Origin of the sequence: Cohnella sp. SGD-V74 (assembly GCF_003001675.1) — a bacterium.
Lineage (GTDB): Bacteria > Bacillota > Bacilli > Paenibacillales > Paenibacillaceae > Cohnella.
This window is the reverse complement of sequence record NZ_PVYW01000013.1, coordinates 173015-229838: the sequence shown is the minus strand read 5'-3', so window position 1 is coordinate 229838 and position 56824 is coordinate 173015. Positions and strand designations below refer to the sequence as shown.

57 protein-coding genes and 1 tRNA gene (2 of these 58 cut by a window edge) are annotated in these 56824 nt (G+C 56.3%); 42 read left to right on the top strand and 16 right to left on the bottom strand.

Going from position 1 to position 56824, the window contains the following annotated elements:
* A protein-coding gene (gene gyrA, locus B0G52_RS20460; protein WP_094047227.1) for a DNA gyrase subunit A crosses the window boundary here: on the bottom strand, window positions 1-1481 show its 5' portion. It extends 991 nt beyond the left edge of the window; the window shows 1481 of its 2472 coding nt (coding positions 1-1481); the start codon lies at window positions 1479-1481; the stop codon falls past the left edge of the window.
* A 139-nt stretch (window positions 1482-1620) separates the two neighbouring features.
* On the opposite strand from gyrA, the gene B0G52_RS20455 reads away from it, so the two are divergent.
* Window positions 1621-2391, top strand: coding sequence for a YheC/YheD family protein (locus tag B0G52_RS20455; protein WP_094047226.1), 771 nt, complete (start codon window positions 1621-1623; stop codon window positions 2389-2391).
* A gap of 47 nt (window positions 2392-2438) precedes the next feature.
* Here the strand turns inward: B0G52_RS20455 and gyrB are convergent, their stop codons facing one another.
* The 10 genes from gyrB to B0G52_RS20405 form a co-directional block, all read right to left on the bottom strand.
* A complete protein-coding gene (gene gyrB / locus B0G52_RS20450) occupies window positions 2439-4352 on the bottom strand; it encodes a DNA topoisomerase (ATP-hydrolyzing) subunit B (RefSeq protein ID WP_094047225.1) in 1914 nt (637 codons plus the stop codon).
* A 28-nt stretch (window positions 4353-4380) separates the two neighbouring features.
* Entirely contained in the window at window positions 4381-4626 is a 246-nt protein-coding gene (gene remB / locus B0G52_RS20445) for an extracellular matrix regulator RemB (RefSeq protein WP_094047224.1), read from the bottom strand.
* Between the two features lie 17 nt (window positions 4627-4643).
* Window positions 4644-5762, bottom strand: coding sequence for a DNA replication/repair protein RecF (gene recF / locus B0G52_RS20440; RefSeq protein ID WP_094047223.1), 1119 nt, complete (start codon window positions 5760-5762; stop codon window positions 4644-4646).
* Between the two features lie 42 nt (window positions 5763-5804).
* Window positions 5805-6020, bottom strand: coding sequence for a S4 domain-containing protein YaaA (gene yaaA, locus B0G52_RS20435; protein WP_094047222.1), 216 nt, complete (start codon window positions 6018-6020; stop codon window positions 5805-5807).
* Between the two features lie 10 nt (window positions 6021-6030).
* A complete protein-coding gene (dnaN, locus tag B0G52_RS20430) occupies window positions 6031-7170 on the bottom strand; it encodes a DNA polymerase III subunit beta (protein ID WP_094047221.1) in 1140 nt (379 codons plus the stop codon).
* A gap of 150 nt (window positions 7171-7320) precedes the next feature.
* Window positions 7321-8673: a chromosomal replication initiator protein DnaA gene (gene dnaA / locus B0G52_RS20425; protein WP_094047220.1), complete on the bottom strand. Its 1353-nt coding sequence runs from the start codon at window positions 8671-8673 to the stop codon at window positions 7321-7323.
* Between the two features lie 516 nt (window positions 8674-9189).
* Window positions 9190-9837 carry a PepSY domain-containing protein gene (locus tag B0G52_RS20420; RefSeq protein ID WP_158223800.1) on the bottom strand — a complete coding sequence of 216 codons (648 nt, stop codon included), beginning with the start codon at window positions 9835-9837 and terminating at the stop codon, window positions 9190-9192.
* Between the two features lie 116 nt (window positions 9838-9953).
* Complete coding sequence (locus B0G52_RS20415) at window positions 9954-10592, bottom strand: PepSY domain-containing protein (protein WP_106359406.1); 639 nt, start codon at window positions 10590-10592, stop codon at window positions 9954-9956.
* A gap of 99 nt (window positions 10593-10691) precedes the next feature.
* Complete coding sequence (locus B0G52_RS20410; protein WP_094047218.1) at window positions 10692-12047, bottom strand: sensor histidine kinase; 1356 nt, start codon at window positions 12045-12047, stop codon at window positions 10692-10694.
* Window positions 12044-12742, bottom strand: a complete 699-nt coding sequence (locus B0G52_RS20405) for a response regulator transcription factor (protein ID WP_094047217.1) — start codon at window positions 12740-12742, stop codon at window positions 12044-12046. Before B0G52_RS20405 ends, B0G52_RS20410 begins: the two co-directional genes overlap by 4 nt.
* 189 nt (window positions 12743-12931) lie before the next feature.
* Here B0G52_RS20405 and rpmH point away from each other — a divergent pair, with 189 nt between their 5' ends.
* From rpmH to B0G52_RS20345, 12 genes are all read left to right on the top strand, one after another.
* Window positions 12932-13066, top strand: a complete 135-nt coding sequence (gene rpmH / locus B0G52_RS20400; protein ID WP_094047216.1) for a 50S ribosomal protein L34 — start codon at window positions 12932-12934, stop codon at window positions 13064-13066.
* A gap of 63 nt (window positions 13067-13129) precedes the next feature.
* Window positions 13130-13552, top strand: a complete 423-nt coding sequence (gene rnpA / locus B0G52_RS20395; RefSeq protein WP_094047215.1) for a ribonuclease P protein component — start codon at window positions 13130-13132, stop codon at window positions 13550-13552.
* Window positions 13553-13792: 240 nt separating this feature from the next.
* Entirely contained in the window at window positions 13793-14572 is a 780-nt protein-coding gene (locus B0G52_RS20390) for a YidC/Oxa1 family membrane protein insertase (RefSeq protein ID WP_094047259.1), read from the top strand.
* Complete coding sequence (jag, locus tag B0G52_RS20385) at window positions 14569-15189, top strand: RNA-binding cell elongation regulator Jag/EloR (RefSeq protein ID WP_094047214.1); 621 nt, start codon at window positions 14569-14571, stop codon at window positions 15187-15189. Before B0G52_RS20390 ends, jag begins: the two co-directional genes overlap by 4 nt.
* 70 nt (window positions 15190-15259) lie before the next feature.
* Window positions 15260-16636 carry a tRNA uridine-5-carboxymethylaminomethyl(34) synthesis GTPase MnmE gene (gene mnmE / locus B0G52_RS20380; RefSeq protein WP_094047213.1) on the top strand — a complete coding sequence of 459 codons (1377 nt, stop codon included), beginning with the start codon at window positions 15260-15262 and terminating at the stop codon, window positions 16634-16636.
* Window positions 16637-16667: 31 nt separating this feature from the next.
* A complete protein-coding gene (gene mnmG, locus B0G52_RS20375) occupies window positions 16668-18569 on the top strand; it encodes a tRNA uridine-5-carboxymethylaminomethyl(34) synthesis enzyme MnmG (RefSeq protein WP_094047212.1) in 1902 nt (633 codons plus the stop codon).
* Window positions 18566-19297: a 16S rRNA (guanine(527)-N(7))-methyltransferase RsmG gene (gene rsmG, locus B0G52_RS20370; RefSeq protein WP_094047211.1), complete on the top strand. Its 732-nt coding sequence runs from the start codon at window positions 18566-18568 to the stop codon at window positions 19295-19297. The genes mnmG and rsmG overlap by 4 nt, the downstream gene beginning before the upstream one ends.
* A gap of 356 nt (window positions 19298-19653) precedes the next feature.
* Window positions 19654-20469 (top strand): nucleoid occlusion protein, encoded by an 816-nt coding sequence (gene noc, locus B0G52_RS20365; RefSeq protein ID WP_094047210.1) that lies wholly within the window; start codon window positions 19654-19656, stop codon window positions 20467-20469.
* A gap of 254 nt (window positions 20470-20723) precedes the next feature.
* On the top strand, window positions 20724-21497 hold the full coding sequence (locus tag B0G52_RS20360; protein WP_094047209.1) for a ParA family protein: 774 nt from the start codon (window positions 20724-20726) through the stop codon (window positions 21495-21497).
* Window positions 21478-22329 (top strand): ParB/RepB/Spo0J family partition protein, encoded by an 852-nt coding sequence (locus B0G52_RS20355; protein WP_094047208.1) that lies wholly within the window; start codon window positions 21478-21480, stop codon window positions 22327-22329. Before B0G52_RS20360 ends, B0G52_RS20355 begins: the two co-directional genes overlap by 20 nt.
* A 95-nt stretch (window positions 22330-22424) precedes the next feature.
* Window positions 22425-23600, top strand: a complete 1176-nt coding sequence (locus tag B0G52_RS20350; protein ID WP_094047207.1) for an aminotransferase class V-fold PLP-dependent enzyme — start codon at window positions 22425-22427, stop codon at window positions 23598-23600.
* Window positions 23601-23631: 31 nt separating this feature from the next.
* A complete protein-coding gene (locus B0G52_RS20345) occupies window positions 23632-24123 on the top strand; it encodes a DUF4446 family protein (protein ID WP_094047206.1) in 492 nt (163 codons plus the stop codon).
* Here the strand turns inward: B0G52_RS20345 and yyaC are convergent.
* Window positions 24098-24718 (bottom strand): spore protease YyaC, encoded by a 621-nt coding sequence (yyaC, locus tag B0G52_RS20340; RefSeq protein WP_094047205.1) that lies wholly within the window; start codon window positions 24716-24718, stop codon window positions 24098-24100. The two genes, B0G52_RS20345 and yyaC, sit on opposite strands and share 26 nt — an antisense overlap.
* Before the next feature lie 82 nt (window positions 24719-24800).
* On the opposite strand from yyaC, the gene B0G52_RS20335 reads away from it, so the two are divergent.
* The 16 genes from B0G52_RS20335 to B0G52_RS20260 all read left to right on the top strand — a co-directional run bounded on the left by B0G52_RS20335 (window position 24801) and on the right by B0G52_RS20260 (window position 38860).
* Window positions 24801-25049, top strand: a complete 249-nt coding sequence (locus tag B0G52_RS20335; RefSeq protein WP_094047204.1) for a putative Se/S carrier protein — start codon at window positions 24801-24803, stop codon at window positions 25047-25049.
* Between the two features lie 17 nt (window positions 25050-25066).
* Window positions 25067-25930, top strand: a complete 864-nt coding sequence (locus tag B0G52_RS20330) for a mechanosensitive ion channel family protein (RefSeq protein ID WP_094047203.1) — start codon at window positions 25067-25069, stop codon at window positions 25928-25930.
* 50 nt (window positions 25931-25980) lie between these two features.
* Complete coding sequence (locus B0G52_RS20325; protein ID WP_094047258.1) at window positions 25981-26202, top strand: DUF951 domain-containing protein; 222 nt, start codon at window positions 25981-25983, stop codon at window positions 26200-26202.
* A 75-nt stretch (window positions 26203-26277) separates the two neighbouring features.
* Window positions 26278-26368 (top strand) — tRNA-Ser (locus tag B0G52_RS20320).
* A gap of 362 nt (window positions 26369-26730) precedes the next feature.
* Window positions 26731-27018 carry a hypothetical protein gene (locus B0G52_RS20315; RefSeq protein WP_094047202.1) on the top strand — a complete coding sequence of 96 codons (288 nt, stop codon included), beginning with the start codon at window positions 26731-26733 and terminating at the stop codon, window positions 27016-27018.
* A 38-nt stretch (window positions 27019-27056) separates the two neighbouring features.
* Window positions 27057-27341 carry a hypothetical protein gene (locus B0G52_RS20310; protein WP_094047201.1) on the top strand — a complete coding sequence of 95 codons (285 nt, stop codon included), beginning with the start codon at window positions 27057-27059 and terminating at the stop codon, window positions 27339-27341.
* Between the two features lie 179 nt (window positions 27342-27520).
* Window positions 27521-28213: a biuret amidohydrolase gene (biuH, locus tag B0G52_RS20305; RefSeq protein ID WP_094047200.1), complete on the top strand. Its 693-nt coding sequence runs from the start codon at window positions 27521-27523 to the stop codon at window positions 28211-28213.
* Between the two features lie 61 nt (window positions 28214-28274).
* Window positions 28275-30020: an allophanate hydrolase gene (atzF, locus tag B0G52_RS20300; protein ID WP_198960692.1), complete on the top strand. Its 1746-nt coding sequence runs from the start codon at window positions 28275-28277 to the stop codon at window positions 30018-30020.
* A gap of 282 nt (window positions 30021-30302) precedes the next feature.
* On the top strand, window positions 30303-31832 hold the full coding sequence (locus tag B0G52_RS20295; protein WP_094047199.1) for an ABC transporter ATP-binding protein: 1530 nt from the start codon (window positions 30303-30305) through the stop codon (window positions 31830-31832).
* Window positions 31829-32887 carry an ABC transporter permease gene (locus tag B0G52_RS20290; RefSeq protein WP_233162864.1) on the top strand — a complete coding sequence of 353 codons (1059 nt, stop codon included), beginning with the start codon at window positions 31829-31831 and terminating at the stop codon, window positions 32885-32887. Before B0G52_RS20295 ends, B0G52_RS20290 begins: the two co-directional genes overlap by 4 nt.
* Entirely contained in the window at window positions 32884-33798 is a 915-nt protein-coding gene (locus tag B0G52_RS20285) for an ABC transporter permease (RefSeq protein WP_233162862.1), read from the top strand. Before B0G52_RS20290 ends, B0G52_RS20285 begins: the two co-directional genes overlap by 4 nt.
* A 73-nt stretch (window positions 33799-33871) precedes the next feature.
* Window positions 33872-35044 (top strand): BMP family ABC transporter substrate-binding protein, encoded by a 1173-nt coding sequence (locus B0G52_RS20280; RefSeq protein ID WP_233162861.1) that lies wholly within the window; start codon window positions 33872-33874, stop codon window positions 35042-35044.
* A gap of 26 nt (window positions 35045-35070) precedes the next feature.
* A complete protein-coding gene (locus B0G52_RS20275; protein ID WP_094047198.1) occupies window positions 35071-36078 on the top strand; it encodes a formamidase in 1008 nt (335 codons plus the stop codon).
* Window positions 36075-36500, top strand: a complete 426-nt coding sequence (locus tag B0G52_RS20270; protein WP_094047197.1) for a cupin domain-containing protein — start codon at window positions 36075-36077, stop codon at window positions 36498-36500. The genes B0G52_RS20275 and B0G52_RS20270 overlap by 4 nt, the downstream gene beginning before the upstream one ends.
* Before the next feature lie 17 nt (window positions 36501-36517).
* Window positions 36518-37189, top strand: a complete 672-nt coding sequence (locus tag B0G52_RS20265) for a cysteine hydrolase family protein (protein WP_094047196.1) — start codon at window positions 36518-36520, stop codon at window positions 37187-37189.
* Window positions 37190-37198: 9 nt separating this feature from the next.
* Window positions 37199-38860, top strand: a complete 1662-nt coding sequence (locus B0G52_RS20260; protein ID WP_094047195.1) for a PucR family transcriptional regulator — start codon at window positions 37199-37201, stop codon at window positions 38858-38860.
* 288 nt (window positions 38861-39148) lie between these two features.
* Here the strand turns inward: B0G52_RS20260 and B0G52_RS20255 are convergent, their stop codons facing one another.
* Window positions 39149-39337, bottom strand: coding sequence for a YjzC family protein (locus B0G52_RS20255; protein WP_094047194.1), 189 nt, complete (start codon window positions 39335-39337; stop codon window positions 39149-39151).
* Window positions 39338-39513: 176 nt separating this feature from the next.
* Here B0G52_RS20255 and rpsF point away from each other — a divergent pair, with 176 nt between their 5' ends.
* The 3 genes from rpsF (at window position 39514) to rpsR (ending at window position 40739) form a co-directional block, all read left to right on the top strand.
* A complete protein-coding gene (rpsF, locus tag B0G52_RS20250; protein ID WP_094047193.1) occupies window positions 39514-39801 on the top strand; it encodes a 30S ribosomal protein S6 in 288 nt (95 codons plus the stop codon).
* A gap of 66 nt (window positions 39802-39867) precedes the next feature.
* Window positions 39868-40395 (top strand): single-stranded DNA-binding protein, encoded by a 528-nt coding sequence (ssb, locus tag B0G52_RS20245; protein WP_094047192.1) that lies wholly within the window; start codon window positions 39868-39870, stop codon window positions 40393-40395.
* A 20-nt stretch (window positions 40396-40415) separates the two neighbouring features.
* Entirely contained in the window at window positions 40416-40739 is a 324-nt protein-coding gene (rpsR, locus tag B0G52_RS20240; protein ID WP_094047191.1) for a 30S ribosomal protein S18, read from the top strand.
* Between the two features lie 148 nt (window positions 40740-40887).
* On the opposite strand, the gene B0G52_RS36665 is transcribed toward rpsR, so the two are convergent.
* Window positions 40888-41100 carry a type III toxin-antitoxin system ToxN/AbiQ family toxin gene (locus tag B0G52_RS36665; RefSeq protein ID WP_094047190.1) on the bottom strand — a complete coding sequence of 71 codons (213 nt, stop codon included), beginning with the start codon at window positions 41098-41100 and terminating at the stop codon, window positions 40888-40890.
* 404 nt (window positions 41101-41504) lie between these two features.
* Between B0G52_RS36665 and B0G52_RS35635 the strand changes: the two genes are divergently transcribed.
* The 7 genes from B0G52_RS35635 (at window position 41505) to B0G52_RS20205 (ending at window position 52146) form a co-directional block, all read left to right on the top strand.
* Window positions 41505-41669, top strand: a complete 165-nt coding sequence (locus tag B0G52_RS35635) for a hypothetical protein (protein ID WP_158223799.1) — start codon at window positions 41505-41507, stop codon at window positions 41667-41669.
* Between the two features lie 227 nt (window positions 41670-41896).
* The gene (locus B0G52_RS36245) at window positions 41897-42064 is read left to right on the top strand and encodes a glycerol-3-phosphate responsive antiterminator (protein ID WP_369827103.1); all 168 of its coding nucleotides are present in this window, start codon (window positions 41897-41899) and stop codon (window positions 42062-42064) included.
* Window positions 42065-42289: 225 nt separating this feature from the next.
* On the top strand, window positions 42290-47803 hold the full coding sequence (locus B0G52_RS20225; protein ID WP_094047189.1) for a glycerophosphodiester phosphodiesterase family protein: 5514 nt from the start codon (window positions 42290-42292) through the stop codon (window positions 47801-47803).
* 244 nt (window positions 47804-48047) lie between these two features.
* Window positions 48048-48863 (top strand): HAD-IIA family hydrolase, encoded by an 816-nt coding sequence (locus B0G52_RS20220; RefSeq protein ID WP_094047188.1) that lies wholly within the window; start codon window positions 48048-48050, stop codon window positions 48861-48863.
* 85 nt (window positions 48864-48948) lie between these two features.
* On the top strand, window positions 48949-50316 hold the full coding sequence (locus B0G52_RS20215) for an ABC transporter substrate-binding protein (RefSeq protein ID WP_233162858.1): 1368 nt from the start codon (window positions 48949-48951) through the stop codon (window positions 50314-50316).
* Between the two features lie 125 nt (window positions 50317-50441).
* The gene (locus B0G52_RS20210) at window positions 50442-51314 is read left to right on the top strand and encodes a carbohydrate ABC transporter permease (protein WP_198960691.1); all 873 of its coding nucleotides are present in this window, start codon (window positions 50442-50444) and stop codon (window positions 51312-51314) included.
* 19 nt (window positions 51315-51333) lie between these two features.
* A complete protein-coding gene (locus tag B0G52_RS20205) occupies window positions 51334-52146 on the top strand; it encodes a carbohydrate ABC transporter permease (RefSeq protein ID WP_094047186.1) in 813 nt (270 codons plus the stop codon).
* Window positions 52147-52502: 356 nt separating this feature from the next.
* Here B0G52_RS20205 and B0G52_RS35970 read toward each other — a convergent pair whose 3' ends face one another.
* Together B0G52_RS35970 and B0G52_RS35965 are read right to left on the bottom strand one after the other, a co-directional pair.
* Window positions 52503-53459, bottom strand: a complete 957-nt coding sequence (locus B0G52_RS35970) for an ABC transporter permease (protein ID WP_198960690.1) — start codon at window positions 53457-53459, stop codon at window positions 52503-52505.
* Entirely contained in the window at window positions 53452-54372 is a 921-nt protein-coding gene (locus B0G52_RS35965) for an ABC transporter ATP-binding protein (protein WP_198960689.1), read from the bottom strand. Before B0G52_RS35965 ends, B0G52_RS35970 begins: the two co-directional genes overlap by 8 nt.
* A 290-nt stretch (window positions 54373-54662) precedes the next feature.
* Between B0G52_RS35965 and B0G52_RS20195 the strand changes: the two genes are divergently transcribed.
* The 3 genes from B0G52_RS20195 to B0G52_RS20185 all read left to right on the top strand — a co-directional run.
* A complete protein-coding gene (locus B0G52_RS20195; RefSeq protein WP_233162856.1) occupies window positions 54663-55691 on the top strand; it encodes an LCP family protein in 1029 nt (342 codons plus the stop codon).
* 116 nt (window positions 55692-55807) lie between these two features.
* Window positions 55808-56245 (top strand): CBS domain-containing protein, encoded by a 438-nt coding sequence (locus tag B0G52_RS20190; protein WP_094047185.1) that lies wholly within the window; start codon window positions 55808-55810, stop codon window positions 56243-56245.
* 191 nt (window positions 56246-56436) lie between these two features.
* Window positions 56437-56824: the 5' end (the start) of an amidohydrolase family protein gene (locus B0G52_RS20185; protein WP_094047251.1), read on the top strand. The gene runs 1610 nt beyond the window's last position; the window shows 388 of its 1998 coding nt (coding positions 1-388); it begins with the start codon at window positions 56437-56439; the stop codon falls past the right edge of the window.

The following is a 56824-nucleotide window of genomic DNA, read 5'->3' as shown; positions in this document are numbered from 1 at the left end:
AGAATTTCCTCGTCGCTTATCGTGATCTCCGTACGGCGCTCGTCGCCGTACTTCACCTTGATCTCTTCGAGCTCTTCGTGAATGATGTCGTTCACGAGCTGCTGGTCGGCGAGAATCGCCTTGTACTCGGCGATCTTCGCGAGCAGTTCCGCGTACTCCTGCTCGATCTTCTCCCGTTCCAATCCGGTCAGACGCTGCAGACGCATCTCCAGAATCGCCTGCGCCTGATCGTGCGACAGTCCGAACCGCGACATCAAGCCTTCACGAGCTTCTTCCGTCGTCTGGGAAGCTCGAATCAGGGCAATGACTTCGTCGAGATGATCGAGCGCGATGCGCAGTCCTTCCAGAATATGAGCTCTTGCTTCCGCCTTCTTCAGATCGTACTCCGTACGCCGGCGGATAACTTCCACTTGGTGCTGAATATAGTTGTGAAGCACGTCCTTCAGGTTAAGCACCTTCGGCTCGTTGTTGACGAGCGCGAGCATGTTCACCCCGAAGCTCGTCTGCATCTGGGTCTGCTTGTACAGGTTGTTAAGCACGACCGTCGGCGTAACGTCGCGGCGCAGCTCGATGACGATCCGCATGCCGTTGCGGTCGGATTCGTCGCGCAGGTCGGTAATGCCGTCAATCTTCTTCTCGCGCACGAGTTCGGCGATCTTCTCGACGAGCCGCGCCTTGTTCACTTGATACGGAATCTCGTGAACGAGAATGCGAGCTTTGCCGTTGTTCTCCTCGATCGTCGCCCGGGCCCGCATCGTAACCGAGCCGCGGCCGGTCGCATAGGCCTGACGAATGCCGACGCGGCCGAGAATCAAGCCGGCCGTCGGGAAGTCCGGACCTTTGACATACTCCATCAAATCGTACGGCGTCAGCTCCGGATCGCGAAGCAGCGCTTGCGTACCCTCGATCACTTCCTTGAGGTTGTGAGGAGGAATATTCGTCGCCATACCGACGGCGATGCCGGTCGTACCGTTCACAAGCAGGTTCGGGAACCTGGCCGGCAGCACAACGGGTTCTACCTCTTCTCCGTCGTAATTCGGACGATAATCGATTGTTTCCTTGTTGATATCGCGAAGCATCTCCATCGCAATCTTGGACAGTCGGGCCTCCGTATACCGCATCGCTGCGGCGAAGTCACCGTCAATCGATCCGAAGTTGCCGTGACCGTCAACCAACATATAGCGAAGGGAGAAGTCTTGCGCTTGACGAACCATCGCCTCATAGATCGAAGCATCGCCGTGAGGGTGATACTTACCGATGACTTCGCCGACGATTCTCGCCGATTTCTTATACGGCTTGTCCGGCGACATCCCCAGCTCGGACATGGCGTACAGAATCCGCCTTTGAACCGGCTTTAAACCGTCGCGAACATCCGGGAGCGCCCGGCTGACGATGATACTCATCGCGTAATCCATGAACGATTCCCGCATCTCGGCCCCGATATCGCGGTCGCGAAGCTGGGAGCGTTGTTCTTCCGACATGAAGATCCTCCTTAACAAATATACAAGCAGAACGCGCTTGCGAATCTATACACCGCAAGGCGTATACCGTCATAGATTAGTAAATATGCAATGACTCCATTATACCATATCGCCGTAGGGAAAGGTTGGATGAACCCGCATGTCGATCCAGCGCGTCCGCAGCAAAAGGGCCAAGACGAACGTCCTGCTTGCCGATCCCGAGCTTAGAACTTACATTCCCGCTACCGAAGGCTTCGACCGTCGAAACGTGGAACGAATGTTGGAGAAATACGAAATGATCTATGTCAAACCGGTGGACGGTACGTTCGGTCGAGGCGTCATCCGGATCGAGAAGCCGGCTTCATCCTCTGTCTATCGGTTTCAATCCGGCGAGACCCGTTACGAGTTTCCGACGTTCAACGAGTTGTACCGCAAACTGATGGCCGTGAAGAAACCGAAACCCTACTTAAGCCAACAAGGCATCCATCTTCTGAGATACCAAGAGAGAAGATTCGATCTCCGCGTCATGGTGCAGAAGAATCCTCAATCCGCCTGGGAAACGACGGGCATGATCGGGCGGGTCGCCCATCCGCGCAAAATCGTGACGAATTACCATGCCGGCGGCACTCCGAAACCGGTCGAAACGCTAATGTCGGCTCATCTGAAGCCCGGACAGTGGCCGTCGTTCGAAGCCCGGCTGCGCAGGCTCGGAGTCACGGTCGCGGCAGCGCTCGAACGAAAGTTCCCGAGGTTGAAGGAGATCGGCATCGATGTCGCCATAGACGAGGATCTTCAGCTATGGATTCTTGAAGTGAATACGCTGCCGGACCCGTTCCTGTTCAAACGTCTTCCCGACAAATCCGTCTTCCGCAAGATGTACGCCTACGCGGTCGCTTACGGACGATTCAGGCCCCGCAGACGCAAAGCGTAGCCCGCAGGGGGTATCTCCCGCGAGAGATACCCCCTGTCGACTTGCCCTTATACGTCCAAGTTCTTAACGTACCGGGCGTATTGCTGGATGAACTCGCGGCGAGGTTCGACGTTATCGCCCATCAACGTATCGAACATGAGGTCGGCTTTAATCGCGTCTTCGATGCGCACCTGCAGCATCGTCCGGCTGGACGGATCCATCGTCGTCTCCCACAACTGCTCGGCATTCATCTCTCCCAAGCCTTTGTACCGCTGAATATTCAACTTCGTGCCTTCGCCGAACTCGGCGATGATCTCGTCCCGCTGCTTCTCGTTCATCGCGTAGCGAACCGTCTTGTTCCGCTCGATCTTGAACAGAGGCGGCTGAGCGATGTATACGTAACCCTCTTCGATCAGCTTGCGCATGTAGCGATAGAAGAACGTCAGAATCAAAGTGCGAATATGCGCCCCGTCGACGTCGGCGTCGGTCATGATAATGATCTTGTGATACCGTGCTTTCGTAATATCGAAATCGTCGCTGATCCCCGTGCCGAGCGCCGTAATCATCGCCCGAATCTCCAGGTTGGACAAAATCTTGTCCAGACGCGCTTTTTCTACGTTCAATATTTTTCCCCGCAGAGGCAGGATCGCCTGGAAATGACGATCGCGGCCTTGCTTGGCCGATCCGCCCGCGGAGTCCCCTTCGACGATGTACAGCTCGGAGATCGAGGCATCCTTGGAGGAGCAATCCGCCAGCTTGCCCGGCAGCGAGCTGACTTCGAGCGCGCTCTTGCGCCGCGTCAATTCGCGCGCCTTGCGCGCCGCTTCCCGCGCTCTGGCCGCCTGCAAACCCTTGTCCATGATCTTGCGGGCTACGGAAGGGTTCTCGTCCAGAAATTGCAGCAGCTTCTCGCTGAACAGAGATTCCACGATGCCGCGCACTTCGCTGTTGCCTAGCTTCGTCTTCGTCTGTCCCTCGAACTGAGGCTCGGGAATCTTCACGGAGATGATCGCCGTCAAGCCTTCCCGCACGTCGTCGCCCGACAGATTGGACTCGCTCTCCTTCACGAAGCCCATCTTCCGCGCATAGTCGTTAATAATCCGGGTCAGAGCGCTCTTGAAGCCGGACTCGTGCGTTCCGCCTTCATGCGTATTGATATTGTTGGCGAAGGAATACAGATTCTCGGAATAACCGTCGTTATACTGCATCGCGACTTCGCATTGAATATGATCTTTGGCGCCTTCCACGTAAATCGGCTGTTCGTGCAGCGGCTCGCGGGTTTTGTTCAAATACTTGACGAACTCCACGATACCCCCGTCGTAGTGGAACGAATCGTTCATGCCGGTGCGCTCGTCGGTAAGCGTAATCTGGATGCCTTTGTTGAGGAACGCCAGCTCGCGAATCCGGCCGACGAGAGTCTCGTAATCGTAGATCGTCGTCTCGGTGAAAATTTCCGGATCGGGCTTGAACCGCGTCTGGGTTCCCGTCTCTTCCGTTTCCCCGATGACTTTCAGATCGTATTGCGGAGCGCCGCGGCGATATTCCTGCTGATGGATGCGCCCGTCGCGCTTAACCGTAACGATAACCTGCTCCGACAGCGCGTTCACGACGGAGACGCCGACGCCGTGCAGACCGCCGGACACTTTATAGCCTTCGCCGCCGAATTTGCCGCCTGCGTGCAGGACGGTCATAACGACTTCGAGCGTAGACTTCTGAAGCTTTGCATTCAAACCGACCGGGATGCCCCGGCCGTTGTCGATAACGGTTATGCTGTTGTCTTCGTGTATAATGACGTCGATCCGCGTGCAATAACCGGCCAACGCTTCGTCAATACTGTTATCGACGACCTCCCATACGAGATGGTGCAGCCCCTTGCCGCTGGTCGAACCGATGTACATCCCTGGGCGCTTGCGGACCGCTTCCAGCCCTTCAAGCACCTGAATCTGACTCTCGTCGTAAGTATTCTGTTGATTAACGGACAAACCTTCCACCGCCTTCTTTACGTAACAGCTACCCTTCCAAAATTCGCGCCCTCTTCTTCAAAGTGGACGTAGAGATCGGAGAGTAATAAACCTTATGCTCCGTGACGACGATCGACTTGGGATCTTCTTCTCCGATCGTTTCGACTTCCTTGTTCTTCTGCGCGTGCAGAACGAACTGCCGCGACAGCTTCGAGGATTGCTCGATTGAAATATCGAAGATCGCGATGAGCTGCGATGTTCGGATAATTTTTTCCCCGCCAAGATGGATGTACACGAAGTTCCTCCTTAACGCTAGCGCAGCAATTGGCCGTCTCTCACGTGAAAAATGGATGCGTCCTTCAACCGGCTCATGTTGACGCTCTCCAATCCGGTTGTCGTGATGAAGGTCTGTACGCGGCTCTGGAACGTCTCGATGAGCTGCGTCTGCCGGGTCTGATCCAACTCGGACAGCACGTCGTCGAGCAGCAAGAGCGGGTACTCCCCGATCTCTTCGTGCATTAATTCCAATTCGGCCAGCTTGAGCGACAGCGCCGCCGTTCGCTGCTGCCCTTGGGAACCGAAGGACTGTACGTCCTTGCCGTTAATGGCGAAGGCCAGATCGTCGCGGTGCGGACCGGCCAACGTCGTGCCTCGCCTGAATTCCTGTTCCTTGCTCTGTGTTAACTTTATCATAAATTGCCCGAATAAAGAAGATTGATCTTGGTTATCCATGCCGTCCGCCGTTCCGAACGAAGGTTTGTATTCCACCGTCAGATGTTCGTTTCCTCCGGTAATTCCGGCATGAATCTTTTCCGCCCATCTTTGCAGCTGTACAATAAAGTTTTTCCTTTTTTGCATCATTTTAACACCTGTCTGAGCCAACTGTTCATTCCATACGTCGAGCAGCTCGGGCGAAGCTCGGCGGATGTCGGTCGACTTCAAATAGTTGTTGCGCTGCTGCAAAATTTTCTGGTACTGCTGCATGTCGTACAAATAACCGGGATGCACCTGGCCGATCTCCATGTCCATGAACCGGCGGCGCACTCCCGGTGCTCCTTTGACGATATCCAGATCTTCCGGGGCGAACAGCACGACGTTAAGCGTCCCGACGAAGGTGCTCAGCTTGCGCTGCTCCAAACCGTTGATTTTCGCTTTTTTCCCTTGCGCGGACAGCTGCAGCTCCAGGCTGACATTGCCCATACGCCGGCTCATCTCGGCCCGAATGATCGCGGAACCGCTGTTCCAGCCGATCAGCTCCTTGTCCTTGGAAGTGCGATGGGATTTCGTGAGCGACAGCACGTGGATCGCTTCCAGCAGGTTCGTCTTTCCTTGGGCGTTCGGTCCGATGAAGATATTGACGCCGCCCTCCGTCTTCAGCTTGACGGAATCATAATTGCGGTAGCCTTGCAGCTCCATCGCGTTCAACTGCATTCGACATTCACTCTCCAACTGGCTCGAAGGAGCCGGACCGCCTTACCGGGTTCCGATCTTGAACGATCCGAACCCTTCGACCTCGACGGTGTCCCCGACTCTCAGCTTGCGTCCTCTGCGGTTGTCGGGCTCCCCGTTCACGAGAACGCGCTTTTCCTGCAGAAAAAATTTCACTTCTCCGCCGGTTCCGATGCAATCCGCCAGCTTGAGAAATTGTCCGAGCGTAATGTATTCGGTCGATATTCCGATGCTTTTCATCCGTTTCGCCTCAATTCGTCGTCCGGTAAGGGAGGATGAGGTGCAGGCTGTTCTCGTGATCACTTGGCCGGATAATGATCGGGCTCATCGAGCCGTTAAAGCCGATGAACAGCTCTTCGCTGTCGATGACCTTGAGAACGTCGAGCATATATTTGGAGTTGAAAGCGATTTTGAGCGGTTCCCCGCGCATCTCGCTGACGCTTAATTGTTCCGTTACTTTCCCGAGCTCGGAAGAGCTGGACGAAATTTCGATTCCGCCGTTATCCGTCGTGACGAGGCGGACGATGTTCGTTTTCTCCTCTCTGGAGAGCAGGTACGCACGGTCGATCGAATCGCTGAGCTGCTTCGTGTTCAGGACGAGTTCTGTTTTGAAGTTTTGCGGAATAATCTTGGAAGTATCGGGATAAGTTCCGTCGAGCATTCTCGAATAGAACAGAACGTTGCCCAATTTGAACAACACTTGGTTCTCGGCGACGACGATGTCGACCATGACGTTCTGATCCGGCACGATTTTGGAAAGCTCGTTCAACGTTTTGCCGGAGATGACGATGTTGGAGAAACGCACGTCTCCCGAATCCACGTTCGCTTGACGGCTGGCCAGCCGGTGACGGTCTGTCGCGACGAATTTGTAGAGGCCGCCGTGCAAGTTCCAGAGAACGCCTGTCAAAATCGGAGTCGATTCGTTCGTCGTTACTGCGAACACCGTCTGACGAATCATATCGCGCAGCAGATCGCCGGGAATCGATACGACTTGTTCTTCCATCAGGGAAGGAAGCACCGGGAATTCTTCGGGATCAAGGCCGACAAGCTGAATTTCCGTCGCTCCGGACGTAATCATCGTCTGGAAACGTTCGCCGACTTCGATGTGAACTTCTTCATGAGGAAGCTTCTTGACGATTTCCACGAAAAATTTGGCAGTGAGGACAACGCTTCCCGTTTTAACGACGGTTGCGATCGTTTTCTCTGCCGTTTCCAGCGGAATGAAGCTTTGGATGGAAATATCCGTATCGCTTGCGGTCAACGTAATGCCGGAGAAGCCGGCGTCTATCTTAATGCCGCTCAGAATCGGAATGGTCGCTCTGGACGCAACGGCTTTGGATACGTGTTGAATCGCTTCGTTCAATTCGTTGCGCAATATCGTGAATTTCATGGATCCACCTCGTCGGTTTTGTATATTGTAGCATGTTTTAAATATTAAAGTCGTAGTAGGCACACTGAATATGTGGATAAGCGCGAAAAAGCTCGAAAACAACGCCTATCCACATGTGGATTTGTTGTGCATAGGCGTTGAACGGATTCGTCAGGTCAAATTTTTAATTTTCTCGGTCAAGCTGTTGATAATTTTGTACAAGTCCTGGTCGACCTTGATCAGCTGCGAAATCTTCTCGTGGGCGTGAATGACGGTCGTATGGTCCCGGCCCCCGAACGCGTCCCCGATCTTCGGAAGCGAGTAGTCGGTCAGCTCGCGGGACAGGTACATGGCGATCTGCCGCGGGAAGGCAACGGCTTTCGTCCGTTTGCGCGCCTTGAAATCCTCCAGCTTAAGCCCGTAGTAGTCGCCGACCCGCTGCTGAATATCCTGCATCGTGATGAGCCGGTTGCGGCCCGTCGGCAAAATGTCCTTCAGCGCTTCGGCCGCCAGGTGGGCGGAGATGTCCTGATTCGTGAGCGAGGAATAGGCGACGATGCGGATCAGAGCGCCTTCCAGCTCGCGGATGTTGGAATCGATCATGTTGGCGATGTACATCATCGCTTCGTTCGGGATATCGAGGTTTTCCGCCTTCGCTTTCTTGCGGAGAATCGCGATCCGCGTCTCCAGGTCGGGCGGCTGAATGTCGGTGATCAATCCCCATTCGAACCTGGAACGAAGCCGTTCTTCGAGCGTCGGAATCTCCTTGGGCGGGCGGTCGCTCGAGATGACGATCTGCTTATGCTCCTCGTGAAGCGCGTTAAAGGTGTGGAAAAACTCCTCCTGCGTTCCTTCCTTGCCGGCAAGAAACTGGATATCGTCGATGAGCAGCACGTCGATGTTGCGATATTTGTTGCGGAAGCTCTCGCCCCGGTTGTCGCGAATCGCGTTGATGAACTCGTTCGTGAATTTCTCGGAGGATAGATACAAAACCTTCATATGAGGGTTATGTTCCAATATATAATGGCCGATCGCATGCATAAGATGGGTTTTGCCGAGTCCGACGCCTCCGTACATGAAAAAAGGGTTGTACGATTTGGCCGGCAGCTCCGCGACGGCCAGCGAGGCGGCGTGCGCAAAGCGGTTGGCGGCTCCGATAACGAACGTATCGAACGTATATTTCGGATTGAGCATGTGCATCATCGGCTCTTCGAGCGCGGGCTCGCGCGTCACCGAAATTTGCGGCGCCGGTTCGGCGGGCTCGACCGGTCGGACTTCTTCAATGGAAAACTTGACTTCGACCGGTCTGCCGATATAGTCGGAGATCGTTGAAGAGACAAGCTTCGTATAACGCGTTTCCAACCACTCCACGGCAAAGGTCGTCGGCGCGGTCACGAGAACGACGCTGTCGCTGATGAAAGCGGCCTTCGTCGACTTGAACCAAGTATCGAAGCTGGGCTTGCTGAGCTTCGTTTGGATGACCGACAACACCTGCTGCCAGATTTCGTTGTTGGGGTTGTCCACGACAAATTCTCTCCTTTAACTCCTCGCAAGGACAAAAAATAAGCGGAGAACGTGTAGTCGAACGCTTTTCGACCAGTTATCCACATTATTCCCTGAATTATTAAGAGGGTTATCCACGGATGTGGGGATTTGTTCACAAAGTTATGCACAGGGTGTTAGTAATTCGAGGGTAAATTTTCCGAATCCACGGGTAAAGACATGACTAATCATAGCAGACAAAGCCTATAAATTCAACGAAATTCCCCCTGTTATCCACAATTTCAATAACTTGTGGATGAAAACTGTGCACAGCACAAGATATTGTTGATAAAATGTGAGACGATCCGACAAGGTTGTGTAAAGTTCGTTTCTTTCCTCTGGATTGTGCACATGTGCATAAGTTTTAAGGGGGAAAATGGGGTATCCACAACCGGATTTTTGGTTTTTCGAATCGTGAAAACGCCCTTGAACATCCACGCAAGCCTGTCGGCTTCTCCGTGTGCTGTTCAAGGGCGTCTTAGCGACGAAAGTCAGGGGTCAGTCATCGTAGAGATCATCGTCATCGTCGTCGTAGTCATCATCATCGTCGTAATCCACAGACAAGATTTTGCCGGTATGGGCATGGACGTCGACCTCGGCTTCTCCGCGCTTCGTTTTTAGCTCGATCTCGTAGTGAAGGACGCCGTCGTCTTTATCCAGCTTCGATCTGATGACGGTGCCGTCGACGCGTTCCGCAGCGATTCGGGCCGCTTGCTCGCGGCTAATGTCTGGTTTGCCTGCGGAAGGGGAAGGTGAAATGGATGGAGAGGCTGATGCGGATGGGGAAGCGGAAGGAGTTCCGCCGGAAATTCGGCGGTCGTCGTCCCAATCGTTGTCATCGCGGTCGTCCCGTTCCATTTTTAAGGTTTTGCCTGTGTAGGCATCGATATGCACATCGTAATCGTATTCCTTGCGATCCTTCCGAACGTCCACATCGTAATAAACGATTCCGCGCTCTTTTTCCAGCTCGGCGCTGTACGCTTGACCTCCCGCAGCTTGCGCCGCCAATTGCTTCGCTTTGTCGGCTCCGATCCGTCCGTCGGCGCTGACCGCCGCGAATCCGGTCGTTGCGGCGCCCGCGCCGATCGCGACGACGGACAAGAGCGCGGCAGACAGAACGATCTTTTTCGTATTGCTTTTCTTCATGCTCATTCTCCTCTCTGTACGTATCCAACACGTATAGAGTAAGCCATGAAGATGAGAGGAACGGGATAAGAACATTAGAAAACGATGAGAACGAAATAAAAAGAAAGGGGAAGCGACTACGAATCGTCGTCGCTTCCCTTGTCGTCCTCGTCGTCCCAGATTACCGACATGATCGCCCCGGATACGGCGTTCACCTGCACGTCGGCATCCCGTCCGCCTTCGACGTCGACCTCGACGAGATAATAAGCGTTCCCCGCGGCAGCTCCTTTAAGCTCGACGTCTTCGGCCGTTCCCCGCACATGTGCGGCGGCGATTTTTCTGGCCCGCTCGGCTCCGATAAATACGGGCGTCTTGCTGTCGCCCCCGTCGGGGGAGGCGGTTGGAAAAGATGGCGTCGGCGAAGGGGAAGGAGAGGGGGACACCGACGGTTCTGGAGTTGGCGACGGAGTCGGAGAGGGCTCGGGTACGTTCCCGGAGCCGCCGATTCTCTCCAAATAAACGATTTCGCCGCTGCCGGCGTCGGCTTTGACCTGGTAGAGCCCTTGGTCCGTCTCCAGCAGCATGACGTACTGGTCGTCGGCTTTGACAAGATCTTTGACCGTGCCGGGATAACGGGACAGCACCGCTTCTTGCAGCGCTTCGCGGGAGATCGTCTCCTGCTGCCCGGCCCACGGCTTCCACAGCGCGGCGACGATGCCGATTCCGGCAGCCAGCACGACGATATAACCGGCAAGCCGGAGCGTTCTTTGGTTCATGGTTTGCGCCACCTCCGTTAAGTCACCCCAATCATACGACAGGCAGATGAGAAAACGATGAGAGCCTGAGGAAAATCCGCGGCCGGGATCGCGCAGCATTCATTCGGCAGCCGGGAGCCGAATCGTCGCCGTCGTGCCTGCCCCCTCCAAGCTGTCCAGTTCGACGCTTGCCCCGATTGCTTCGGCGATTTCCTTTGCCAGCGACAAGCCGAGGCCGAATCCGCCGCTTTGCCGGCTTCTCGCTTGATCGACGCGGTAGAATCGGTCGAACACTTTCGGCAGCTCGTCCTTCGAAATGCCGACGCCCCGGTCGGCAATGCGAATCCATGCCGTTCCGACGTCAGCGCCCGTCATGACCGCAATCGGCTCCTCGCTATACTTCCGGGCGTTGTCCATAAAGATGAAGAGAAGCTGCCGAAGCAGGCTCTTGTCGCATACAACGCTGACGGGAGCTTCGGCTTCCACGTGAACGTCGCGGCGGTACGCTTTGCGGAAAGCGTCGGCTGCATCGACCGCCAGCTCCCCGAGCTCCAGCGCCTCCGGATTCACGTTCCAATGACTCCGGCTTCCGGCGAGCAGGAGCAGTTGCTCCGTCATCTCTCTCATGCGGATCGCTTCCGAATGGATCGCTTCGACGGATTCGGCGAACAAGTCCGGACGCTCCAAGCCTTTGCGCTTCAGCAGATTCGCATAGCTCTCTATGACGGTGAGAGGCGTTTTCAGTTCGTGGGAAGCATTGGAGGCGAATTGTTCCTGCTTCTCGAAGTTGCTCTCCAGCAGTTCGATCATCCGGTTAAACGTCCGTCCCATCTCTGCCAGCTCGTCTTGGGCGTCGTCGCTTAGCTCGAGCCTTTTAAACCGTCCGCTCTCTCGAATTTCCTTCATCGTGTTCGTCATGTTCGCGACCGGCTGAGTGATCAGCTTGCCGAGCAATCTTCCAGACACGACGACGGGAATGAGCGCAAGCGCGGTCACGGCGATGAGCACGATGCGCAGCACGCGCATGTTGTCCGTCGTCTCCCGCAAACTGAGGATAAGCTGGACGTTGACGACCGAGCCATCGCTCCAGATGACCGGAAGGGAGATTAAGGCGTACTTTTCCCCCGCGTATTCGATAACCTGTTTCATTTTCACCGGACTATAGATGGCTTCCCGCTTGCTCAGCTCCGATTGGGACGGAGAGGTGACGGGAGGATAGTCAGCCCGACCGTCCGGAGTTGCGATTCTGAGCATGCCGTCGGCCGGCACGTAGGCCCGCAGCAGATCGCGGACGGGTATGTTGTCGGCGTTCAGCCGGATGCCTTCGGCGATCGCCGTCGCTTCCGTCTCGGCCTTGCCGATCTCGCTGCTTAGCGACATCCGGTCGAACAGAAAGTAGATGCTCACGTTCATCAGAATGAGCAGGACGGCGAACACCAGGGAAGAGTAGAGGTGAATTCTGTTCTTCAGTCTCATGGCGTATCCTTGAGCGCGTAGCCGACGCCCCGAACGGTGCGGATCAATTCGGGCTCCCGGCCGTGATCGATCTTCTTCCGGACATATCGGATGTAGACGTCGACCACGTTCGTCTCTCCGTAATAGTCGAAGCCCCATACCGCTTCCAGAATCTGCTCGCGGCTGAGCACCTGGCGCTTGTTTCTGAGCAGAAAGACGAGCAGATCGAATTCGCGCGGCGTCAGCTCGATCGGATCGCCGCCGCGCAACACTTCCCTTGTTTTCTCGTTGAGCTTAAGATCCGAAGCCGTCAGCCAATCGCTCTCCGGCGAATCTGCGGAAGCCTGGGCGGGACGCTGTCTGAGCGATGCGCGAATGCGGGCCAGCAGCTCTTCGATCTGAAACGGCTTGGTGACGTAATCGTTCGCTCCGTAATCCAGTCCGGACACTTTGTCTTCGACGGAGCCTTTGGCGGTCAGAAGAATGACCGGGGTTTGCGCATCCTGGGCGCGAATCCGCCGAAGCAGCTCGATTCCGCTCATGCCTGGAAGCATGATATCGAGCAGGACGAGATCCCACTTTTCTCCGCGATAAGCTTCCAGGGCATCGATGCCGTTGCCGTATCTGGATACCCGGTAGCCCTCGATCTCCAGTTCGATTTCCAGCAGCCTAGATATTTTTTCTTCATCTTCAACGACTAAAATTTTCGTTTCCATCCCGGGCCTCCTTAGGCCGACTTTTAATTATCATATCATGATCCTAAACGATTATGCCGCGCTTCTCGGTACGAACGAAAAGCTCCCATGTTCGCGAGGCAATAGAAGGAAATTGGACATTCGTTGACATTTTAGGTTGGCCGTGGTTTAATAGATGGACGTGAGTTTTTAGGTAAGGGGGTTTGATCCATGGGTCCTACATTTAAGCCGAATGTAAGCAAGCGCAAAAAAGTGCACGGGTTCCGCAGCCGCATGAGCACCAAGAACGGCCGCAAGGTTCTGAAAGCTCGTCGCCAAAAAGGTCGCAAAGTATTGACGGCATAGTTAATGAAAGACCACTCGAGGTGGTCTTTTTTTCTACATTTGCAGCAGATGGAGCGGTAAATTATGCATAGGAAGCTGCGGCTGCGGAAACGGGAAGATTTCAATACGGTATATCGGTACGGGAAATCATTCGCCAATTCGCAGTTCGTCGTGTACTGGCGCAAGCGAACTCCGACGGGAACTTTCCGAATGGGCGTATCCGCGAGCAGCAAGCTGGGCGGAGCGGTCGTGCGCAACCGGCTGAGAAGGATGGTTAAGGAGATCGTTCGTCTGAATGCGGCCAAGCTGCAGGAGGATATCGATCTCGTGCTGATCGTACGCAAGCCGGCGCTGTCCATGGCTTACAAGGAGATGGAAGGAAGCATTCTCCACGTGCTGCGGAAGGCGGGGCTGCTCAAGGGGGCCAAGCCGTTCAGCGGCGGGGGCAGGCAGCCGTATTCGCAAGGGAAGCGCGGGAATAAATCTAATGAAGGCAAAGGCAAATAAAAGCGGGGGACGCGGGCAAGCCTCAGCTTTTCTTTGTCTTCTTTAATATGGTATAGTGGAACTGAATAGTTTCGGCCATGATTCTCCGTCCAAAGGACGCCGAAGGCGTTTTTGCTGGGACTGGCTGTTATCGGATTCAGCATAGTTGAACATTTTACGGCATGCCGGCGATGAAGAGGGGAGTTTTCAGTTTTGTTGCGAAATCGCAAATGGTGGATCGTTCTCGGCGCAATCGCGCTGATGACGCTGCTCGCGGGCTGTGCGCCTGCGACACAGGCAATTACTACTGAGCAAATGGCCGACAGCGGCTCTTGGTGGACAAGGAATGTCGTGTACTGGTTCTCGCTGATGCTCGACACGTTCGCGGATTGGTTCGGCGGCGAATACGGACTTTCGATTTTATTGCTTACCATTATAGTAAGGACGATCATCCTTCCTCTAATGATAAAACAGTATAAGAACACGAAAGCCATGCAAGCCCTCCAGCCGGAGATGCAGAAGATCCGCGAGAAGTTCAAGGAAGATCCGCGCAAGCAGCAAGAAGAGATGATGAAGCTGTATCAGACCAATCAGGTCAATCCGCTCGCCGGATGTTTACCGCTCATCGTGCAGATGCCGATCTTTATCGCGCTTTACAACTCGATTTATCAGAATGTCGAAATAAGCAGTCACTCGTTCATCGGATTCCAGCTCGGAACGTCGCCAAGCCAAGGAGAATGGTATTACTACATTATCCCGACGATCGCCGCGATCACAACGTTGATTCAATCGGTGATGATGTCCCAACAGCAGACGATGGCCGGACCGATGAAGGGGCTTATGTACATCTTCCCGGTTCTGATCTTCGTCATGGCGATCAACTTCCCGGTTGCGCTGCCGCTGTACTGGATTTACAGCAACATCTACACGATCGTTCAAAACTATTTCATGTACGGCAAGCCTAAGAAAAAAGAAGAACCAGCTCCCGAACCAACACCAAAGAAAGGCAAAGGTAAAGGTAAGGAGGCGCGCGCAAAATGAAAAAGCTCCTGGCATCTGGGAAAACGATAGAAGATGCGGTTCGCAGCGGTCTGGCCCAATTGGGCGTGAAGGAAGACCGGGTGAATGTCAAAGTATTGGAGCAGCCGAGCAAAGGGCTGTTCGGGCTCATCGGAGCCAAAGAGGCGAAAGTGGAGTTGGAGTTGCTGCCGGACGGCGTGGAGGAAGCTATTGCTTTTCTCCGCGAAGTATCGGGAGCGATGGAACTGACCGTTTCCGTTGAACGTGTAGATGAGAATGATGCAGTACGGATTAACATTACGGGTTCGGACTTGGGCATTCTGATCGGTCGTCGTGGACAAACTTTGGATTCTCTTCAATACTTGACGAACATCGTGGCTAATCGCCACTCGGACCGTCATCTTCGCATCGTGCTCGATGCCGAGCAATTTCGCGAGCGTCGCCGCCAGACGTTGGAGGCTCTGTCCGAGCGAATGGCGATGAAGGTCGTCCGAACGCGCAAAGAAGTCGTGCTTGAACCGATGACTTCGCAAGAGCGTAAAATTATCCACTCACGATTGCAATCGAATCCGAACGTCAAGACTTACAGTCAAGGAGACGAACCGAATCGTCGCATCGTGATCGCATTAAAGCAATAGCTGGCGTCCGCGCAATGGCTTCCGCAACGTTGGGGGGTCATTGCGTTTTTTAACGGAAAGAGGGATTGGCATGAATGAGGATACGGTTGCCGCGATCGCGACGGCGCTCGGAGAGGGCAGCATTGCCGTCGTCAGGGTAAGCGGACCGGAGGCTGTCGAGACGGTGGCTAAGCTGTTCAAGTCGAAGCAGGACTTGCGCGAAGCCGATACGCATACCGTTCAATACGGCTGGATCGTGGATCCGCAGTCCGATAGACGCATAGATGAAGTATTGGTAACGATCATGAAAGGCCCGCGCTCCTTCACGGCGGAAGATGTCGTGGAGATCAGCACGCACGGCGGTATCGTCGCTGTGAAATCCGTGCTGGAGCTGGTGCTGAGGCACGGGGTTAGATTGGCGGAACCCGGCGAGTTCACCAAGCGCGCATTCTTGAACGGAAGAATCGACTTGGCGCAGGCGGAAGCGGTTATCGACCTGATTCGTTCCAAATCGGATCGCGCCTTTCAGGTGGCAAGAAGACAGGCGGAAGGTTCGGTGTCGAAGAAGATCGTTCCGCTGCGTCAGCAGTTGATTGAGCTGATTGCGCACGTCGAAGTGAACATCGATTATCCGGAGCACGATGTGGAAGACGTTACCGCAGAGCTGATTCGTTCGAATTGTCGCTCCGTGCTGGCCGAAGTGAACGAGCTGCTGCAGCGATCTAATGAAGGAAAAATTTTGCGCGAAGGGATCGTGACGGCGATTGTCGGCCGTCCGAATGCGGGCAAGTCTTCGCTGCTGAACGCGTTGGCCCGGGAAAACAAAGCGATCGTCACGGACATTCCGGGCACGACCCGGGATATCGTGGAAGAGACGGTGTCGCTGTCGGGGATACCGTTGAGGCTGCTCGATACGGCGGGCATTCGCGAGACCGAGGATCTCGTCGAACAGATCGGCGTCGAACGATCGCATGACGCTCTGAACGATGCGGATTTGATCTTGCTGGTGCTGAACAGGCACGAAGAGCTGCATGACGACGAACGGAAGCTGCTGCAGCAGCTTAAAGATCGCTCGACGATTGTGGTCGTGAACAAGATCGATCTTCCCGCGCAACTGGAGATGGAAGAGATTGAGCGCGATTATCCGTCCGAGCGCATCGTATACTTGTCCGCGAAGGAAGGGCAAGGAATCGAGCAGTTGGAGAAGGCGGTATCGGGGTTATTTTTCAGCGGGGCCGTCGAGTCGGGCGATATTACGTATGTGAGCAACGCCAGACATATCGCACTGCTCCATCAGACCCGACAATCGCTGGAGGATGCGATTCAAGCGACGTACGAAGGCGTACCGATCGATCTGATCCAGATCGATATTACCGCCTCATGGGAATCGCTTGGACAGATTCTCGGGGATGCGGCCGGAGATTCGTTGCTGGACCAAATTTTCTCCCAATTTTGTTTAGGAAAATAACATATGCTAAGGAAAGCAAGGAGGGTTGGATATGACTTATCATGCCGGAGATTATGATGTTATCGTCATCGGTGCGGGACATGCGGGCTGCGAAGCCGCATTGGCCGCGGCTCGGATGGGCAGCGAGACGCTGCTGCTGACGATCAATCTGGATATGGTCGCTTTCATGCCGTGTAATCCTTCCGTGGGCGGGCCGGCGAAAGGCCACGTCGTGCGCGAGATCGACGCGCTGGGCGGAGAGATGGGACGAAATATCGATAAGACCTTTATTCAGATGAGAATGCTCAATACGGGGAAAGGCCCGGCGGTTCATGCGCTCAGGGCGCAAGCCGACAAATTCCTGTACCAGCACATGATGAAGGAGACGATCGAGAATCAGCCGAACTTGACCTTGCGTCAGGGTTTGGCGGAGGATCTGATCGTGGAAGACGGCGTGTGCAAAGGAGTCATTACGAAGACGGGCGCCCAATACGGAGCGAAAGCCGTCGTGCTGACGACCGGAACGTATTTGCGCGGCAAAGTCATTCTTGGGGAATTGATGTACGAGAGCGGACCGAACAATCAGCAGCCTGCGGTGAAGCTGTCCGAGTCGCTGAAGAATCTCGGACTCCAATTGGCAAGATTCAAGACGGGTACGCCTCCAAGGGTGCACAAGGATTCGATCGACTTCGACAAAACCGAGATTCAGCCTGGCGACAGCAAGCCGAAATATTTTTCTTACGAGACGGAATATATGGCGCACGCCGATCAGCAGCTCCCGTGCTGGCTGACCTATACGTCGGAGGAAACGCATCAGATCATCAACGACAATCTGCATCGCGCGCCGATGTTCTCGGGATTGATCGAAGGTACGGGGCCGCGTTACTGCCCGTCAATCGAAGATAAGATCGTTCGTTTCGCCGACAAGCCGAAGCATCAGATTTTCCTGGAGCCGGAAGGTCGCAACACGAAGGAATACTACGTTCAAGGATTGTCGACGAGCATGCCGGAGGACGTTCAACTGCGCATCCTGCGCTCGATTCCGGGCTTGGAGAAAGTCGAAATGATGAGAACCGGCTACGCGATCGAGTATGACGCGGTCATTCCGACTCAGCTGTGGCCGTCGCTTGAAACGAAAATCGTGCAAGGGCTGTTCACGGCCGGCCAGATTAACGGAACGTCAGGCTACGAGGAAGCGGCAGGTCAAGGGATTATGGCGGGCATTAATGCCGCTCGCAAAGTTCAGGGCGCCGACCCGGTCATCATTGATCGCTCGAAGGGCTATATCGGCGTTATGATCGACGATCTCGTCACGAAGGGGACGAATGAACCGTATCGTCTGCTTACGTCCCGTGCGGAATATCGCTTGCTGCTTCGCCACGACAACGCCGACCTGCGGCTCACTCCGCTTGGACGCGAGATCGGGTTGATCTCGGAACAACGCTACGCGAAGTTTCTGGAGAAGAAGGAGCGGGTGGAAGCGGAGATTGTCCGTCTGAAGGAAACGAAGTTCCGCCCCGACGAAGCGGTGCAAGCCATGCTGGCCGAAGTCGGTTCCGCGCCGATCAACAACTCCGTTGACGGTCTGACGCTGCTGCGTCGTCCGGAGGTAACCTATGCGCATCTGGAGAAGCTTGCTCCGCCGTCGTTCGAATTGCCGGAAGACGTGAAGGAACAAGTGGAAATTCAGGTGAAGTATACCGGCTATATCGAGAAGCAGCAGTTGCAAGTCGAACGAATGGAGAAAATGGAGAAAAAACGCATTCCGGATAATATCGATTACGATTCGATTCATGGACTTGCGACCGAAGCGAAACAGAAGTTGGGCAAGATTCGTCCGCTATCGCTCGGTCAAGCTTCGCGAATCTCGGGCGTAACTCCTGCAGACCTGTCGATTCTGCTCGTTCATCTCGAACATTACAATCGCGTCACGGCGGCTGCGCACGGTTCATGAGGGACGACGTACAGCAGTTGTTCGCAGACCGGCTTCACCCGCTCGGCATCGAATTGACGGATCGGCAGCTGGAACAATTCGAAGTTTATTATCGTTTGCTTGTCGAGTGGAACGAAAAAATGAATTTAACGGGAATTACCGAGCGGGAAGCGGTGTATGAGAAGCACTTCTACGACTCGTTGACGTTGGCCGGGGCGGTATCGTTCGGCAAACAGGGATCGCTGGCGGATATCGGTTCGGGCGCCGGATTTCCATCCATTCCGCTGGCGATCGCATTCCCTCATCTGAGGGTGACGATTGTCGACGCGTTGGCCAAGCGGATTAAGTTTTTGGAGGAAGTGACTGCCCAGCTTCATTTAACGCAAGTAGCTTGCCTGCACGCCAGAGCGGAGGATGCGGCCAGGAAGCAGGAGCATCGCGACGGCTACGACATCGTAACGGCTCGCGCGGTTGCCCGTCTTGCCGTATTGAACGAATTTTGTTTGCCATTCGTTCGTCCAGGCGGACTATTCGTTGCAATGAAGGGGACGGACATATCGACAGAGCTGGAGGAAGCTCGCTTCAGTTTATCCAAGCTAGCCGGCCGCCTCGTTGACGTAAAGCGTCTGACGCTGCCTACGGAAGGCGCGGAAAGACATCTGATCGTATGCGAGAAAAAGTCGCCAACACCTCCGGCATATCCGCGCAAAGCCGGCATTCCGCTAAAGACGCCTCTATTAAAAACATAAACAACTGGACTAAATGTTCCACGTGAAACATTATCGCCCGCACAATGAACGGGGAATGTTTCACGTGGAACATTTTTACGTTTACTCGAATGCCGTACACATGATATTCTTATAGAGTAGATAAGGGTCGGTTAGCGCTGCGCCGGCGATATGTACATAGAATGAGGGTTTGCCGAGCGTGCGCGGCGTGAAAGTTTTTTCATAGGCAGGAAAATGGGGCTGGAATAGCGAATAGATTATGGTAACAGATCAATGTGCCGCAGATGTGCCGTCAGGCGTGAATGGCGGCGCTTTTTCGTCGCTAAGGACACGTGACTCATCCGCCCTATCTTACTTAATGTGGTGATCCGAGAGAAATGAAAGAGCAATTTTCACGGTTGCTGGGTTTGTCAGACCGCAGCGCTCAAGAAGAAGTCAAACAAATATCCGTTCACGATATCGTACCAAGCCCTTATCAGCCTCGTTCGGTGTTCGATGACGAACGGATCGATGAGCTGTGCCAAACGATCAAGACGCATGGGGTTATTCAGCCGATCGTCGTTCGGGTACGCGATGGAAAACACGAGATCATTGCCGGAGAACGACGCTGGCGTGCGGTTACGAAGCTGGGCATGGATACAATTCCGGCTATCGTCCGGGAAATCAACGATTCCCAAGCCGCTTCCGTTGCCTTGATCGAAAACTTGCAGCGCGAGGGGCTGACGTCTCTTGAAGAGGCGATCGCTTATCAGAAGCTGATCGACCTTCATAACCTGACGCAGGAAAGCTTGGCTCAACGGCTGGGCAAGAGCCAGTCAACGATCGCCAACAAAATCCGTCTGCTGCAGTTGGGAGAGACGGTTCGCCAGGCATTGCTGGAACGGAAAATTACCGAACGTCACGGCAGGGCGCTGCTGTCTCTGCCGGATGAAGAGGCGCAGAACAAGCTGCTGAAGGAAATTATCGAGAAAGACTTGAACGTTAAGCAGACCGAGACCCGTGTGGCGTTTTATTTGGAAGCGACGAAGCCTAAGCGGTCGAAGCGCTTCTCTTTCTCCAAAGACGTTCGACTCGCCGTAAATACGATTCGTCAATCCGTAGACATGGTTAACGGATCGGGGATTCCGATTAAAGCGGACGAGAAGGATTGCGAGGATCATTACGAAATCATCATCCGGATTCCTAAACGTTAGTACGACGCGGATGCCCATGCTCCCGGTTCGGTACGAGCGGCTGCAAGCCTTTCGTGTCCGGATCGTTCCGATCCGATCTCTCTTGTTGAGAAGGCATGCGGTTCGGAATAGCGGAATGCTCGCGCTTGAACGGATTAGCGGCGAGCATTACAAGGGCATCCGTCTTTTTATTTGAGTCCATCTGCGGTGTCGACAAAGGTAAAGCGGCTATGCCGTTTATGTTTGGACGGTCATTAATATCGAGGTGAAACAGGTTGTCTAAAATAATTGCGATTGCCAATCAGAAGGGCGGGGTTGGCAAGACGACGACTTCGGTGAATCTGGGCGCATGCCTGGCTTCTCTCGGAAAGAAAGTGTTGATCGTGGATATCGATCCGCAGGGCAATACGACCAGCGGCATCGGAATCAATAAGGCCGACGTGAGCTATTGCATCTACGATGTGCTGATTAACGAGGTGCATCCGAAGCAGGCTATCGCCGATACGGACATTCCCGATCTGAAGATCATACCGGCGACGATTCAGTTGGCCGGCGCGGAGATCGAGCTCGTTCCGACGATGTCACGGGAAATTCGTCTTAAGAAGGCGCTGGCCATGGTGAAAAGCGACTTCGATTATATTCTGATCGATTGTCCTCCGTCGCTGGGTATTCTGACGATCAATTCCTTGACCGCGGCGGACTCCGTATTGATTCCGATTCAATGCGAGTATTACGCCCTCGAGGGGTTAAGTCAGCTGCTCAACTCGATTCGTCTGGTGCAGAAACATCTGAATACGTCGCTTCAGATCGAGGGCGTCTTGCTGACGATGTTCGATGCGCGCACGAATCTCGGAATCCAAGTGATTGAAGAGGTCAAAAAGTACTTTCAACAGAAGGTCTACCAAACGGTTATTCCCCGGAATGTCAGACTGAGCGAAGCGCCGTCGCACGGACAATCGATCATTACTTACGATCCGAAGTCCAAAGGCGCGGAAGTGTATCTCGAGTTGGCAAAGGAAGTGATCTCCTATGAGCAAGCGGCTAGGTAAAGGGCTGGATGCGTTAATTACCTCTCTGTCGATCAAGGAAGACGATAAAATCGTTGAAATTCCGTTGTCCCAGCTTAGGGCCAATCCGTATCAGCCGCGCAAGACGTTCGAAGAAGACGCGATCAAGGATTTGGCGGAATCGATCCGCGAGCATGGAGTCATTCAGCCGATCGTCATCCGGCAGGCGCTGAAAGGCTATGAGATTATCGCGGGGGAGAGAAGATTCAGAGCCTCCCAACTGCTCGGCAACGCGACGATTCCGGCGGTCGTTCGTGCTTACAACGATCAACAGGTGATGGAGATCGCGCTGATCGAGAACGTTCAGCGAGAGGATTTGAACTCCATCGAGGTTGCGGTTGCGTACCAGGCGATCATGAATCAGTTTAATCTGACGCAAGAGGAATTGTCCTTGAAGGTGGGTAAATCCCGTTCCCATATCGCGAATTTCCTGCGGTTGCTCTCGCTGCCCGAAGAAATCAAAGATTATGTTTCACGTGGAACATTGTCCATGGGTCATGCAAGGGCGCTTGCGGGAATTAAAGACGAAAATCTGAAGCGCCAGTTGGCGAAGCAGACGGTTACGGCGGAATGGAGCGTGCGCGAACTGGAAGAGGCGGTTCAGAACGCCGACTCCAAGAAAGCGAACGTGAAGCCGAAAACAAAGGTTAAGAAGCGCGATCCTTATATTGAAGGAATCGAAGAGACGCTGCGCGAGAAGTTCCAGACGACCGTTCGAATCAAACCGAACAAAGACAAAGGTCGGATCGAGCTGTCGTACTTCGGCAAAAACGATTTGGAGCGCTTGCTGGAGTTGTTGAAGGCTCTGGCCTAATAGTTGGGAGACGAGAGTAGCATACCCAAGTTGTAATCTTCCTACGGAAGGATTAAACTAAGGTGTGCTATTGTTGTGTAAGGACGGTGAATGCGATGAATGATCCGAAATCGATTATCTACTTGGACAACGCGGCGACAAGCTGGCCCAAGCCTCCAGGAGTCGTCGAAGCGATCGAACGGAACGTGCGGGAGAACGCGGCGAATCCGGGCAGAGGAAGTCATGAGATGGCCGTTAAAGCGAGCAGGGTGTTGTTCGACGCGCGCAAGCGGCTGGCCAGATTGTTCGGGATCGGCAATCCGAACGACATCGCCTTTGCATTAAATACGACCCATGCGCTGAATTTGGCGATCCAGGGATTGCTTAAACCGGGCGATCACGTAATTGCTACGTCGCTCGAGCATAATTCGGTCAGACGTCCGATCGAGGCGATGAAGCGAAGGTTCGGCATCGAAGCGACCTTCATCGCGGCGGACGAGCAGGGCAACTTGAACGTGAAGGACGTGGAAGCGGCCATTACGCCGAGGACGAGGCTGATCGCCGCGTCGCACAGCTCGAACCTTCTCGGATCGATCGCTCCGATCGCAGATCTCGGAGAGCTGGCACGGAGGCGGGGCGCTAGGTTTCTCGTGGATGCCGCCCAGAGCGCCGGAGTGCTGTCTATCGACGTCGAGGCGATGGGGATCGATCTTCTGGCTTTCCCGGGACACAAGGGCTTGTTAGGCCCGCAAGGGACGGGAGGGCTGTACATTCATCCCGACCTCGATCTGGAACCGCTGATGCACGGCGGAACGGGGAGCAAGTCGGAAGCTCCGGAGCAGCCTACGGTACGTCCCGACCGCTATGAAGCCGGGACGCAGAATACGCCGGGAATCGCGGGACTCTCGGAGGGCGTGCAATTCGTACTGCGGGAAACGACGAAGGCCATTCACGATAAGGAAAGACAACTGACTTTTGAACTGATGGAGGGTCTGCTCGGGATTGAGGGAGTTCGCATTCTGGGGCCGCAAATCGGTGTCGAGAGGACTGCAATCGTATCCTTTACAATAGAAGGAATCGATCCGTCGGAGATGGCGTTCCTGCTCGATCGTCAGTTCGGCATCGCGGTCAGAGCGGGCTTTCACTGCACGCCGCTCGGTCACGAGACGGCAGGGACTTACGAGACGGGAGCCGTGCGCGCGAGTCCCGGATATTTTACGGACAAATCGGATATCGTATCCATGATTGACGCCGTCAGAGAAATCGTCGGCACAATGGGAAGAAGAAACTGAGGTTAACGCCATGTTGGGGGAATAAGCACGAATGGAAGGTTGGAACGATCAAGTCGCCGTCATTGTCGCCGGCGCCGCAGGAGCGCTGTTGTTGGTCTCATTCGTCTGGCTTGGCGTTTTGTCGAGCAAGCTGAGCAAACTCAAGAAGGCGCACAGCCGTTTAATAGGGGATACGGGCGTATCCAACATGGAAGAAGTGATGGGCGTCATTCATGGAAGAATGTCCGAATTGGAACGCAAGCAAAGCGATCAGGATCAGACGATGGGACAGCACGAAAGACGCCTCGCGTCGCTGAAGGGACGAATCGGCGTCCATCGGTTTAATGCATTCTCGGATTCGGGAAGCGATCTGAGCTTCTCGGTGGCCTTTATTAACGAAGCGCAGGACGGCGTCGTCATTACCGGAATTCACGGTCGCGAACAGACCTTCCTGTACGCCAAACCGATCGATAAGGGGCAATCCGCATATATGTTGACGCCGGAAGAGAAGACAGCGATCAGTCTGGCCATGCAGAAGGAATGACCGGATTGCCGCGGGTTTTCCGCACGGCGTTCAATAGGCTTTGCGCGATGATCTCCGACATCTTAACGACCAGATTTAATCTGGTGTTCTGGAGAACGAAGTATTCCATGAAACCTCCGACGTTCACGATCCCCGTCATATGGATGTCTCCGACGGGCGGCAATTCCTTGTTCACTCCGGCTCCGGGTCTGACCGGACCCGAGCCGATCTGAATGCATCCGACGCTGGCAACTTGTCCAAGACAGGCGTCTACGGCGATGACGAACGGCTGACGCGAGTTTCTCATAATTTTCAATAGCGTCTCGCCAAGGTTCATCGCATGAACCGGTTCATCAAGCGTTCCGTACAGATCGAACAAGGGACTGTATTCGCGAGCGAGCGCGGTGCCGACGAGAGGCCCCAGAGAGTCTCCCGTAGAGCGATCGGTTCCGACGCAGACGATCACGATCCGGCGATCGGGAGACAGATCGTCCAAGTAATACTCGAGCTGGTGGGACAACCTTTGCAATACGGTTGGATCGTTAAAAGGAATCTTTAAAGAGAGCGCCGCCGATTCCGGTGCGGGGCTCGAGCGTTTCTCCCAAGCGCCGTTCATTCGTCTGATTCGCCTCCTACCCTAGTATGTTACTAGTATATGGACGAACAGACGCATTTATACTTGGACGCAGGAGGTTTGCATGATGAACTCTCTCTTGATCGCATTCGACTCCACGCAGCAAGCGTTGCGGGCCGAGATGCTGCTCGAATACGCGGATATAGAAATCGATATTTGTCCCACGCCCAAGGAGATTACGGCAGGCTGCGCGTTATCCATTGCTTTTCCCGCCTCCGATCTGACGGAAGTGAAGCGGATCATCGCTTCGGAAAACGTAGAGATACGAGGATTGTTCGAGAGGACGACGGACGGGTACGAACAGATTCATTGAGAGAAGGAGATAGAACGATGAATCCTTTCTTCGCAACGGGGCAGACAATGGCCCAAGAGAATCTATGGCAGCAGTTTGTTCGGGAAATGAACGACTTTGTGCAGAATACGGAAATGTGGAAAGACGTATCAATGATCTTGCTGCGCGTCGTATTGATCTATGTGGTCAGCCGCCTTGCTCTCATTGTTCTCAATCGTATTATCGACCAAGCGACGAGCGAGAAGAAATCCAGGAGGCTGAAGCTTCGAACGAGGCGCGTACAGACGCTGGGGCGTTTGCTGAAGAACACGGCCTCTTATCTCATCAACTTTATAACGATTCTTCTCATATTGGGAGAATTCCATATTCAGATCGCTCCTTTGCTTGCCGGCGCGGGAGTTATCGGTCTGGCGATCGGATTCGGCGCCCAGAGCTTGGTCAAAGATATCATTACCGGCTTTTTCATTATTTTCGAGGATCAATTTGCAGTCGGGGATGAAATTCAGACAGGTTCGTATAAGGGGACGGTCGAACTGATCGGATTGCGCGCGACGCGCATTCGCAGCTGGACAGGCGAGGTTCACATTATTCCGAACGGCTCGATTAACCAGGTGACGAATTTCTCCGTCAATCCGCAGCTTGCCGTCGTCGACATTACCGTCTCTTCCGATTATACGATCGAGGAGATGATGACTATGATGAGACAGGTTCTGAACCAGATCAACGATACGAACTTGACCTTGTCTCCAGAGGTGTTGGGCATACAAACGCTCGCTCCGAGTCAGATGACGATTCGGATTACGGCCAAATGCAGGCCAAACACCGCCGGAGAGGTTATGCTCCTGATCAACACTGAAGTAAAGAAGGCGCTCGAATCGAAACAGGCGGCAGTCATCGATTGATCGCGACGGCCGGAATGGCCGGGAGCAAGGAAATCGGGGAGGGAACCGGAATGGAAAGAAAAAGCTTCGAGCTCGGCGACGTCGTCATGATGAAGAAGCCGCATCCCTGCGGCGCCAACGAGATGGAGATCATTCGGATGGGCATGGACATTCGGATCAAGTGCGTGAAATGCAAGCATAGCATTCTGCTGCCCCGAGCGAAGTTCGAGAAGAGCTTGAAGAAGGTGCTGCGTTCCGCTGCAGGAGATCCTTCGGAAGAGACGGAGACGTAGATTGCAGATCTTGTCTGCTGGATACACAATCCAGTTGCATGGCGGGACAAAATATGATATGCTTTTTCTTGCTGCGGAGAGGTACCCAAGTGGTCCAAGGGGGTTGACTCGAAATCATCTAGGCGTCGCAAGGCGTGCGTGGGTTCGAATCCCACCCTCTCCGCCATAATCAAAAAATCAGTCGATTCCTGAGAAGGAATCGATTTTTTATTATGGTGAGTGGGATTCGAACGGGCCGTTAAGCGGACATGCCAAAAGGCATGTTCGTAGGCCCCGGCGTGATAGTCGCGGTTTGTTGTGGCGTACGAATAGTACGGGCACAACAGCGACGGAGCGAATCCCACCCTCTCCGCCATAGCCTTCTGTGCGAATGATCGCATGGAAGGCTTTTTTTAGTGCTGCTGCGTAGGCGAGCACACTCCGTTTTCTCTAATCGTATCTCTCCATAAACCATCGAATGCCCCGTTGTACAAGTTGTCGCACGCCAAGCGTCTCTCTCATCTACTACAGTAAAAGGAGGTGAGGGGAATGGCGTTCTCGCTATTTATCAGCTTCAATCAAGACCCAGGAGTCGGACAAGGCTATTATTCGGCGGTTGAACCTCTAGGAACGAGTGGTCTTATTCGGACAATCAATTTTTCAGGAGAGCTGATTCGATTGGTCGTCACTCGCTATGCTGGATTGCCGCCGGTCGAAGTGGATGTTTCTGCGGCCAGCGAGTACAGCTTTGCTGTAGGCAACATTCAGACAATCGGAATTTTGAATCTTGGAGGAGGCATAGCAAGCGGATTTTTGGAAATCTCATTTCCCGGCTAACAGGCAGAAAATATTTCAGTGAAGGGAGGGAATTAGCGATGGCACTCGTAACGGGCGCTTCCTACAACCAAGATCCGGGAGTCGGACGAGGCTACTTTTCATCGTTCGAACCGCTAGGAACAAATGGAACGGTTCAGATCAACAACAGTAATGTCCCTGTTCGTCTCGTGATTACACGATACGGAGGTTTGCCGCCGTTTGAGGTAGACATTCCCGGCAATTCCACTTTTGCGGTAAGCATAAATCACATCCAAACGATTGGCGTTTTGAACATTGGCGGCCTAATTGCATCCGGATCGGTTAACTTATTCATTCCGGAGTAAGCCTCCGGAAGCGGCATGCGGCACAGCGACGAACGATGGCATGTCCTTTATGTTCCGAACACAAAAATATTCGAAATGCATTGGCGGTGTCACACAATGACTCCGTCTTTTTCGTGTTATATAATATAACAAATATCAAAAATTGACTGCCATATATCTAACATAAGGGAGTGGAGATCATGTTCATCGAAGCCAATCCTTACGCTTACCCCTACAACGGGGAACTCAGACCGGACAATACCGCGCTTCTGATTATCGATATGCAGATCGACTTCTGCGGCCCTGGCGGCTACGTTGACCGAATGGGGTACGATCTGTCCCTTACGCGGCGCGCAATCGACCCGATTCGCAGCCTGCTGGAGGTTGCCCGCGCGATTCCGGGATTTACGATCATCCATACGAGGGAAGGGCATCGTCCCGATCTGTCCGATCTGCCGGCCAACAAAAGGTGGCGCAGCAAGCAGATCGGCGCGGAGATCGGATCGGCCGGTCCGGCGGGGCGAATTCTGGTACGCGGGGAACCGGGCTGGCAGATTATCGAAGAGCTCGCCCCGATGGAAGGGGAAGTCATTATCGACAAGCCCGGCAAAGGCAGCTTCTACGCGACCGATCTGGATCTGGTCCTGCGGACGAGAGGGATACAGAATTTGATCCTGACCGGCATTACGACCGACGTGTGCGTTCATACGACGATGCGCGAAGCGAACGACCGGGGATACGAGTGTTTGATTTTGGAGGACTGCACCGGTGCGACCGATCCGGACAACCACTTGGCGGCTTTGAAGATGGTGACGATGCAGGGAGGCGTTTTCGGCAGCGTATCCGATTCGACCCGAACGATTGAAGCTTTGGGTAAACTCGTCGGAAAATGAGACCGGGAAGCCGCATAGACGGCGCGATACCCGGCGTCAAGGAATGGCGGAGGGATGAGAGATGAAACAAACGATAGAAACGCTGTCGATAGAGAGCTTAAGAGTGGCCTATCGGGAGAAAAGAACGACGCCGGAGGAGGTCGTGCGGGAGATCATACGTCTTGCCGAGCGCGACAGCGAAATGAACGTATGGATTACCCCGCCGAGAATGGAGCGGATTCAGCCCTATTTGGACGCATTGGCCGCGATGAATCCAGAACAGGCTCCGCTCTGGGGCATCCCATTCGCAATCAAGGACAACATCGATCTTGCGGGCGTTCCAACGACGGCGGGATGCCCCGACTACCAGTACGTTCCCCGCGAGCATGCGGTCGTGGTGGGCAGGTTGATTCGCGCAGGAGCGATACCCGTAGGCAAAACAAACCTCGACCAGTTCGCCACGGGGCTTGTCGGCGTAAGAAGTCCTTACGGGGAAACCCGTAACGCGATCAGAGAGGAACTGATCAGCGGGGGATCGAGCTCAGGTTCGGCCGTCGCTGTCGCAAGGGGCCATGCGGCCATCTCGTTGGGAACCGACACGGCGGGTTCGGGGCGGGTGCCGGCGGCGCTCAACGGTCTGGTCGGATATAAGCCCAGCCTTGGCGCATGGCCGACCAAAGGCGTCGTGCCGGCTTGTGCAAGCCTGGATTGCGTCTCGGTATTCGCGAACAGCCTGGAAGACGCACTGGAGGTCGACCGCGTTCTCAGAGGCCTGGAACCGACCGATCCGTGGTCCAGAGACTTGTCTCCGCTCGCGCCGGGGCTTCCGGCCAAGCTGGCGCTTCCCGCTGGCGAGCTAAGCTTTTTCGGCCCTTATGCAGACGAATACCGAAGGGCTTGGAAGCGTGCGGTAGAGAAGCTGGAGAGTCTGGGATTGCCGATCGAATACGTGGACACGGGATTGTTCCAGGAGGCGGCGGATTTACTGTATGGAGGACCTTTCGTAGAAGAGAGATGGGCCAGTCTCGGAGGCTTCATCGAGGCGCATCCGGACAGCGTGCTGCCGGTTACGGCGGGAATTCTCCGTCCGTCTGCGGAATCCCCTTACGACGGAGCTTCCGTGTTCAAGGCGATGCACGCCCTGCAAGCGATCAAGCTGGAGTCGAATCGGTTATTGAGCAACGCGGTGCTCGTCATGCCGACATCCGGAGGCACATGGACAAGGGAACAGGTTCGCAACGATCCCGTCCGGACGAATACGCAGATGGGGCTGTACACCAATCACTGCAATCTTCTGGATCTGTGCGGAGCGGCCATTCCATTCGGTGAAGCCGCGGAAGGCGTTCCGTTCGGAATCACGTTGTTCGCTCTATCCTCGCGCGAGAGCTTGGCGATCGGCGCCGCCATGGCTGCGACAAGCGATTCGGCGCTTCCGGAGAAGGCGGCTGCGGCCAATCACACTTTCGTTGCCGTATGCGGGCTGCATATGAGAGGATATCCGCTGGAAAAGCAAATGCTGCAGTTGGGAGCCAAGTTCGTACGGGAGGCGAGGACCGCTCCCAAATACGCGCTTTATCGACTGCCGACCGTTCCTCCTAAGCCAGGGATGGTTAAGCGGGAGGGACAAGGGAGAGCGATCGAATTGGAAGTATGGGAAATGCCCCTTGCGTCCTTCGGCTCGTTTGTCTCCGACATTCCGGGACCGCTCGGCATCGGCAAAGTCGAGCTTGAAGACGGGACAGAGGTGCCTGGCTTCGTGTGCGAGGGATATGCCGCGGCGGGAGCGGAAGACATTACGTCCTTCGGCGGTTGGCGCGCATTAGAGTAGATTAGGATTCAAGGATCGTGCAGGCTTCCTGTTAGCGGGGTCTTCCTCAATGAGGGGGAGCTCATCTGGCGGGAAGCCTTTTTCGCAGGCCCAATCGCAATTAAATTGTAAATTTAATGTTATGTATATGTTATATTTATGATCAACGAACAATAAATTACCTATATTTTTATTCTTAAAGTATAAAGAATGTAACACGTAATTGCGTTATAATCAGAAACATAAATCAAATCCACCTATAAACGTCATATAAACTAACATTAAATTAAGGAGGAAGATGAGATGTCTGTCGACCACGATACGTTTCCTTATCTCCTCAAGACCGAAGGATTGACCAAGCGATTCGGCTCGCTGGTTGCCAACAGGGACATCGACCTGATCGTTCGAGCGGGGGAAGTTCACGCGATACTGGGCGAGAACGGCGCGGGCAAGAGCACGCTGATGAAGATGCTCTACGGCGTATACGAGCCGGACGAAGGCGCGGTATGGATGGACGGAGAGCGGGTCGAGCTCCATCCCCCTACGAAAGCCAGGGCGAGAGGCATCGGAATGGTGTTCCAGGACTTCAGGGTCGTTCCCGCTTTGACGGTGCTGGACAACATCGCGCTGGCGGTCGAGACGGGGTGGCGGTTCAATCGCAAGAAGCTGCGCGAGCGGATCGTCGACATCTCCGCCAAGTACGGATTGCAGGTCGAGCCGGACGCGCAGGTGTGGCAGCTCGACCTCGGGCAGCGGCAGCGTCTGGAGATCGTGAAGGTGCTGCTCGCCCCCGGTACGCGAATTATCATTTTCGACGAGCCGACCAGCGTTCTCGTCCCTCAAGAGGTTGAAGCGTTCCTGAATATGCTCGATCTGCTTCGCCAGGACGGCTACGGCATTCTGCTGATTACGCACAAGATCAACGAGGTGCTGGCCGTTGCAGACCGGGTGAGCGTGCTCAGAAGCGGACAGATGACCTATTCGGCGGCAAAAGAAGACGGCTTGGACGGAGAAACGCTTATCTCCGCGATGATGGGAGACAAGACGCTAAAGCCGGTCGTGAAGCCTGCGAGCCTGTCGGCGGACGAGGAGGAAGCTCTGCGCATCGAGGACGGCCTCATTCACGGAGATCACGGGGAACCCGTGCTGACGGATGTCCGGCTGTCTCTGCCGAAGGGACGCATCGTCGGCGTCGCAGGCATCTCCGGAAGCGGCCAACGGGAGCTGGCGGAAGTGCTGTTCGGATTAAGGAAGCTGGCTTCGGGCAAAGTCTCGATCGGCGGAACGGAGATGAAGGGCGGGCCGAGGGCGTTCATGGATGCGGGAGTCAGCTTCGTCTCCGAAGACCCGATCAAGGAGTCGGTTATCCCGGGCTTCAGTATTTTGGAGCATATGGTGCTGGACGGCATGTCGATGAGAGCGAAGGGACCGGGAATCGACTGGAAAACCATCAAGGAGCAGCTGGAAGGCAGCGAGGAAGCCAAGTTGCTCTCTCTGGCGGAAGGAAGCCGAAGGGCGGATACGCTCTCGGGAGGCAACGTGCAGCGAATGGTGCTGTCGCGGGCGCTTATCCGCAGTCCGGACATTCTGATCATCAGTTATCCGAGCCGAGGGCTCGACATCGGAACGACGCGCACGATTCAGCAGCAGCTGATCGGGCTGGCGGAGCAGGGGACGGCGATTCTGCTGTTCTCCGAGGATCTGGACGAACTGTTCAAGCTGTCCGACGAGTTGGTCGTGCTTAGCGGCAAGCAACTGCTCGGCCCTTACAAGACCGCAGATACGGATGCGACGCAGATTGGCTATCGCATGCTGAGAGGAGAATCCGCGTGAAGACACAAACCGGAACGATCGCGTTGTCCGCGGGGAGATGGCCTTCCTTCGCGCGGTGGAAGAAGCGGGGCGTTCAGACGATGATTTTTGTCGCTCCGTTCGTTGTGTACGGCATTTTCCTGCTCTGTTACGGAGTGAATCCGGTCGACCTGTACGTCTCGATGGTCAAGTCGGCGTTCGGCGATCTATACGGCTTCGGGGAAGTGCTGCTGAAGGCGACTCCGTTCGTGCTGACCGGACTTGCCGCGGCGCTTCCGGCCAAGGCCGGATTGGTAAACGTCGGAGGGGAAGGCCAGCTCGCCATCGGGGCGTTGTTCGCCACCTGGTTTGCCGTATTCTATTTGAACGCCATGCCCGCCTTGCTCGGCATTCCGCTGATGCTGATCGCCGGGGCGCTCGGGGGAGCGGTGTGGGCCGGACTGGTCGCCGTTCTGAAGGTGAAAGGGCGGCTGAACGAGACGATTACGAGCGTACTGCTGAATTACGTCGCCACGTTCACCGTAGGGTTCTTCGTTCACGGCATGCTGAAGGACCCCGATTCGTTCAACTGGCCGTTCTCGCCGGAAATCTCCTCGTCGCTGAGACTTCCGATCGTCAACGGAACGAGGCTGCACATCGGATTCGTCGTCGCTCTCGTGCTGGCGGCTCTCGTCTGGTTCGTGCTGGCGAAGACGAGGCTCGGCTTCCGCATCCGCGTGCTCGGCAGCAATCGGCTGGCAGCGGAGAGGGCCGGATTCAACATCAACAAAATGTACTTCTGGGTACTGATCTCCGCCGGCATGCTGGCGGGCATCGCGGGCATGATCGAGATTGCCGGCATCGAAGGCCGCTTGCGCGCCTCGACCGGGGCCAACTTCGGTTATCTCGGATTCCTCGCCGCGATGATGGCGTGGAATCATCCGCTCAGACTGATCGTTACGGCGTTCCTGCTCGGTATGATCAGCGTCGCCGGCAACACGCTGGAGATCGGCTCGGGGCTTCCGTCCTCTTCCGTTAACATTCTGATGGCGCTCGTCTTGTTCTTCATTCTCGGCGGCAGGAGGTGGAGCCGATGATTCTGGCGGACATTCTCACCGGAGCGATCCGTTCCGGAACGTCGGTTATGCTGGCCAGCCAAGGGGAGCTGGTGTCCGAGAGAGCCGGGGTCATCAACCTCGGAACGGAAGGTTCGATGCTCGGAGGCGCGCTGGGCGGGTTCGCGGTCACGGTATGGACCGGCAATCCGTGGCTGGGCGCGCTGGCGGGAGGCCTGTGCGGACTCCTGATCGCTTCGATCCACGCCTTCCTCGTCCTAAGCTGCGGGGCCAATCAGCTGGCCACCGGTCTTACGATCATGTTCTTCGGCATGGGAGTGACGGCGTTCTTCGGACGGGGGTTCGTCAGCGAGCAGATCGTCGGATTCAATCCGGTGGCTCTTCCGCTGCTGTCGGACATTCCGTTCCTTGGACCGATTCTGTTCAATCACGATCCGCTGACCTATCTGTCGATCCTGCTCGTTCCGCTGCTCTGGTACGTCATTTTCCGGACCCGGATCGGCATTATGCTCCGAACGGCGGGGGAGCGGGAAGAAGTGCTGTTCGCCAGCGGGATCAACCCGAAGCTGGTTCGCTACTTGGCGGTGCTGGCGGGCGGATTCCTGGCAGGCATCGGCGGAGCGCAGCTCTCCATCGCCTATACGCATGCCTGGGTGGAAAACATGACCGCTGGTAGAGGCGTCGTCGCCGTAGCGCTCGTCATATTCGCCTCGTGGAAGCCGGCCAGGGCGATGCTGGGAGCTTATCTGTTCGGGGCGGCGCAGGCGCTTCAGCTTACGGTGCAGCAGCAAGGCTACGCCATTTCTCCATTCTTCCTGTTCATGGTGCCTTATCTGCTCACGCTGTTGGCGCTGCTGATCGTGGAACGCAGGAAATCGAGCCGAACGCCGGAGGCGCTGGGCAAGGTGTTCGCCGGAGAGGGCAGCGGGTAGAGCCGCATTCATCCATCCAGGGCAGTACGAGCAAGCCAAACATAGAGATCAACTCAAAGTGGAGGGAAACCGTATGAAGATGAAAAGAAGAGCAAGCAGTGTCCTGTTGGGAGCGTTGGCGCTCATTATGCTGATTACCGGCTGCAGCCAGCCGGGAAGCAATTCCTCGAGCAGCCCGTCGGGCGGCTCCTCGGAGACGCCCTCGGCAAGCGCGGATGCGTCGATGGGAACGGGAGGCAGCGCGGTAGGGTTTATCTTCGTCGGCACGAAGGACGATTACGGCTACAATCAGGCGGCTTACTTGGGCAGCGTGGCCGTGGAAGAGGCTTATCCGGATCTGAAGGTGCTGCGCGCCGAGAACGTGCCGGAGACGGCGGAGGCGGAGCGGGTCATGGAGCAGATGATCAAGGACGGCGCGAAAATCATTTTCCCGACCTCCTACGGACATCTGGAACCCGCGCTTAACGTGGCCAAGCGCCACCCGGACGTGGTCTTTTTCCACCAAGGGGGTCTGAAGACGTCCACCAATGTCGGCACGTACTTCGGCACGATCTGGGAGCCGGTCTATCTGGCGGGCGTAGCGGCGGGCAAAATGTCCAAAACCGGCAAGCTCGGCTACATCGTCTCCGTCCCGATTCCGCAGGTGCTGCTTAACGTCAACGCGTTCACGCTCGGCGCTCGCTCCGTCAATCCGGACGCCACGACGTCCGTCGTCTTCACGGGAAGCTGGTGCGATCCCGGTCAACAAGCGAATGCGGCGAACTCGCTCATCGATGGCGGCGTAGACGTGCTCAGCCTTCATCAGGACTGCATGAAGACGGTGATCGAGACGGCGGAACGGCGCGGCGTTATGACGGTAGGCTACCACGCGGACGCTTCTTCTCTGGCTCCGAACGGCTGGATTACCGGCTCTCTGTGGAATTGGCCCGAGCTGTTCGTCGAGATGGTGAAGACGGCGCAGGACGGTCAGTTCAAAGGCAGCAAGTTCGACGGCAAATACCGCGGCACGCTTGCCGACAACGTCGTGCAATTGGGATCGTTCGGCGCGAACGTACCGGCCGACGTCGTGCAATACGTGGAAGATCAGAAGAAGGCGCTGCTGGATGGAACGCTGCTTCCGTTCGCAGGACCGGTCAAGGATCAGTCGGGCGGAGTTCGCATCGCGGAAGGCGAGACGCCGACGGTCGAACAGCTCGAAGGCTCCGATTATCTGGTCGAAGGCGTCATCGGCAGCATTCCGAAGTAACGGTTCTATAGAGAGGAGACGGGCAAATGAGCGGATTGGGCGGATTAAACAAAAGTCCGGACGGCGTCGTCATCGGACTGGTGCAGATGCAGCTGCCCGTCGTGGATACCCCCGAGCAGCTTCGGGAGCAAGTCGGCCGCATCGTCGGCCTAACGGCCAAGGCGCGCAATGGGCTGCGGGGGATGGATCTGGTCGTCTTTCCCGAATATTCGCTTCATGGCTTGTCGATGAATACCGATCCGGCGCTCATGTGCCGGATCGACGGGCCGGAGGTCGAGGCGTTCAAGAAGGCTTGCCGGGATAACCGGATCTGGGGCTGCTTCTCGATCATGGAGGCGAATCCGGACGGCTATCCGTACAATACCGGGCTGATCATCGACGATCAAGGCGAAATTCGGCTGAACTATCGCAAGCTGCACCCTTGGGTTCCCGTCGAGCCGTGGGAGCCGGGCAATCTCGGCATTCCGGTATGCGACGGCCCGAATGGAAGCAGGCTGGCGCTTATTATTTGCCATGACGGGATGTTCCCGGAGATGGCGAGGGAATGCGCGTATCTCGGCGCGGACATCATGATCCGCACGGCAGGATACACCGCTCCGATCCGCCACGCATGGCAGGTGACGAACCAGGCCAATGCGTTCTGCAATCTGATGTATACCGTGTCGGTGTGCATGTGCGGAAGCGACGGCACGTTCGATTCGATGGGAGAGGCGATGATCGTCGGCTTCGACGGCGTTCCGCTCGTCGTCGGGGGCGGGCGTCCGGACGAGATCGTCGCCGGAGAGGTTCGTCCGTCGCTCGTGCGCGAAGCGCGCCGCCTCTGGGGCGTGGAGAACAATATCTATCAGTTCGGCCATCGCGGCTACGTGGCGGTGGACGGAGGAGCGGGAGATTGCCCATACACGTATATGGAGGATCTCGTGAACGGACGCTACCGGCTGCCTTGGGAGGACGAGGTCGTCGTTAAGGACGGGAAGTCCGAAGGCTTTCCGAAGCCGACACGCAGCTACGCGGGGAAGGCGGCGGACCGATGACGGAGAAGCGGACGACGGTGAGAACGGCGGACGGCATGGAATGGGGGCTGATGCCCGATCACGTCGAGCTCTATCACCGGGAGATCGTATCGGCCGCGGAGGCCGATGCCCTGGGCGTAAGAGCAAGCTCAGTGCTGTGGGAGAAGATCGGCGTCGGAGGCGCCGTTCTCCCACATTACCATAACGTGGCGGAAATCATTCATATTACGGTAGGCAAAGTTCGTCTGCTCTGCAACGGGGAGTGGAAATCTTACAAGGCGGGGGATACGTTCCACGTGCCGGCCGGAGTCGTTCATTCGGTGGCGAACGACGATACGGCTCCGACGGAGCAGATCAGCATTTTCCTTCCGGTCGAGGATGAGGTTCCCGGTAATCGGTTTTTTGAGACGACGAAGGTGCCGATTCCGTTGGAGCGGCAGTAGAAGGGAGGGATCGCGCGGTGAAAAAGGTGGAGAGGGCGCTGCCGTACGCATACGAGTTCGACCCCGGCCGCACGGCGCTGGTCGTGATCGACATGCAGAACGATTTCTGTTCCCCGGGCGGGTTCGGGGAGATGCTCGGCAACGACATTTCGCCGACTCGCGCGATTATCCCGGCCATTCAGGAATTGCTTCGCGCGGCGAGAGAGGCGAGCCTGATGATCGTGCATACGCGGGAAGGGCATCTGCCGGACCTGTCCGATTGTCCCCCGTCGAAGCTGGAGCGCAGCCGCACGCAGGGCGCGGGCATCGGCGATGAAGGCCCGATGGGGCGGCTGCTCGTTCGGGGAGAGCCGGGCCATGCGATCGTTCCCGAGCTGGCGCCTCTGGAGGGCGAGACGGTTATCGACAAGCCCGGGAAAGGGGCGTTCTATCGGACGGAGCTGGAGAGCCTGCTGGCGGGCAAAGGAATCGAATGGCTGATCGTATGCGGGGTGACGACCCATGTGTGCGTGCATACGACGGTGCGGGAGGCGAACGATCGAGGCTATCGCTGTCTTGTGCCGGAGGACGCGACGGCCGCGTTCGATCCGGCCGATCAGGAGGCGGCGATCCGCATGATCCGTCAGCAGGGCGGCATCTTCGGATGGACGGCGTTATCGGGCGAGATCGTCGAAGCGCTGACGCAATAAGAGGAACGCATGCTTGCGCAAGAGCGGGAGGAGGAGACGGCGGTGAATGGAACGATGACGGAGGAAGGATTTACGGTCGGAGCGCTGTTCGATCTTCCCCAGCTGAAGGAAGCCGTTCTTCTCGGCGGGGGAACGGGACTGGATCGGCCGATCAGCCGGATCAACGTGATGGAGGTGCCCGACGTCGTCGATTGGGTTCGGCCGGGAGAACTGTTGATGACGACGGGGTATCCGTTCAAGCACGATCCGGAGATTCTGGTGACGCTGATCGCTCAGTTGGCGAGCAAGGGCGTCGTCGCGCTGGGCGTGAAGACGAAGCGGTTTTTCGACGAGGTGCCGAAGTCGGCCGTCGAAGCGGCGAACCGGCACGGCTTGCCGCTGATCGAGCTGCCGCCGAGCACGACGTTCTCCGACGTCGTCCGCGAAGTGATGGAGCGGGTGCTCGTCTCGGAATCCAAGGATCTGACCGTGCTGCAAGGCCGCGTTCAACGCCTGTCCCACGTGCTGCTGCACGGGGACGGGCTTCATGCGTATTTGAACCATCTGCAGACGATGATTCGCAATCCGGTCGTTCTGCTTGATCCGCATAACCGGATTGCGGCGTCGTCGGACGCGGAGCCGCTGTGCGAGCGGATCGGGGAGGAAGAGTGGACCAAGTTCCGCACCGAGCAGACGATGGAGACGAGCGTGATTCAGATCGGAGAGCGCAGCGTGCGCGTACACGTCGCGGCCGTGCCGGACGGACAAGTCCGCCCGTACTTGATGTTGATTCTGGAATACGCCGCCGATTACGGGCCGGTGGACACGCTGACGATCAACTGGGCGGGCCGTCTGCTCGGCTTCGAGATCAGTAACCTGCTGGCGCGAAAAAACATCGAGGCGAAGTATTTCGACCAGTTCCTGCAGGACTGGCTGGCGGGCCGAATCGTCTCGACGGACGACTTGCGTCTGCGCGCCGAAGCGTGCGGCTGGCCGCTGGCGGAAGAGGATCGTTATGTCGCGGGCGTCGTGTCGTTCCATGATCGTAAATCGAACGTCAGAGGGCTGCAAGAGCTGGCAAAGCGATTGAACTGGGAGAGCGATTCGCGCAAGTCCGGGGCCAAATGGACGGTTCTCGAAGGGGAGCTGGTCGTCCTGTTCACGATGCGGTCGGACACGAACGGAGCGCCGCCGCTGGCTAAGGATAGCGATCCGGAGCAGGTGTGGAGTTACTTGCGGCCGCTGCTTCAGGAGAAATCCGCTTCCCTGTGCGTGGGCAAGGAAGTCGGCAAGCAGAGCGAAGTGTCGGCAAGCTACCGCGACGCGAAACGCGCCGCCGAAATCAGAAGGGTGTGCGGCTTGCAGGAGGAGACGGTTCGCTACGGGGAACTGGGCGTATATCTGCTGCTCTACCGGCTGCTCGGCACGGAAGAGTTGGAGGAGTATCAGAGGCTGTACCTGCATCCGCTGCTGGAGCTGGATCGCAAGCAGCAGGGCTCGCTGTTGAACACATTGCGCAATTACTTCGAATGCAACTGCAACGCCAAAGAGACGGCGGAGAGAATGTTCGTTCACTACAACACGATCAATTACCGGCTGGAGCGGATCAAGAGCGAGCTGGGACTTCGGCTGGACGATCCGGAGACGAAGCTGCTGCTTCATCTGGCGATCAAGTCCGGCGATATTGCGTAAATAACGAAGAACCCCGTGAGGGGTTCTTCGGGCGACGTTTAGTGAGTTGCTCGAGTTTCGTAACCTACGTTGCTGATTTCAACTCAGCCCTTCGGGGCTTCAGGAAATGCCTCCAACTTCATCTTACAGATAGCTGTCTTTAGCACAACCCCTCGCTTTCCCTACTCCGACAGGAACGCCTCAACTGGTTGTTGCCCGAAATCGTTCAACGGAACCACACCTCTCGTTTACCGTCGCCGAAATATAGAATGTCCCGTTTGTCTCCGCCGTATTCATCCGCCGATCAAATTACCGCTGAAGCTTTACTTTTTTCCACTTGCGGTTATGGTTGCTCGTGTCGGGAAACTTCTCCCCCTTGCGCAGGTGCACATGCTGAGGATCGTTGACTCCCATATGAAAGGCGTTCTCGCCGATTTCCACGTATTCTCCGTCGTTCGGAGCTCGTTGTCCGGGTTCGAACTGCGTCTGCTCGCCCATGCCTTCACCCCCTGTCGTATGGGTTAGTGTAGCGCGAAATTCCTTGCGGTATTCGACTCGTTGTGATAAAGTATTCAGGTATGCTGTAGATTGCATACTCCTTGCTTCCCAGCCGATAGCCAAGCTGTCGGTATGCCAAGTGGGGGGCCATAAGACCTTAAGGAGGTGAACGGAAGATGCGCAACTATGAGTTGATGTACATCATCCGTCCGGACGTGGAACAAGAAACCGTTCAAGCTGTCACGGAGAAATTCCAGGGCATCATCGGGAACGGCGGAGAGATCGCTAAGCACGACTTGATGGGTAAACGTCGTCTTGCTTACGAGATCAACAAGCACCGCGAAGGGACGTATGTGTTGGTTCATTTCAAGGGAACGTCGGAAGTCGTGGCGGAACTTGAGCGCGTTCTGAAGATTACGGACGAAGTTATTCGTCACATGGTCGTCAGAGAACAAACCGCGTAAACCGCACAACCCGGGCGGACAACCGCCGAAGCCTTACAATGCCATGTCAAGTGGAGGGAAACCGCGATGCTGAACCGAGTCATTCTCATAGGACGCCTTACCAGGGATCCTGAACTGCGCTACACGCCCGCAGGCGTAGCCGTAACCCAGTTTACGCTGGCGGTAGACCGTCCGTTCTCCGGCAATCGGGAGGAACGGGAAGCGGATTTTATTCCGGTCGTTACTTGGAGACAGCTTGCCGAGACGTGCGCCAACTACCTTCGCAAAGGCCGTCTGGCCGCAGTGGAAGGCAGGATTCAAGTGCGTAACTACGAGAATAACGAAGGCCGACGCGTCTACGTGACCGAAGTGATCGCCGACAACGTTCGATTCCTGGAATCGCCTAACCGCGAAGGCGGCGGGCAAGGACAAGGAAGAGACGATGCTTACGGCAGCGCTCCGGCTGCAAGCGCGGGAGGCGGATACGGAGGCGGCAGCAGCGGCAATCGCAGCAACGCCGGCGCCGGATCTCGCAGCAGCGGAGGCAACACTAGCGATCCCTTTGCCGATGACGGGCGACCGATAGACATATCGGACGATGATCTGCCATTTTAACTGGAAAGGACGGAGAACAAATGAGCGAACAACAAGCACAACCACAAGCACGTGAAGAGCGCCCAGCGCAAGGTGGCCGCCCAGGCGGCGATCGCGAACAACGCGAGCCTCGCAAGTTCCGCCGCGGCGGACGCAACAAGCGCAAGAAGGTTTGCTACTTCACCGTAAATAAAATCACGCACGTCGACTACAAAGAGTTGGATCTTCTTCGCAAGTTCATCAGCGAGCGCGGCAAAATCTTGCCACGCCGTGTGACGGGCACGAAAGCGAAATACCAACGTATGTTGACGGTTGCGATCAAGCGCGCTCGTCAAATGGCTCTTCTGCCATACACGACGGAGTAATTCGATAAAAGCACCCCTTTAGGGGTGCTTTTTTTTCTCTCATATCAATGAATGGAATTGAATTTTCCGAAGGGCATGTGAGCATAATACAGGTCTTGTGTCTGGGATCAATAAAAAATCCATGCCTGGGCACGGAATTAGGATGAAACTATGGCCTGAAGCTTTGATAAATGCTTTCAAGTAATTTGAATTTGCAGGATATTTTTTCGAAATAGGTGCCTGGCTTGTTGGCTAGAGCATATAGTTTGTGCGCACCGTCGATAATGTCAGACCGATTACTTTTTATGTACTGGTACTCGGCTTCAAGTAATGACTGATACTTCGGATCATGTGCGAACGTTTCAAAATCAACGTAGGTCATTAAGGCCGCAATCTATCACCGGCATTTTGTTGCACGCCGGTATCATGCGTCCGAAGGAAATCGATATACCTGTCCGACAACCGGTAAAAGAGTATTCTTGCAACGTCTTCATCCATGTTTCTCAATTCTCCCCATAAAAAAAGAGCGACTATGCGCTCTTTTTCCCGCGTTTGATGGCCGCGGAGACCAACTTTACCACTCGCCCTTAAATTGGTGGCGAAACACCACTTTACCACTCGCCCTTAAATTGGTGGCGAAACACCATGTGCAATCAGTATAGCATTACTAAAAGGGGAGATCAACCGCTCTCCGTTAGGATTTTAGTATTTCCCTTTCTACATTATCGTATGTAGTTTATCTCGTATTTGTTTGGGGACTTTTTTATTATTAGGAGCACGACGGGAGTGTTGTTAAATCGCGTGCTCGGCCGTTCGTCTCTTCCGGGCGGAGAGTCGGGATGGTCCGACGTACCCGCGTCCTACTGGGCTGCAGGCGCCATCCGTTCCGCTTCCCGAACGATCGAGGAGCTCCGCTACCTCAACGGCGAAGTAGAAACGATCGGCAAATAACCGCCAGTTAACACCTCGTTGACATTCATCTGATAGGGTGGAGAGAAAGGTGGATCGACGAGGAGGAACTCGCATGCCGAGGGAGCCGCAACTTGAGTTTGGACCGGACAAGCGCGTCGCCGCCGTGCGCAAGCCGGAACATCTGCCGGCCGCGCTGGGCGTGGATTGGCCGGTTGTGTTTCTGCTGATTGGCGATTTGTTCACGGCCGAAGATTATGTAGCCCGGGCTGATTCCCCGGGTCATCTCGGAGCTTCGCGCCGCGGTCTCGGTACCGATTATCGTCGGCGGCCTGATCCGGGAGCAGTCGGAGATCGAGACGGCGCTGCGGGCGGGAGCCAGCGCGGTGTCGATGGGTAGCCGCCAGCTATGGGTCCAAGGGGTCCGCGCGCTTTAATCGAACTTTGATCTCAGGTTGACGCTGCAATAACAATCGCCCGTTATAGTAGAAACTAGTAAGAGACAATCGAATAGTCGAGGGTACGAGACGTGGAGAAAACCCCTTTGTTGCGCGGATTAGGAAGAGCCGTATAATGGCGCCGCTTCCTTTTCCATGCGGGAAGGGGTTTTTTGTCGTTCTCTCGTGCCGGTCCAACCAGGATTCTATGAGAGGGAGAGTGCTATGAAGAGAGCAACAAGGCTGTTATCCGTCTGGATCACGATCGCTCTGCTGGGCAGTACGCTGTTCGGCTTGTCGGGATCGACCGCGAACGCGGCAGACGCAGGGCGCAAATCGTTGGAGGTTCGGAAAACGACGCACGCACCGGCCATCGACGGACGGCTGGACGACGCGGTGTGGAGCCTCGATCAGACGATGGACGTTCATGTCGGAGGAGCGCCGGGACAAGCGCCGCGCTTCGGTATGCTGTGGGACAACCAATATTTGTACGTAGGCGTCAGAGTGGTGGACGAAACGCCTGCGAGCGACAAGCCGGGTTACTGGTTCGAGCAGGACAATATCAACCTGTTTTTCGATCCGACGCTGCACCGTTCTGCTCCCTTCGCAGCTGCGGATATGCAGGCCGGCTTCGTGTTTGCGCCGCAGTCGGCGACGCCGAAATTTAATTTCGGAGCGGCGCTGAACAATCATAGCGGCAAAGACGAGAAACGGATTCTGCGCGCGATTCATGCCGACGGCAGCGGCTGGACGCTGGAGACGGCCATTCCGTGGGAGCTGCTGGAGATGGATCCGAATCTGACGAAGGAGCTGGGCTTCGAGATCGGCGCGACGGATCGGTTCGGAGATGATGCGGCACAGGTGACGTCCAGTTACTGGAGCGCCTATCAGTCGTCCTCGTTCTGGAACGATACGAGCGGTTACGGAACGCTGATTCTCAGCGACGATGCTCCGGTCACGGCGCCGGTCGATCCGGTGCTGCTCCTAGAGACGTTCGACGACACCGCGGCCGGAACGCTTCCGTACGGATGGGTGTCGAACGTCAATGCGGGCAGCAGCGAATTTTCCGTCACGCAAGACGTGTACGGAGGCAGAATCACGTTCAGCGGCAGCGCTTCGGGCAAACAGTCTCGCGTCGTAGCGCCTGTGCAATGGGACAACTATGTCGTCGAAGCGGATGTCCGCTTCGAAAGCGTGCTGAATGCGGCCAGATGGGCGTCCATCCTGTTCCGGGCTCCGTCTGAAGGAACGACTCCGTACAACCAAATGGCGATTCGGCAGAACGGCACCTTCGAGCTGGCTTACCGCAAGCCGGACAACGGCTGGGTCGTCATGAAGGACGGCCTGTGGCAGCCGCTCGCCCTGAACGCAGACTATACGATGAAGGTAAGGGTGTTCGGCAACAACGTCAAAGAGTACATCAAGACGAAGGACGCTTCGGATTATACGCTGCTCATGGACATGACCGCGGCGTCGAACTTGGCGGAGCGGGGCAAAGTCGGCTTCCAGGTCGACCAAGCCAAAGTGTCGTTCGATAATCTGAAGGTGACGCGACTGACGGCAGAACGGCTTGACTTGACGGCGCCTTCGACCGTGGAGGCGTTGACGGGACCGATCAGCATCGCCGGCTCGGTGTATTACTCCGACGGGCTGACGGAGCCGCTCGCTCCGGGACAGCTCAAGCTTTATTCGAGCGACGACAGTATCGTGAAAATCATGAACGGACAGCTGTATCCGATTCAGGCGGGCAGCGCGACCGTCAAAGCGGTATTCGCCAATGCGGAGACTTCGTTCCCGATCGTGGTGACGCCTTCGACCAGCGGGGCGCAAGTCGTGACCCTGGCGCACGGGCAAGGTTACTTGCTGGCTGACGAGGGGGTGCCGACGGAGCTGGGAACCATCCAATTTCAGGCGAGCTTCAGCGACTTCTCCGCGGGGACGATCGCGGGCGATCAGTTGACCTGGTCGTCGGACAGCGACGCTCTCGTCTTCGCGGACGGGCGGATGGAAGTGCTGCGCAAGGGCGTGTTCCCGGCAACCGCCAGTAAGGACGGGGCGGAAATCGAACTGCTCGTCGTGGCCAAGGAGCCCCAGGAGTCGGAGTACGTACTGTACGAGGAAAACTTCGACGGATTGACCAACGGAACGCTGCCGCCGGACTGGAGAAGGATCGAAGGAACGACGGCCGCCAACGCCGCGGTGAAAGACGGAGCGTTCGAGATCAATGCCCTCGCAACGCCGGATAATCCGTCGCGCGTGCTGTTGCCGGACTATCTGAAGCTGTTCGGAGATTACAAAGTCGAAGCCGACATGACCCACCTGGCCGCGAACGACGCGGCGAGATGGCATTCCCTGATGTACCGCGTGCAGAACGGCAATTACCCGTACTACCAGATGGCCGTACGGCAGGGGGCGACGTCGACCAACGGCGTAGAGTTCGCGGAGCGGACGCTGGCCAACGCGTGGAACGTCATCGACACGGGATCGCATTCCGAAGCGATCGCTTCCGATAAAATGTATCGCTACACGGTCAAAGCTTACGGCAATCGCGTTCAAGAACTGATTGACGGGCGCGTGATCGTTAACACGGACGCCGCAACCGCCTACAGTAAAGGCGCGATCGGCCTGCAAGTCAACGGAAGCAGGACGAAGGTCGATAACATTCGAGTTACGCTTCAGCAGGAGGCGCTGCCGCCGCTGCCGTCCGAGCGGTTCGCCGTCGTCGCCGAGTCGGAGACGAAGATTTCCATGGCCCCGACGATCGTCGCCGACATCGGCAGCGCCGAGCAACTGGCCGGTTTGACCGGAACGACGCTGCCGGCCACGGTGATCCTTCATGTCGACGATGAGCTCAACTGGACCGACGCCTCCGGACTTCGCCGGATCGGTACGCTGGAATCGGCGCTGGAGCAGATCGGCACGCGGATGATTCCCGCATTCGCCGTCCGCTCCGAGGAAGCGGCCGATCGGCTGGCCGCGTTCGCGCAAGAGAACGAGATCGAGGACGCGTTCGTCGTGTCCGAGAACGGAGAGCTGGTGAAGCGCGTTCGCCAAGCGTATCCGATGATGCGCGGAATCGTCGATTTCAGCGGGACGTTTAATCCGTCGCAGGACAAGCTGCTGGACATTCGCCGCATCACGACGAGCAGCCTGGCCAAAATCGCGATTTTACCGGAGAGCGCCGCTACCGTCGAGAACGTCGACTATTTGCAGCAGCGGGTTATCGTCGTATGGGCGAAGCAATCGGCTTTTCCGGTCGACGGCAAAGTCGCCGCTCACCGGCTGATCACGGCGGGAGTGAACGGGATTGTCTCCGGTTCTCCGGCGACGGCGCTCGAAGCGCTGAAAGTTTACTCGAACGAGACGACGCTGCTGCGCAAGCCGTACGTCATCGGACACCGCGGCATTCCGTCGGAGGCTCCGGAAAACACGATCGAGAGCAACAAGCTGTCCATCCTGTACGGAGCGGACTTCATCGAGAACGATATATTTGTGACGAAGGACGACCGGCTCGTCATTATTCACGATACGGTGCTGCAAAATACGACGAACGGAAGCGGGAACGTCGAGAATTTCACCCTGGCCGAGCTTCGGCAACTGAACGCCAACGTGAGCGGGAGGTTCCCGCAATACGGGGAATTGAAAATTCCGACGCTGGACGAGCAGATCGACCTGGCCAAGGAGCAGGGCATCATGATCTATGCTGAAATCAAGACGTCCAACCCCCGTGCGGTCGAAGTGCTGGTCGATCTGATCAAGGAGAAGGACGCGGAGGATATCCTCAACGTCATGTCGTTCAGCCCGGATCAGCTGAAGCGGTTCGCCGCCCTGATGCCGGAAATGCCCGTGGGCTTGCTGGCCAACGGCTTCGCGACCGAAGGGAACGTAAGCAAAGCGCTCCGGGATACGCAGCGGATCGTTCAGCCGATTCACGCGACCTACAATCCGGGCTACACGAATATGGGCAAGAACTACCTGGAGGCGAGCAAGCACCGCGGCATTATCGTCTCTCCTTGGACGCTTAACAACCTGAACGCCTACGAGACGTTCTTCGCAAACGGCGCCTATGGACTCACGACCGACTATGCCGCGTGGTCCAAAGATTGGGCTTACTCGCTGCAAGCCGATCAGTCGGACTACGAATTGAAGCTGGGCGAGCAAGCGACGTTGACGGCTACGGCCCGCTTGTACGGGCGGACGGAAGCGGAAGGCGCTTCGGGAGCTTATTCCCCGACGACGAAGGCGGTCGCTCCGGCGGTCGTGCTGTTGGACGGCGAGGATGTGCTGAAGGTGGAGGGCAACGTCGTGACGGCGCTGAAGGCGGGCAAGGCGCACGCGCTGCTGCGCTACACGGCTTCGACGAATCCGACGAAATTGTACGATCTGTATACGCAGCCGGTCACCATCGAGGTCAAATCGACCGATGGCAATAATGGCGGCGGGAACAACGGAGGCAATAACGGCGGTAATAACGGCGGAAGTAACGGTGGAAATAATGGAGGCAGTACCGGAGGCAACTCTGGAAACAATGGAACCGGCAGCAATAGCGGCACGGGCACGGGCGAAGGAACAGGAACCAATGCCGTCGCTCTCGAAGCGACGAACGGGACAGCGGATTCGGAGCAGCTCAGGCAAGCGTTCGATCAGGCTTCGACGGTGGTTGTCTCCTCTTCTGCGGGAGCGACGGTAGAAGTCGAAGCAGCCGCTCTCCCCAGCGGAACGGCAGCGAGCGGCAAGACGCTGATCGTCTCCGTCGGCAACGGAGAATACCGGCTTCCGCTGTCGACGCTGCGAATCGAAGAGCTGGCTTCCCAGCTTGGAGTCGAACCCGGCAGCGTTAAGCTCCGCTTCACGATCCGCACGCTGAGCGGCGCAGAGCTGGAAGCGGCTGTCGCCGCGATCGCCAAGGCGGGAGGCAAGCTGGCGTCCGACGTGTTGGAATTCCAGGTTGAGGCGCTTGATGCAAGCGGCAAAGCAATCCCTGCGCCGCTGGGCTCGGCATCCGTCGCCGCGGGCAAGACCGTCGATGCGAAGCGCGCATCCGGCGTCAGGCTGTACCTTCAAGCGCAGAGAATCGGCTTCGCGCCGTCCGCGCTTGCCGACAGGAACGGCCGCTCGACGGCCCAATTCAGGCAAGGCGGGACCGGCATCTACGCGATCGTCGAGCAGGATCGCAGCTTCGGCGATCTGGCCGGACACTGGGCGCGGTCCGATATCGAGCTGCTGACGGGCAAGTTCGTGATCAACGGCGTAAGCGCCGACCGGTTCGACGCCAATCGCAGCATTACCCGCGCGGAATTCGCCGCGCTGCTCGTAAGATCGCTGGGGCTTGTCTCGGATAAGGCGAATTCGGGATTCGGCGACATTCCTTCCGGCGCATGGTACGCGGAAGACGTCAGCGCCGCAGTCGCCGCCGGTCTTGTAACCGGCCGAAGTGACGGAACGTTCCGTCCCGGCCAGCCGATCTCGCGGGGAGAGCAAGCGGCGATGCTGATTCGCGCGCTGGCTTACGCGGGCATCGACGTTCAAGTTCCTGCTGCGGAGCAACAGGGCGTCCTGCAGTCGTTCGGCGATGCAGCCAAGCTCGGCTGGGCGCGCGGCGATGTCGCCGCGGCCGTTAAGGCCGGGCTCATTAACGGAACGCCTGCGGGTCTGCTGCAAGCGGACGGTCAAGCTACGCGCGCCGAGGCGGCCGTTATGCTGAAGCGATTTCTGCTGAAGGCGGGACTGCTGGACTAGGGCGCGTATGCATACACGCCCTAGGAAGATCTTACAGCGGGTTTACACTTCTCTAATGAACGGATAACATTCGCTTGCTACACTGTACCTGAAGTCGAACAACCGAATAACAAGGGTACGAGACGAGGAGAAAACCCTTTATTCACCGGACGCATGACGGCTATCCGTTCATTGGAGCTGTCGTCATGCCCGTCCGAAGAATAAGGGGTTTTTGCGTTTTCTCGAAAGGGGAGCTGCGAGCAAGTTGCCGGACGCAATCAACTATGAAGGGTATTTTTTCGACTTGGACGGCACGGTTTTTCTCGGCGAGACTTTGCTTCCCGGCGTCAAGGACACGATCGCTTCATTGCGGGAAGCGGGCAAGCAGGTGCGGTTTCTGACCAACACGACGATCCGCACGAGAAGAGAATGCCAAGAACGTCTGAACCGGCTTGGGCTGGATGCGCGGCTGGATGAAATCGTGACCGCCGCTTACGCGGCCGCCGTCTACATGCACGAGTTGGAGCCGAAGCCGATCGTCCTGGTCGTGGGCGATCCGGCGTTCTCGTCGGAGCTGGCGGACTATGGGGTACGCATGACGAATCGTCCGGAGAAGGCCACGCACGTGCTCGTCGGCATGGACATGAGCTTCGATTACGGCAAGCTTCACCGCGCGATGAAAGCGGTCCGCGGAGGCGCCGAGCTGATCGCGGCCAATCCCGATCCGAACTGCCCGGTTCCCGGGGACGTCATTCCGGACACCTGGGCGATGGTCAAGGCGATCGAAGCTGCGAGCGGCGTCGCGCCTTCGGCAGTCATCGGCAAGCCCTCGTCCTATTTCGCGGCCAAAGTGCTGGAATGGAGCGGGCTGCCCGCGGAACGCTGCCTGATGATCGGAGATCGTCTGGAGACGGACATCCGGTTCGGCGAGGCGAACGGCATGCGGACGGCTCTCGTGCTGACCGGCGTCGCGACCGCAACGGACGCCCAGCAGTCGACGGTTCGGGCGGATTACGTATGGGGAACGCTTGAACGGCTGGCCGAGCTGATCCGCGCAAGCAAAGAAGAAGCATCGATTTAACGCCGGGTTGACAAACTTCTGCTTTACCGGAAATAAGTGATGATTAAAGTAAAAATGACGAAAACGTCAAAGGAGAGAAAGTACTATGTCGGCAAAGAAATTGATCCAGGGAATCGCGTTCACTACAGCGTTCATGACGTTGGCCGCTTGCGGCAATTCGGCGAACGAGTCTTCGCCTTCCGTTCCTGCGAGCCCGTCCGAGCAAGCAAGTCCGTCCAGCGAACCGGCACAAGCGTCTCCGAGCGAAGAACCGAAGGAAAACGTCGAACTTACTTTCTATTATCCGATCGCGGTAGGCGGACCGCTTACGGCAACGATCGAGGGTATGGCCAAGGAATTTACGCAGCTTCACCCGCATATTACCGTCAAGCCGGTCTATACGGGCAGCTACGCAGACACGACGGTCAAGGCGCAAGCCGGCGTTCAGAGCAAGAATCCGCCCGACGTAGCCGTATTGCTGTCGACGGAGCTGTACAGCCTGCTCGACATGGACGCGATTCTTCCTCTGGATGATTTCATCGCCAAGGAAAGCGGAGATTACCTGTCCGACTTCTATCCGGCATTCATGGCTAACTCGCAAACCGAAGGCCATACGTACAGCATTCCGTTCCAACGGAGCACGATCGTGCTGTATTACAACAAAGAATTGTTCAAGGCGGCCGGACTTGATCCGGAGAAAGCGCCGCAGACGTGGGAAGAAATGCGCGACTACGCCAAGAAGCTGACGAAAGACGGCACGTGGGGCCTCGAAATTCCGGTATCCGGCTTCGCGTACTGGATGTTCCAGACGTTCGCCCTGCAGAACGGCGACAACCTGATGAGCCCGGACGGCAAGAAGGTTATGTTCGATACGCCTGAGAATGTCGAAGCGCTGCAATTCTGGTCCGACCTCGCGATGAAGGACAAGGTCATGCCTCAAGGCGTAACCGAGTGGGGAACGGTGCCGTCCGATTTCATCGAAGGCAAGACGGCGATGATGTACCATACGACCGGCAACCTGTCCAACGTGAAGAACAACGCCAAGTTCGACTTCGGCGTCAGTTTCCTGCCGCAGAACAAGAGCTACGGCAGCCCGACAGGCGGCGGCAACTTCTATATCTTCAAAGGCATCGACGAGAAAAAGCAGGAAGCGGCTTGGGAGTTCATCAAGTTCATGACCGAGACGGAGCGCGCGGCGCAATGGAGCATCGACACCGGCTACGTCGCCGTCAAGAAATCGGCGTACGAGACGGAACGGATGAAGAGCTACGCGGCGGACTTCTCGCCGGCGCTCGTGGCTCGCGATCAACTGGAGTACGCGGCGGCAGAGCTGTCCACGCACAACAACGGCAAAGTGTCGAAGGCGCTCAGCGACCAGCTTCAAGCGGTTCTGACGGGCACGGCCCAGCCGGCCGAAGCGCTTAAGAAAGCGCAGGAAGAAGCGGACAAGGCGCTTGCTCCGTTCAACAAGTAGGTCGAGCGTACGGGACGGAAGTCCCGCCGCCGTCGCGGGATTTGCCGCGCCGCCGCGGCGGGACTTCCGTCGCTCGGCAGCGATCGAATACAGGCTTGGGAGGTTTACCTTTGGGAAGATTGAGGATGCGATGGAAAACGAACGCGTTTGCTTGGTTGCTGCTGCTGCCGTCGCTTGTTTTCCTGTTTCTGTTTACGTTCTATCCGATCGCCAAGACGATCCGCCTCAGCCTCTATGAGGCCGATCTGGCAACGCCCGTCCCCATGTTCGCGGGAGTGGACAACTACGTTCGCATGCTGGGGGACGAGGTGTTCGCGAAGGTGATGGTCAACAACGCGCTGTTCGCGCTGGGCGTCGTTCCGACTTCCATCGCGCTTGCGCTGCTCATGGCGATATTCGCCAATAAAGCGATTCGCGGGACGAGCTTCATGCGCACGGCTTTTTTCTACCCGACACTCATTCCGATGATCGCCGTCGCCAACATCTGGCTGTTCATCTACACGCCGAAGTACGGGCTGCTCGACAGGGCGATGCAGAGCTTGAACGTCGGAGAGATCAACTGGCTCGGCTCTCCCGACTACGTCATGTGGGCGATGATCTTCATGATGATCTGGAAGGAAGCGGGCTATCTGATGATTTTCTATTTGGCCGGCATGCAGAACATTCCTCCGGATCTGTACGAATCCGCGCAGATGGACGGAGTGAGCAGTTGGACGATATTCCGGAAGATCACATTTCCGCTGCTCATGCCGACGACGCTGTTCGTATCGATCATCGCTTTAACGAACGCGTTCAAGCTCGTCGACCATCTTTTCGTCATGACGAAGGGCGGTCCGAACAACGCGAGCAGCTTGCTGCTCTACTACATTTACGAGACGGCGTTCAGTTTCTGGGATCAAGGGATGGCGTCGGCGCTCACTCTCGTGATGATCGTTGTGCTGCTGCTGTTCGCCGCGCTCAACTTTTTCGGTCTGGACAAGAAGATCCATTATCATTGAGGGGAAGACAGGCGATAGAATGAAATTGCGCAATTGGAATATCGGCTTCTGGCTGTTGATCGCCTTGGGGGCGGTCTGGTTCGTGCCGTTCGTCTGGATGCTGGTTACGGCGTTCCGTCCGAAGCAGGAGGCGCTGTCCGCCTCGTTCTCGTTCAACTTTACGTTGGACAACTTCGCGACGGTCTGGTCGGGGGCGCCCTTCGCCCAATATTTCATCAATACGGTCGTCATCGTCGTCGGCATCTTGGCCGTGCAGATTCTGACCGTCACGATGGCCGCTTTCGCGTTCGCGCGGCTTGATTTTGCCTGGAAGAACGTCGTGTTTCTGCTGTTCCTGGCGCAGATCATGATTCCCGCGGACGTGCTCATCTTCCCCAACTATAACGTACTCAGCGAATTATCCCTGCTGGACACGAAGCTCGGCATCATGATTCCTTATTTCGCCTCGGCCTTCGGCATCTTCCTGCTGCGGCAGATGTTCATGACGATTCCGCCGGAGCTCGACGAAGCGGCGCGTGTGGAGGGGTACTCCAGATGGCGGATTTTGTGGAAAATCTACTTTCCGCTGGCGCGGCCGGCGTACATCGCTTTCGGCCTCGTCTCGGTCAGCTATCATTGGAACAACTTCCTCTGGCCGCTCATCGTGACGAACTCCGTCGAGAACCGTCCGCTCACGGTCGGTCTGGCCATCTTCGCGCAATCGTTCGAGACCGGGGCGCAGTGGACCGAGGTCAGCGCGGCGACGCTCATCGTCGTGGCTCCGCTGATGCTGGGATTCCTGTTCTTCCAGCGGCAGTTCATGAACGGCTTCATCCATTCGGGAATTAAATAGCGGCAAGCATGAGCAGGGGGCTGTTCATAAGTAAAAAGAGTCGTACAGAACGATTATCGATGGGTGCAGGGTATAATGGGCATCTATCTCCTTCCGCTGCAAAATACCCCGCAAAGTCTAGCTAAGCTTTGCAGCTTATTCCGATTACTTTGCGGGGACCTACAGGCTATGCTTTACCACATCGCTTCCGGTAGATTACGAGGAAGTTTTGATGGTGTTCGAAGATGCTTCAATATGAACGAATCTCATTCCATTTCGATGCTACATCGAAAAAAATGTTCGTTAAGCTCGCCCGGTGCGCTTATCACTCACCCCCGAGTCCGGCCCAGGCCAATAAGCCCGCCCGACTGGATTCTCTATGCAGCCACGTCCCGTTTCGTAAACAGAGTCCAAGCGATAAGCTGGAAGACGACGTAGTAGGCGACGAGCATCGTAATCGAGAAGCCGAGCGTCATCTCTGGCCGAAGCGGAGAGTTGCCGGGCAGATACTGCGTCAAGTCGATGTTGGCGAACAGCAGATACTTCGACCACTCGTAGCCGCTCAGCAGCATCGTGACCGTGTTGCCGACGAGCATGAACAGCAGCGAGAAGGCGATTGCCATCGAAGAGCTGCGGAACGCGGCGGAGATCATGAACGCGAGAGTCACATACATCAGCAGCGAAATGACGGCGTAGCCGTATTTCTGCAGCGAGTTGACGACCATCGAGCTCTCGTGGACGACGCCGTCCGCTCCTACGTTCAGATGCGGCAGGCTGAGCCCGTCAAAACCTTGCAGCACGGCTCCGGCCCCGAAGGCGAGCGCGAAAGAGAGAAGGAGAAGCAGCAGGGCAAACGTCATCGTCGAGATATATTTGCTCAGCATGATTTTCGAACGGGAGGCCGGACCTACGAGCAGCAGCTTGATCGTACCCCACGTGAATTCGGCGGCGATCATGTCGGCCGCGACAATGACGGTCAGAATCGTGATCAGCATGACGAGCGCGGCGGAGCTGTTGACGTAATCCCAGAGCGACAGAGCATGGGGATTCATGTCGTTGGCCAGGTAGTATTCGTTAATCTTGATTTCCTTCGTCAGGTACTCCTTGTAATCGGAGTCCAGATCTTTATTATCCGCCATCTGCTGCTGATAATGAGCGTTCTGCTGTGTCAAGCCGGCTTTCCAATCGCCCCCGGAGCTCCGGCTCTCGTCCCACTTCATCAATCCGCTCATCAGTCCCAACGCGAGCACGAGGAAGCCGACCATCAGCCACGTGCGGGGACGGCGGTATATTTTCATATTTTCGTTCCGTATCAAATTCCCCAAGCTAGACAACCATCTCACCTCCGGTAATTTCCAAGAACTGATCCTCAAGCGATTGCTGCGTCGCATGAATGCCGTACACGTCCAGTCCCGCCTTCACGAGCAATCTCGCGATATCCGGGATAAGGCTGCGGTCGGCCGTAATCTCGATCCGATCCCCGACCAGGGTGACGCCCTGATGATTAAACGCTCCGGACAGCAGCCGATGGGCGGATTCGATGTCGCTCGATTCCACGACGATTTTGGTCTGCATGGAATTTTTCGCTTCCTGCAGGGAGCGGACGTCGATCAGCTTGCCGCCTTGAATGATCGCCACGCGGTCGCACATCAGCTCCATCTCCGACAGCAGGTGAGAGGAGACGATGACGGCAATGCCCTCCTCCTGCGTCAGCTTGCGCAAATAATCGCGAAGCTCGCGAATGCCCGCCGGATCGAGACCGTTCGTCGGCTCGTCGAGAATGAGCACGGATGGCTTGTGCAGAATCGCTTGCGCGACGCCGAGCCGCTGGCGCATGCCGAGCGAATAGCGCTTCACTTTCTCATGAATGCGGTTTTGCAAGCCGAGCAACTGCACGACTTCGTCGATCCGCTGCTTCGTGACGCCGGAGTGGCGCCGCGCGAAGTGCACGAGATTCTGATACCCCGACAGGAACTTGTACATTTCCGGATTTTCGACGATCGCGCCGATATGGGTCATGGCCTGTTCGAACTGCTTGCGCACGGACACGCCTTTAACAGTAATTTCTCCCTTGGTCATCGAGATCAGGCCGACGATCATGCGGATCGTCGTCGTTTTGCCCGCGCCGTTCGGCCCGAGGAACCCGAATACCTCCCCAGCGGGAATGTCGAACGACAGATCGCTGACGATCGTGCGTCTGCCGATGGTTTTCGTTACGTTCCGAAGCTGTAAAACCGCTTCTTTCATCTTCGTTCAATCCTCCTCAAAGTACTGCGCATGAGTTGAAGTATACCGCGGAGGGGACGTCCGAAAAATGGCCTTGGGATGAGTTCGGCGCCCGTACTTTAGTCGGGGTCGGCACTCGCCGGAAACGCAGGTGAATGTTGGTTCGCGTGGCAGCGATTCAATGGTTTTCATGAAAGTTTAAGGTTTATATGTAACAATCCTTATTCGAGGATCGTATATTAGGGGTCTGGCTGAACAGAGAGAGATAGATCAAATAGACCAAACACAGATAGGAGAAGGAGAGAGGTTGTATGCGCAAGCTGCGTCGTTGGCACAAAATTGTCGCCATTTCGGCCGCGCTGCTGATCGTCCTGGCGGGCATCGGTTACGCGAACCGGGGGGCTTTGTCGGCGCTCGGGTACGATATTTTTCTGTCGGATAAAGTGGAGTCGAGCTTCGCGAATTCTTACCAGCCGTTAACCGACCGGCCGATCGTGGAGGAGCCGGAAGTGGAGAAGCCGTTCAGCATGCTGCTGATGGGCGTGGACGCGAGGGCGAAGGAGCGCGGCCGCTCGGATACGCTGATCTATACGGTTGTGCGCCCCGGAGACGGCAACGTTCTTATGGTGTCTATCCCGCGGGATACGTATGCCGACATTGTAGGCGAGGACAAAATGGATAAAATCACGCACGCCTACGCCTTCGGAGGGCCGGAGATGGCCGTCAACAGCGTCGAGAAGCTGCTGGACGCGAAGATCGACCATTACGCTTCCATTAATTTTCAAGGCTTCGTGCAGGTCGTCGACACGCTCGGAGGCATTCATCTGCCGATCGGCAAAGATATCGTCAACAAAGGCTACGGCCATGAGAAGTTTACGGTCAAGGCGAACAAGGACAGCTACACGGGAGTCGAAGCGTTGAACTACGTCCGGTACCGCGAGGATGCCGGAGGGGACATGGCTCGCGCCGACCGGAATCGCGTTTTCCTGGAGGAGCTTATTCACAAGGCTGCATCGCTGCAGCAATGGAACAAAATCCCGGAAGTGCTGGACATCGTCGGCGACAATTTCCAGACCGACTTGCCGCCTTCCGCGATGAACGATCTGGCCAAGAAATTTCTGCAGACCGGCCATGAAATCCAGAACTATACGCTGAAGGGCGAAGGCAAGCGGATGGGATCGCAAAATCTGTGGTACTTCGTCGTCTACGAAGACGATCTTGCCTCCGTTCGGGAGACGGTTGCGGCATGGCTCGACCCGGAGACGCCGAAAAATCAGCTTACGGTTCCGGGCAAGGAGGACGCGGCGCCAGCCGGCGCTTCTCCAGATCGTTCCCTATAAACGGACAAAAAGCGCGGGGTTCCATGGTAGAGCATCGCCTTGCCGTGGTATAATGAGAATACCGCGCCCGGAATTCGCGGGTCTTTCGTTGCTGCGAAGGAGGAACTTACGAACTTATGAATATCGCGTTTTTTTTGCTGCCCAAGCAAGAAGTGGTAAGCGTCAGCGAAGAGGCGACCTTGCGCCAGACGCTGGAGCGAATGGAGCGTCACCGGTACACAGCCGTTCCCGTCATCAGCGAGAAAGGCGAGTACAAGGCGACGGTTACGGAAGGGGATTTGCTCTGGTACTTGAAGGCGAATCCGGATTTGAGCTTCGATCAGCTTCACCGCGTACGGCTCAGCGAAGTTCCGCTTAGATTGAATAATTTGCCGGTTCGCATCGACGCGAACATGGTCGATCTGATCTCTTTGGCAAAGACGCAAAACTTCGTCCCCGTGGTGGACGACATGAATCACTTCATCGGCATCGTGCGCCGCAGCGACATTATCGACTATACTGCGAAATTGCTGACCGTCGTGCCGGATGAAAAAGGGCTGAAAAGGGAAGCCTAGGACGTGTATGCAAACCCGCTCAGAGGCATCTATCACCGCCTTTTCGCCCCCTGCTGCGTCACTTTTGCTTGACGTACCTCCGGTACGCCTTCACAAAAGTTCCTTGCATGGAACGAAAATTCGGCAACATCTGCTATCCTCGGAGGTTGCATACACGCCCTAGGAAAATATTGGACAATGGCGGAGGAACGATGACTAACAGTCGGGGCAATTCACGCAATCGTACGATTTATCCGATCCTAATCGCGCTTTCCATGCTTGTTATCGCAGGCGGCATATGGGCCGCTTCCTCCCTGTTCGCAGGGGGAAGCGGCTCAGGGCCGTCTGTTTCTCCATTGGCGGGAAGCGAAGGAACGGCCGGGAACGACCCGGCGAAGCCCGCGGACGGCTCGTCTGACCCGGTTGCATCGAAGCCGGCCGCGGTGGAGGAGCCCGAGGCGGAGATCGATGCGCCGACCTCGTCCGAGCTGGAGCAGACGTATGACATCGTCATCGCGGGCGGCCGCGTCATTAATCCCGAGACGAAGCTGGATCGGGAGGGCCTGAACGTCGCCGTGCAGGACGGCAAAATCGCGCTCG

What these genes read in the sequence shown, in the direction of transcription:
- B0G52_RS20355 (WP_094047208.1), top strand. Translation starts at nt 21,478, where the DNA reads ATGAGCAAGCGGCTAGGTAAAGGGCTGGATGCGTTAATTACCTCTCTG.
- B0G52_RS20330 (WP_094047203.1), top strand. Translation starts at nt 25,067, where the DNA reads ATGAATCCTTTCTTCGCAACGGGGCAGACAATGGCCCAAGAGAATCTA.
- mnmG (WP_094047212.1), top strand. Translation starts at nt 16,668, where the DNA reads ATGACTTATCATGCCGGAGATTATGATGTTATCGTCATCGGTGCGGGA.
- B0G52_RS20390 (WP_094047259.1), top strand. Translation starts at nt 13,793, where the DNA reads ATGACGCTGCTCGCGGGCTGTGCGCCTGCGACACAGGCAATTACTACT.
- B0G52_RS20420 (WP_158223800.1), bottom strand. Translation starts at nt 9,837, where the DNA reads ATGAAGAAAAGCAATACGAAAAAGATCGTTCTGTCTGCCGCGCTCTTG.
- B0G52_RS20325 (WP_094047258.1), top strand. Translation starts at nt 25,981, where the DNA reads ATGGAAAGAAAAAGCTTCGAGCTCGGCGACGTCGTCATGATGAAGAAG.
- B0G52_RS20270 (WP_094047197.1), top strand. Translation starts at nt 36,075, where the DNA reads ATGACGGAGAAGCGGACGACGGTGAGAACGGCGGACGGCATGGAATGG.
- rnpA (WP_094047215.1), top strand. Translation starts at nt 13,130, where the DNA reads ATGCATAGGAAGCTGCGGCTGCGGAAACGGGAAGATTTCAATACGGTA.
- B0G52_RS20225 (WP_094047189.1), top strand. Translation starts at nt 42,290, where the DNA reads ATGAAGAGAGCAACAAGGCTGTTATCCGTCTGGATCACGATCGCTCTG.
- jag (WP_094047214.1), top strand. Translation starts at nt 14,569, where the DNA reads ATGAAAAAGCTCCTGGCATCTGGGAAAACGATAGAAGATGCGGTTCGC.
- B0G52_RS20190 (WP_094047185.1), top strand. Translation starts at nt 55,808, where the DNA reads ATGAATATCGCGTTTTTTTTGCTGCCCAAGCAAGAAGTGGTAAGCGTC.
- rsmG (WP_094047211.1), top strand. Translation starts at nt 18,566, where the DNA reads ATGAGGGACGACGTACAGCAGTTGTTCGCAGACCGGCTTCACCCGCTC.
- rpsR (WP_094047191.1), top strand. Translation starts at nt 40,416, where the DNA reads ATGAGCGAACAACAAGCACAACCACAAGCACGTGAAGAGCGCCCAGCG.
- atzF (WP_198960692.1), top strand. Translation starts at nt 28,275, where the DNA reads ATGAAACAAACGATAGAAACGCTGTCGATAGAGAGCTTAAGAGTGGCC.
- rpmH (WP_094047216.1), top strand. Translation starts at nt 12,932, where the DNA reads ATGGGTCCTACATTTAAGCCGAATGTAAGCAAGCGCAAAAAAGTGCAC.
- B0G52_RS20310 (WP_094047201.1), top strand. Translation starts at nt 27,057, where the DNA reads ATGGCACTCGTAACGGGCGCTTCCTACAACCAAGATCCGGGAGTCGGA.
- B0G52_RS20415 (WP_106359406.1), bottom strand. Translation starts at nt 10,592, where the DNA reads ATGAACCAAAGAACGCTCCGGCTTGCCGGTTATATCGTCGTGCTGGCT.
- B0G52_RS20315 (WP_094047202.1), top strand. Translation starts at nt 26,731, where the DNA reads ATGGCGTTCTCGCTATTTATCAGCTTCAATCAAGACCCAGGAGTCGGA.
- B0G52_RS20285 (WP_233162862.1), top strand. Translation starts at nt 32,884, where the DNA reads ATGATTCTGGCGGACATTCTCACCGGAGCGATCCGTTCCGGAACGTCG.
- B0G52_RS20195 (WP_233162856.1), top strand. Translation starts at nt 54,663, where the DNA reads ATGCGCAAGCTGCGTCGTTGGCACAAAATTGTCGCCATTTCGGCCGCG.
- B0G52_RS20255 (WP_094047194.1), bottom strand. Translation starts at nt 39,337, where the DNA reads ATGGGCGAGCAGACGCAGTTCGAACCCGGACAACGAGCTCCGAACGAC.
- B0G52_RS35965 (WP_198960689.1), bottom strand. Translation starts at nt 54,372, where the DNA reads ATGAAAGAAGCGGTTTTACAGCTTCGGAACGTAACGAAAACCATCGGC.
- noc (WP_094047210.1), top strand. Translation starts at nt 19,654, where the DNA reads ATGAAAGAGCAATTTTCACGGTTGCTGGGTTTGTCAGACCGCAGCGCT.
- B0G52_RS20345 (WP_094047206.1), top strand. Translation starts at nt 23,632, where the DNA reads ATGGAAGGTTGGAACGATCAAGTCGCCGTCATTGTCGCCGGCGCCGCA.
- yyaC (WP_094047205.1), bottom strand. Translation starts at nt 24,718, where the DNA reads ATGAACGGCGCTTGGGAGAAACGCTCGAGCCCCGCACCGGAATCGGCG.
- B0G52_RS20205 (WP_094047186.1), top strand. Translation starts at nt 51,334, where the DNA reads ATGAAATTGCGCAATTGGAATATCGGCTTCTGGCTGTTGATCGCCTTG.
- B0G52_RS36665 (WP_094047190.1), bottom strand. Translation starts at nt 41,100, where the DNA reads ATGACCTACGTTGATTTTGAAACGTTCGCACATGATCCGAAGTATCAG.
- B0G52_RS20260 (WP_094047195.1), top strand. Translation starts at nt 37,199, where the DNA reads ATGCTTGCGCAAGAGCGGGAGGAGGAGACGGCGGTGAATGGAACGATG.
- B0G52_RS20405 (WP_094047217.1), bottom strand. Translation starts at nt 12,742, where the DNA reads ATGGAAACGAAAATTTTAGTCGTTGAAGATGAAGAAAAAATATCTAGG.
- mnmE (WP_094047213.1), top strand. Translation starts at nt 15,260, where the DNA reads ATGAATGAGGATACGGTTGCCGCGATCGCGACGGCGCTCGGAGAGGGC.
- B0G52_RS20455 (WP_094047226.1), top strand. Translation starts at nt 1,621, where the DNA reads ATGTCGATCCAGCGCGTCCGCAGCAAAAGGGCCAAGACGAACGTCCTG.
- B0G52_RS20295 (WP_094047199.1), top strand. Translation starts at nt 30,303, where the DNA reads ATGTCTGTCGACCACGATACGTTTCCTTATCTCCTCAAGACCGAAGGA.
- B0G52_RS20215 (WP_233162858.1), top strand. Translation starts at nt 48,949, where the DNA reads ATGTCGGCAAAGAAATTGATCCAGGGAATCGCGTTCACTACAGCGTTC.
- B0G52_RS20210 (WP_198960691.1), top strand. Translation starts at nt 50,442, where the DNA reads ATGCGATGGAAAACGAACGCGTTTGCTTGGTTGCTGCTGCTGCCGTCG.
- B0G52_RS20275 (WP_094047198.1), top strand. Translation starts at nt 35,071, where the DNA reads ATGAGCGGATTGGGCGGATTAAACAAAAGTCCGGACGGCGTCGTCATC.
- B0G52_RS20335 (WP_094047204.1), top strand. Translation starts at nt 24,801, where the DNA reads ATGATGAACTCTCTCTTGATCGCATTCGACTCCACGCAGCAAGCGTTG.
- recF (WP_094047223.1), bottom strand. Translation starts at nt 5,762, where the DNA reads ATGCAGTTGAACGCGATGGAGCTGCAAGGCTACCGCAATTATGATTCC.
- B0G52_RS20410 (WP_094047218.1), bottom strand. Translation starts at nt 12,047, where the DNA reads ATGAGACTGAAGAACAGAATTCACCTCTACTCTTCCCTGGTGTTCGCC.
- yaaA (WP_094047222.1), bottom strand. Translation starts at nt 6,020, where the DNA reads ATGAAAAGCATCGGAATATCGACCGAATACATTACGCTCGGACAATTT.
- B0G52_RS20280 (WP_233162861.1), top strand. Translation starts at nt 33,872, where the DNA reads ATGAAGATGAAAAGAAGAGCAAGCAGTGTCCTGTTGGGAGCGTTGGCG.
- rpsF (WP_094047193.1), top strand. Translation starts at nt 39,514, where the DNA reads ATGCGCAACTATGAGTTGATGTACATCATCCGTCCGGACGTGGAACAA.
- ssb (WP_094047192.1), top strand. Translation starts at nt 39,868, where the DNA reads ATGCTGAACCGAGTCATTCTCATAGGACGCCTTACCAGGGATCCTGAA.
- B0G52_RS20350 (WP_094047207.1), top strand. Translation starts at nt 22,425, where the DNA reads ATGAATGATCCGAAATCGATTATCTACTTGGACAACGCGGCGACAAGC.
- biuH (WP_094047200.1), top strand. Translation starts at nt 27,521, where the DNA reads ATGTTCATCGAAGCCAATCCTTACGCTTACCCCTACAACGGGGAACTC.
- dnaN (WP_094047221.1), bottom strand. Translation starts at nt 7,170, where the DNA reads ATGAAATTCACGATATTGCGCAACGAATTGAACGAAGCGATTCAACAC.